This is a genomic window from Ruegeria sp. HKCCSA071 (assembly GCF_017872555.1).
In the GTDB taxonomy this organism is placed as follows: domain Bacteria; phylum Pseudomonadota; class Alphaproteobacteria; order Rhodobacterales; family Rhodobacteraceae; genus Ruegeria.
Genome location: NZ_JAEDOX010000001.1, coordinates 963509 through 1018708, shown reverse-complemented (window position 1 = coordinate 1018708; position 55200 = coordinate 963509). Strand labels below are relative to the sequence as shown.

Sequence of the window (55200 nt, the reverse complement as noted above, 5' to 3'; positions counted from 1 at the left end):
CACGATCCGAGGGGGTCGATTTCAGGAACGTCCAGGAACCCACGTCCTGATAGCCAACCTTCTGGCCTTCTTCCCAGTAGGGGCCGTGCGGGCTGGGCGCCATCCGCCACAGCGGCGTTCCTTCGTCATCCACGGTGTTGTTGCCTTCGGACTTCGGCTTCACCATGTCGGCGGTAAAGGCGGTGTACCAGAAAATCTGCTGGGCCACGTTGCCTTGGCTAAGTGCCGGCAGCGACTGGTAGAAGTCGTAAGACGCCGCACCCGGAGGCGCATAGGCCCGCAGCCATTCGTCCCATTTGCGGATCGCATAGACCGCAGCCGGACCATTTGCAGCACCGCCGCGCGACACTGAGGCGCCGACTGGGTTACAGGTGCCCGCTTCCATGCGGATGCCCCATTCGTCAACCGGAATACCGTTCGGCTCGCCCTTGTCACCGGCACCGGCCATCGAAAGCCAGGCGTCGGTCATGCGCCAACCAAGGTCGGGCGCGCGCTTGCCGTAATCCATGTGGCCGTAGATTGCCACGCCGTCGACTTCTTTCACGTCATTGGTGAAGAACTCGGCGATGTCTTCATAGGCCGACCAGTTTACCGGAACGCCCAGATCATAGCCGTATTTCTCTTTGAACGCGGCCTTGTTGGCTTCGTCATCGAACCAGTCCTTGCGGAACCAGTAGAGGTTCGCAAACTGCTGGTCGGGCAACTGATACAGCTTGCCGTCCGGCCCGGTGGTGAACTGAATGCCCATGAAGTCATCCAGATCGATTGTCGGCGAGGTTGTCGCCGCCCAGTCACCGCCCATCATGTCGGTCAGCGGATAGGCCAGTTGCAGACGCGAGTGGGTACCAATCAGGTCACTGTCGTTGACATAGCCGTCATACAGGTTCCGACCTGTCTGCATCTGGGTCTGAACAGCCTGGACCACTTCGCCTTCGCCAAGGATCTGGTGATTGACCTTGATGCCGGTGATTTCTTCAAACGCCTTTGTCAGAACCTCCGACTCGTAAGAATGCGTCGGAATGCCTTCGGACAGGACGTTGATTTCCATGCCAGCGTAGGGCTGTGCAGCTTGGATAAACCATTGCATCTCGGCCATTTGTTCGTCTTTCGACAAGGTCGACGGCTGGAATTCGTCGTCGATCCAACGTTGTGCTGCGGCTTCGTCGGCCCAAGCGGACCCGTGCCCCGCAATGACGGCAGCCGCCGCCACTGCGGAAAGTAGATGTCTCCGCATCTGTCTCCTCCCAAAATTATGGTTCTCCGGCGGGAACCGGATGCAGAACAGCATCAGCGATTTTTTGCGTACGTGTCAAACTAAATTTTTAGTAATTGACGTTCAGGCATTCTGGAGTCGCGTGAATTGAATTTGTTTTCAACGCTGGAGATTATTGTAAATATCTAATTTCGTTATCGAAATTTATAAATTTCCCCGCGTGGAAAATAGGGAAATCCACTGAGACCCATTGCGAGCGAGAGATGACACCAGGCACGTTGAATTGCACTCGCGTTGCGTGAGGCACAGGCACTGAGTGAGAACTTAGGCGAACCAGCATCCCAGATGATTGGTGTTGAAACTCAGTACTTACTTGCTACCAAACGGTTCCGTCAAAAATCCGGATGTGGCAATGCGGATGTAGCACGGCCTTGCCGTACACGGTAATCCGTGTCCATATATGGAAAATTTCCGGAGCCAGGTCGTGAAGAAGAATACCGTCAACACCCATCGCGAGCTGGAGTTGCTTGATGCCCTCAGACGTCTGGGAGGAACGGCTCGGAATTCGGATCTGGCAAATATGCTCGGCGTGTCCGAAGAGACGGTGCGGCGAACGATCAAAGCCTTGTCAAAGGCAGGCACAGTCGAGCGTGTTCATGGCGGTGCTTATCTTGCCGGAGCGCAGGGTGCCCCCAACTTCTTTCACAGGATCTCGCAGGACGCGGATGAAAAGCGATTAATCGCCGGGCATACTGCGAAACTGGTCCGGGATCAGATGACCGTTTTCCTAGATGTAGGATCGACGACCGCCTTCGTCGCCGAAGAGTTGCGCCAGGTCAGCAACCTCACGGTTGTCAGCAACTCCATCGGTGTCGTGCAGACATTGGCCGGGGTCAACGGAAACCGGGTGCACCTTTTGGGGGGCGAGTTGCAGATCGATGAAAGGGGGACGTTTGGTCATGTCACCCACAAGCAGCTGCAACGCTATGCCTTTGACATCGTGATCCTGAGCACGGACGCGATTTCAGACAGCAAAGGGTTTCTTTACCACAGCGCGGTCGAAGCGGATCTTGCATCGGTGGTGGTCAGGTGCGCGGACCAGGTTGTTATGGCCGCAGCGCATTCCAAGTTTGGTGAAAGGGCACCGTATGTGGGGCCGGATCCTCGGCTGGTGCATTCGCTGGTCACGGACGCTGTGCCAAAGGGTGGGGTGGCCAGATTCCTTGACCGTTGGGGCATCGAAATTCAGATCGCTGATGACAGCTAGGTAGCTGTTTTCAGGTGCAGCCCGGATGGTCGTACGGCTTTGGGATGGAAGAAGCTAAGGAAAAGTGGCAGCCCGTAGGGGAATCGAACCCCTCTTTCCAGGTTGAAAACCTGGCGTCCTAACCGATAGACGAACGGGCCACTTGGTATCAGGTCACAAGCGCAAATGGCAGCCCGTAGGGGAATCGAACCCCTCTTTCCAGGTTGAAAACCTGGCGTCCTAACCGATAGACGAACGGGCCACGCTGGCTTGTGGAGGGCCTTTTACGGTTTCACCGTGACCCCCGCAAGCGTAAAAACGCAGGGATGGGAAAGTTTTTTAGCGCACCAAAGCCGCGTGTTAACGGGCTTCTGCTGCGTCCTCCAGCCTGAGCTGCACAGATTGGCGCCCGCCCCAGGTGTTGACCTCTAACCGACCCGCAAAATGAAAGCGCGCACCGCCGTGGTTTGACAGTTTTTCGCCCATCGGCCCATCAAAAGCACCAAAGGCAATCGCATCCAGCGCGCCGCCCATTCCATCGGTCAGCGACAGTTTCAGATGCGATTCACCGACCCGTTTTGCAAAGCGAACCTGCAGGTCAGGCAACGCATAGCGCGGGGCAGGGGCTCCGGCACCAAACGGTCCGGCCTGTTCGATCAGCTCGATCAGATCCACGGTTGCTGCACCGGGCATCAATGCGCCATCCAGTTTCAAATCCGCAGGTCCACCCTGGTCCGCCCCTTGTCTGGCCAGCAGCTCGCTCAGGCGCTCCATTGCGGGTTCCAGCTGATCGCGCATGACGGTCAAACCCGCGGCCATCTTGTGGCCGCCTCCTTTGACCAGCAACCCTTCGGCCGCCAGACGCTGGATCGAAGCCCCAAGATCGACGCCGGAAACCGAGCGGCCCGAACCCTTGCCTTCATCCCCGTCAAAGCCGATCACAATTGCGGGTCGATTGGCCGTCTCCTTCAGCCGAGAGGCCACGATACCAACGACACCGGGGTGCCAGCCTTCGCCTGCCGCCCAGACCAAAGGGGCGTCCAAGCCACGCGCCTCGGCTTGCTTCAGCGCGGCGGCACGCACCGCGTTTTCAATGTCGCGGCGCTCAGTGTTCAAGGCATCCAGACGTTCGGACAACGCCTGCGCCTCTTGCTGGGAATCAGTGCTCAGCAGGCGTGCGCCCAAATCGGCCTGACCGATCCGCCCACCGGCATTCACGCGGGGCCCAAGCAGAAACCCCAGGTGATAACTGTTCGGCGCGGTATCCATGCGCGAGATATCAGAGAGCGCGACAAGGCCGGGGCGCTGCCGCTGTGCCATCACCTTCAACCCTTGCCGCACCAGCGCGCGGTTGGCTTCGATCAGCGGTGCCACATCGGCAACGGTCGCCAGGGCCACCAGATCCAGAAGGGCCATCAGGTCCGGCCCCCTTGCGCCTGCGTCGCGCAACTGACGACCGGCCTCGACCAGCATCAGAAACACCACGCCTGCCGCGCAAAGATAACCCAGATCGCCGCTTTCATCCTGTCGGTTTGGATTTACCACAGCGACGCAATCGGGCAGTGTCTCGCCCCCAAGATGGTGGTCCAGAACGATCACATCCGCACCCCTAGCCGCCGCAATCGGGTCATGGCTGAGCGTGCCGCAATCAACGCAGATGATCAGGTCATGCGTAGCCGCAAGCTCCTGCATCGCGGGAACGTTGGGGCCATACCCTTCGTCGATCCGGTCCGGTACATAAAGCGTCGCCTGCATGCCCATCTGCCGCAGCCAGACCAGAAGCAATGCGGCAGAACTGCCGCCGTCGACATCGTAATCCGCAAACACCGCAATTTTCTGATGATTGCGGACGGCATCTAGAAAGCGCGTGGCGGCAATTTCCATATCCTTGATGGCCCGCGGATCAGGCAGCAATTCCTTCAGTTTTGGGTCAAGAAAGCCGGGTGCCTCAGATACCGGCACGCCGCGCCGGGCCAGAACCTGGCAAACGGCACGGGGCAGGTCGGTTTGCTGCGCCATCATCTCGGCCGCCCGCTCAATCTCGGGGCTGGGTCCAACCCAAAGCCGTCCCGTCAGTGATTGCTCGACTCCAAGAAAACTCATTGCTCGCCTCTTATGCGCCAAGGCCGGACCCTTGCGGACCCGGCCTCTTCACCTTTTCAAAAATACTCTCGCCGAAGGCAACGGCGCAAGCCGTTATGTATTGTCATGCGGCCATGTCGGCGTGCGGTAGGACATGCGGCGCACCGACCCGGTCTTGGACCGCATCAGCAGCGTCGTGGTTTCCACCCAGCCGGGCTCGCGCTTGATCCGCGGCAACAACGAGCCACCGGTCACGCCGGTGGCGGCAAAGATCACATCTGCCGTCACCATCTCATCACGTGCATAAACTCGGTCCAGATCGGTGATGCCTGCCTTGGCGGCCCGGCCACGTTCGTCATCGTTACGGAACAACAGGCGGCCAAAGATCTGCCCGCCCATACATTTCAGCGCAGCGGCGGCCAGCACACCCTCGGGCGCGCCACCCTGGCCCATATACATGTCGATGCCGGTCACTTCGCTTTCAGCGCAATGCATGACACCCGCCACGTCACCATCAGTGATCAGACGGATCGCAGCACCGGTTTCGCGCACTTCGGCAATCATCGCTTCGTGGCGCGGACGTTCCAGAATGCAGACGGTGATGTCGGCGGCTTTACATCCCTTGGCCGTGGCCAGTGCTTCGACACGCTCGCGTGGCGACATGTCCAGATTGACGACACCTTCCGGCAGCCCCGGGCCAACCGCCAGTTTGTCCATATACACATCCGGCGCGTGCAGCATCGAGCCGCGCGGGCCCATGGCGATGACGGTCAGTGCGTTTGGCATGTCCTTGGCAGTTAGCGTGGTGCCTTCCAGCGGATCCAGAGCAATATCCACACCGGGGCCATTGCCGGTGCCAACCTCTTCGCCGATATACAGCATCGGCGCCTCGTCACGCTCGCCTTCACCGATGACAACGACACCTGCGATATCCAGCAGGTTCAGCTGTTCGCGCATCGCATTCACAGCGGCCTGATCCGCGGCTTTCTCATCGCCCCGACCCACCAGCGAAGCCGAGGCCAGCGCAGCCTGTTCCGCCACCCTGGCCAGCCCCAGAGACAGCAGGCGGTCATTGAAATCGGTCTTGGCAGCACTCATGTTTCTGTATCCTCTGGTCAGTATAGCCGTGTCTTCCGGCATAGCTTGCGTTTCATGCAGGCCGCAAGGTCAAACCGCTTCAATCCGCAATGCAACTGGGTCGCCTGCCACCACATCGGTTTCGCGGAAACCCTCCAACGCGACGTCCAGCGCCGTTCGGGTGGTTTTATGGGTGACGATCAGCACAGGGGCTGTGCTTTCGGCATGAGCGTATTGGCGCATCCGGTCGATTGACACCCCGGCATTGCCCAGAATGGCCGCAACCTTGGCCAATGCACCAGGTTTATCCAGCAGGCCCAGCCGCAGATAATACGGCGCAGGTCTGCCGGTGACGGCGGGAACTGCGGTTTCAAGCGTGGTGGCTGGGCGGCCAAAGGTCGGGATTTGCAATCCGCGCGCCAGATCGCAGACATCGCCCATCACAGCGCTGGCTGTCGGGCCTTCACCCGCGCCGGGGCCGCGCAGAACAACCTGCTCAACCGCGTCGCCTTCGATCACGACCATATTGGTGCCGCCTTCCAGCTGGCCCAGTGGCGAGTCGCTGGGTACCAGGCAAGGCTGCATGCGTTGCTCCAGCCCGCGCGCGGTGCGCTGCGCCACGCCCAGCAATTTGATGCGAAAGCCCATGTCTTCGGCCTGATCGATGTCGTCCAGGCTGATCTGCTGGATACCCTCAATCTCGATCCCGTCGAAATTTGGCTTGGTCCCAAACGCAATCGAGGATAGCAGAGCCAGCTTGTGCGCAGCGTCGATACCTCCGACATCCAGATTGGGGTCGGCCTCAAGGTATCCCAATTCGGCGCATTCATCGAAAAGCGCGTTGTAGCCCTGACGCTGCGACTGCATCCGGGTCAGGATGTAGTTGCACGTCCCGTTCATAACACCCATCACGCGGGTGATCTCGTTGCCCGCCAAACCTTCGGTCAGGGACTTGATCACAGGGATACCACCAGCGACAGCGGCCTCAAACCGGATCACTCGACCGGCGGCCTCGGCCTTTTCGGCCAGTTCCTGCCCGTGGATGGCCAGCAACGCCTTGTTGGCCGTGACCACATCCTTGCCGCTGGCCAATGCTGCTTCGACCGAGGCTTTGGCAGGGCCGTTCTCCCCACCCATCAATTCGACATAAACGTCTATGTCGTCGCGTTTTGCCAGTGCAACCGGATCAGTTTCCCAGGCATAATCCGACAGGTTCACGCCACGGTCTTTGTTCGGGTCGCGCGCGGATACTGCCACGATTTCAATCGAACGGCCTGTACGGGTCTGCAACAGCTCTGCATGGCGGCGGACGATCTTGACGACACCCACGCCGACCGTTCCCAAGCCCGCAATTCCCAGCCGCAGTGCCTGTGTCATGTCATGGGTCCTTTTCCGCTCGAATTTTTCTGGTATCGGATGCTTGTCCAATCAGCGCTGCCTTAGCGGGTTCAGGCCAAGGGTGCAATCCGTCACCGGGGATAGTGGAGTTGATTTATGACGCGTCAGTTGGTTTGCGCGTTTTGCAACGCCTGTGCCTTTTGGGCCAAGGTATTGCCGCGTTGTGTCAGTTCGTCTTCGACGGCTGCCGCCTGATGGATCGGATCCACCGGTGGCCCTAAGGATTCCTGCAACGGAACAAGGCGCGGGTAGGGGGCGGATCTGACTGCAGCCGGTTCGCTGCCTTCCAGCTCGGGAATGTCCGCACAGGCGGCGCAAAACAGAATAAGTGGCAAAACGGGCAGCAGTTTCATGTCGCAGGCTTTTCGGTCTTTGTTGCCTCACCGTGATGCACGTTTTGACGACATCGTTCAAGCGGGGTTCTATATGAACATCTGTTCATATACTGTGGATCCATGGCACGCACTCAAGGCTCACATTCCGATATAACCGGCCCGCGTATCCGCAAGGCCGCGCTGCACCTGTTTGCCCGTTACGGGTATGCCGCTGTCTCGATGCGGCAGATTGCAAAAGAAGTCGGCGTGCAGGCAGGCGCGCTTTATAATTACACGCCCGACAAACAGAGCCTTTTGCACCGGTTGATGCGCGAACACATGCAAGACTTGTTGGCGGCGCTTGATGCATTGGACAGTTGCGACGATGCCGAAGACGCTTTGCGCCAGTTCATCGGCTTTCACATCCGCTTCCATCTGCAACGACCGGACGAAGTTTTCATCGCCTATATGGAGTTGCGGAACCTTTCGCCCGAAAACTTTGCTGAAATTGAAGACTTGCGGCGCCAGTACGAAAACGTACTCGAAAGCATCCTTGATACAGGGCAGCAGGCCGGACATTTCGCAATTTCGGACACGAAGATTGCGACGCTTGCCGTGATTGCAATGCTGAACGGCGTGATGACCTGGTACCGTTCGGGTGGTCGCCTGTCACTGGACGAGGTCGAGGAGATCTATTGGAAGATGGTGCACAAGGCAGTGACGGTCTGACAAGGTCAAACCGTCACGCTGTTAGTGCGCGGGGCGAATGAACGTGCCATTGCGCAGCTCGCGAAATGCCTGTTCCAGTTCGGCCCGCGTGTTCATCACGATGGGGCCATGCCAAGCGACGGGTTCGTTGATCGGAGCCCCAGAGATCAGCAAGAACCGCACGCCTTGGGGGCCAGCCTGAACGGTGATTTCATCGCCCGTGCCAAAACGGACAAGCGTGCGATCCCCTGACATGTCGCGGATATTGACCTCTTGCCCGGCGATTTCCTTTTCCAGCAGCACACCTGTCGGCTGCGAGGCATCGGCAAAGGCGGCCTGACCCTGAAACACATAGGCGAAAGCACGGCGGTACGTATCGATCCGGAAAGTTTTCTTCACACCCGCCGGGACAGAGATATCCAGATATTGTGGGTCAGCAGCTATCCCGTCTACGGGACCGGTCTTACCCCAGAACTCACCCACGATCACCCGCACTGTCGTGCCATCGTCATCGGTGACTTCGGGGATGTCCTTGCTTTGGACGTCCTGATAGCGCGGGGCGGTCATCTTCTGGTCCGAGGGCAGGTTGCCCCACAACTGGAAGCCGTGCATCTGGCCCGAGATGTTGCCGCTTGGCATTTCCTGATGCAGGATACCGGATCCTGCGGTCATCCATTGCACATCACCGGCACCAAGCGTGCCGGTGTTGCCCAGCGAATCCGAATGCTCGACTGTGCCGGTCAGGACGTAAGTAATCGTTTCAATTCCCCGGTGCGGGTGCCAGGGAAAACCGGCCTGATAATCCTGCGGGCGTTCATTTCTGAAATCATCAAACAGCAGAAAGGGATCCAGTTCGGACGGGTCCTGAAACCCGAATGCGCGGTGAAGTTTCACACCAGCCCCTTCCATTGTGGGGATGGCTTTGCGTGTTTCCAACGTCGGTCTAAGGGACATGTTTGCCTCCGTGTCGTCTGGGCAGCATGTAATCTCTGCGCCACGGCAGTCAATTTGCATGAAATAACCGGACCTGTGCGAAATTGTTTGCAGCCAAACCCCTGTTGTTTCCGGCGCAAAATGGCTAGATCGAAGCGGATCAGACAGGAGACATCCATGCAGGACGAAGTGCTGGCAACAATTCAGGCCTCATCCCCAAGACGATGGACCGGGGTAGGGATGCTGACAACGGTTGGAATGCTGGTTACCTATGTCGCGCTGGCATCGCCACCCGAACCGGTTTGGCAGGTGTTTCTGTTTATCGTTGGCGGTGCATCACTTTGGTTGGCGCTTCGCGTCTGGCGCGCCACAGAAGATTGTATCGAACTGACGCGGACCGAGTTACGGACAGGATCGGGTCAGGTCATCGCGGACGTGGCCGATATTGAAACGGTGGATAGGGGTGTTTTCGCGTTCAAACCGTCAAACGGCTTTCTGATCCGTACGCGAAACAAAGCGGTGAACCGCTGGGCTCCGGGGTTGTGGTGGCGGGTTGGTCACCGGGTTGGCGTGGGCGGCATGACATCTGCCGCCGAGGCCAAGTTTATGTCCGAAATTCTATCCGCTATTTGTGCAGACGAACGGGGTCTGGGTTAAGTTACAAGCAACTTCGTTTGTAAAGCGGGGACGGGTAAAGATGAAGTTCTCAAAGGTGATACCTGTCGCAAAATCCCAGCCCGGTCTGAACGTGGGGATGTATTCATTGGACGTTTCAACCAGAATAACGGTGTCCTGATTGGGCATCGGTGGCAAGCGGTCTTCGATTTCTCCGATCTTGTCGTCGTCCCACTCATTGTCAAAGCCGCGTACAGTCGACCAGCGAACGTAGTGGCGATCATCGTCCTCATCGTAAACAATCAGTGAGACCCGCATTTTCACATCTGACCGGTTATTGACCATCTTCCCTGCCAAATCGTGCAGCGAGTCGATATACACATCGGTCACAGCCTGCGTTTCACGCGAAATCAGATCGCTGATCGTATAAGCTGCCTTCAGGTTGGACGCGCTTTGACGAAACCCCTCGAATGCAGTGAACGTGAACGTGATCGTCCATAGCATCAGTGGAAAAATCATGAGGGCTTCAACGGTCAGAATGCCGCTTTCGTCTTTTTTGAAGACTTTGACGCGATTTTTCAGGATTTGGAGTACAGACATGATCTTACAGTGGCTCCTGTACGAATGCTGTCGTCGCGGTCACCGCGTAGTGGCCGGTAGCGTCCGGGACAAGCTTGGCAATGGCTGATGTCTCAAGAACCGGATCTATGCGCAGGCAGGCCCGCAGGATCATCAACTCATTGGATTGGCCGCTTTTGAAATCCAGAACCGGTTTGGGATCTTCGGAACTGTCCGTGCAGGGGACGTTGTCCGAAAGCACGATCCCAGCGAACGCGTCCTGTTTAATCATTTGCAGCCGCAAGTTCCCCGTACAATCCTGGATGCCGGAAACATCGCAAATCCGATCTCTGATCACGTCGTGATCCCAGTTGGTACCGGTGCCCAGGCGAATATCTCTTACGATCAGATCAACCCCACGCTCCAAAGCAGCATGTCGCATTGTGATGATAGACAGCTCGGCTCCTGCCACGAGAAGCGCCAGGAAGAAGGGTACGAGCATGATGAACTCGATTGTCGCATTGCCTGCCTCAGATTGCCGAAACAGGCGGAGATGCGACAGCTTTCTGCTGATCATTGGGTTAGCCTCAGTTTGCGGATCGAAGATGCGATGGATTCAAAGGCTTTCTCAAGGTTCAGGCCACTTACGTCATAGACGTGGCTGTCAGAGCTGGCACAGTCTTTCAGGGTCCTGTACCCACTTCTGGGCGCCTCGAATGCAATGCCGTAAACGATGATACCCTGATCCTTGGCCGCGTCACAAACGTGCTTGGTGTGCTGGTTCTTGGCCGATGTTTCGACTTTCGCATAGGCCTTGGAATACCATTCCGCCCACCCGCTGGACTGCCAGTAATAGTTGTCGCGTGCATTCGAGGCCAAAGAAATTCGATTGAAGAGTTCAGGATATGTCAGCCGAACCGCTGTTCCGAGTTCTTCGTTCAGATGTGTCTCTGGTTCCGGATTTCCGTAGGGGTGATCTGCCCAAACGCCCTGCTGAGGCCAAAAGAAATTCGGACGACCCTGAGAATGATACACAGTGTATTCTCCGGCTTCCGAGTTGTACCAGACATCTGACATGCCTTCGCGCAGCGATGGGTTAAGCATGTATTGATCGGTGTTTTGACCATCGGTCATAACAATGGCGATCTTCAGAACGTCGGTACCATAGTCCGACGGACGGACCGAGAACTTTGATGGCACTATAGTTGTACCAGCATAGGCGGGGTCCTGCTCCAGCGACAGGTCCTGAACAATTCCTCGCATGCTTGGGTCCAGCAGCGCTGTTCCCCACTTCATCCCAATATCGATTGATGTGTTTCCACCGGGCGTGAGGGACGCAATCTGGGCAAGTAGCTTGTTCATATTGTCGGTGACAGGGGTGATCGCACTTCCGGCACGGACAGGACAAACAGGCAATCTGATTGATCCTTCAGAGTAGGTGAAAGGATCGAAATGTGCAGTGCGTTCGAGGGTGTCATCCCGTTCCAGATCAGAATCGCTGTACTGTTCCGGAATAAAGTTTACGCAGTGCGAATAGCTGTGTTCCTGTGTGACATTTGTGAACTTGTCTAGGATTGATGCCCCCGCGTTGACCTGCGTTGCGTATGGAACAATCGAGATTGAAATCTGCGTTTCGTCAGGTTTGTCCAGCATGAGCCTGACAAATTCCGACGCAGCTTCTCTCAACACTGCGATTTTTGTTTTCGATGGTGTGGCAGACGAGCGAGACATAGAGCCGGAGATGTCGAGAACCAACGAGATTTCAACAGCGCCAATGGATTCTTCAGCCGCGCTGGTCGCAACAAGACCCAGTTCGGTGACTTTACCGAACCTTAGATAGCGCGTCGGGACAACCGCTTCGGCGGTAGCGCTTACTTTCTTGGAACCGAACCCTTCGACAACCGTCGTAATGGCGTTCAGATTACCCAGCCCGGCCTTGTCCATGTAGGAATCGACAACGGCCTTTGCAGGAAGGTCCTGATCGAGGTCCGCGGCGGCAAGCACAGCGCGGTCCAGTGTGGATTGTAGGCTGGCGCGGTCGCGTTCATACTTCATGACATCCATGGCCATGCCGGTAATCGCCAGCATCAGGACCACCATGAACAGTACGAAAATAGTGAAGACACCATCTTCATTCCGAGCGAATTGCTCTAAATTGAACGTTTTGCGCTTCGGTTTCGAGCCGTCGTTACAAAGCAATGAATTTCGCATTCTGGTTACTCCGCTTCACACGTCGAATTCGTGCGTCAAAGAAAAAGAGATTTGGGACAAAGTTAATTTTCAAACGTGGCGTGAATTGGGCGAAAAAGGCTTGGTTTTGGCCTTTTTACGCGCCTAAGGGGTATAATTCCGACCGTTTCAGGTGATCTGTCGATGAAATGAAAACAATTCGTTAAGGAGTTGGCCGATCTGAGCGACTCACCCTAGGGCAACTGCGCCTGCGTTCGTAAATTGATTAAAAAAAGTGCATTGTTTGATTGCAGCAGGCCGCCAGTGGTGCGACAAAACGTCGTGACGTATCGTCATGTACCGCTACGGAGGATTTTATGACCGGCATCAAAGAACCCAGCTTTCGTCAAAGTGTTGACCTGATGTTCAACAGGGCCGCAGCCCTGATGGAACTGCCGCCGGGGTTGGAGCAAAAGATCCGTGTCTGCAACGCAACCTACACAGTTCGATTCGGTGTGCGGCTGCGTGGTGAAATCCATACCTTCACCGGTTACAGGTCTGTCCACTCGGAGCATATGGAGCCGGTCAAGGGCGGTATTCGATATGCCACTGCGGTTAACCAGGACGAAGTTGAAGCTTTGGCTGCGCTGATGACCTATAAGTGCGCTCTCGTTGAGACGCCGTTTGGTGGCTCCAAGGGTGGGCTTTGCATTGATCCACGAGAATACGAAGAACATGAACTGGAACAAATCACGCGGCGCTTTGCCTATGAGCTTGCAAAGCGAGACCTGATCAACCCATCGCAAAACGTGCCTGCGCCCGATATGGGCACTGGGGAGCGTGAAATGGCTTGGATGGCTGACCAATACGCACGGATGAACACAACGGACATCAATGCGCGCGCCTGTGTGACAGGAAAACCGCTGAATGCCGGTGGTATCGCGGGGCGGGTCGAGGCGACCGGGCGCGGCGTTCAATACGCGTTGCGCGAGTTCTTCCGCCACCCTGAGGACATCCAGAAAGCAGGCTTGTCAGGTAAACTGGATGGAAAGCGCATTATCGTGCAGGGGCTTGGTAATGTAGGTTATCACGCTGCAAAGTTCCTCAGCGAGGAAGATAGCGCGCGCATAACCGGAATCATCGAATGGGACGGCGCGCTATTTAATCCCGACGGCATTGACGTCGAAGCCGTGCGTCAGTGGATTGTCAAACATGGCGGCGTAAAAGACTATCCCGACGCGACCCATTCCGCTGAAGGTGCAGCAGTGCTGGAGGCCGATTGCGACATTCTGATCCCGGCGGCATTGGAAGGTGTCATCAACCTGTCGAACGCCGATCGGATCAAGGCGCCGCTGATTATCGAAGCTGCCAATGGTCCGGTTACCGCCGGCGCGGATGAAGTCCTGCGCAAGAAGGGCACAGTGATTATCCCCGACATGTATGCAAATGCGGGCGGTGTGACGGTTTCTTACTTCGAATGGGTCAAGAACCTTAGCCACATCCGCTTTGGCCGGATGCAGCGTCGTCAGGAAGAATCGCGCCACGAACTGATTGTCAGCGAGTTGGAACGGCTGGACCGGTACCTAGGCGATGCCTGGTCGATGTCGCCGGACTTCAAGGCCAAGTACCTCAAAGGCGCGGATGAGCTTGAGCTGGTGCGCTCGGGTCTCGACGACACGATGCGTATTGCCTACCAGTCGATGCGTGAAGTGTGGCACAGCCGCGACGATGTCGAAGACCTGCGTACCGCGGCCTATATCGTGGCGATTGATCGCGTTGCGAAAAGCTACCGCGCCAAGGGGCTCTGAAGCAGGCGGGCGGGGTGATCATTTCGCCCCGCCGGTACGCGCCGCGGCTTGAATGTCGATGGCGGCCCGATAGTTTGACGGATAATAGACACTCAGAGAAACGAATCCCGGAGACCTCCATGTTGCGTATAGCCATTGTCGCGGCTCTGCTGGCCACCCCTTTGGCCGCTCAGGAAACCAAGGAACAAAGCTGCAAATATCAGGCGGATGTGGTGGCAGCGATCCAAAAGGCGCGGCTGGACCGCGTAAAAGAACGCGATGTGGCGCAAGCCGTGGCGGATAGCGGCCCGACATGGCCCGAAAACTACAATGCTGCAATCCCGCTGATCACGCCTTGGGTTTATGAGCAAAAGATGCGGGACGTGCGCAAAAAGGATCTGGGCGCCGCTTGGCTTGAGCTGTGTTTGCAGCAATAATCCACAGCCCGGACATTTCCCTGTGGACAACCGCGCGCCATCCCCTTGGCGCGCGTTCCTGTTTCTGTCAGGTTTGACTCATGTCATTGCCCCCCGGATTTCTGGACGAATTGCGCACGCGGCTCAGCCTGTCTCAGGTTGTCGGGCGCAAGGTTATGTGGGATCAACGCAAGTCCAATCAGGGCAAAGGGGACATGTGGGCGCCTTGCCCGTTTCATCACGAAAAGACGGCCTCATTCCATGTCGATGATCAGAAGGGGTTTTATTACTGTTTTGGCTGTCATGCCAAAGGGGACGCGATCAGTTTTGTGAAAGAGACTGAGAATGTCTCGTTCATCGAAGCTGTCGAGATTCTGGCCCGCGAAGCCGGGATGCCGATGCCTGCGCGCGACCCGAAGGCGCAGGAAAAACAGGACCACCGCACACAGCTGGCTGATGTGATGGAACAGGCTGTGCAGTTCTTCCGCCTGCAACTCAAGACCGGGGCAGGAGCCGCCGCACGAGACTACCTCGCGCGCCGCGGGTTGAACGCGCAAGCGCTGGATCGGTGGGAGATTGGATTTGCTCCGGACGATTGGCAGGCGCTGTGGGACCATCTTCGCGGCAAGAACGTGGCCGAGGATCTGATCCTTGGGGCCGGGCTGGCCAAGCCTTCAAACAAAGGCAAAAAGCCCTACGACACCTTCCGCAACCGCATCATGTACCCGATCCGCGACCCGCGCGGACGTTGCATCGCGTTTGGCGGGCGGGCGATGGACCCCAATGACAACGCGAAATACCTGAACTCGCCCGAGACCGAGCTATTCGACAAAGGGCGCAGCCTTTACAATCAAGGCCCGGCACGACAGGCGGCAGGCAAGGGTCAGCCGCTGATCGTGGCCGAAGGCTATATGGACGTGATCGCGCTGGCCGAAGCAGGTTTTGGCGCGTCGGTTGCCCCTTTGGGAACGGCCATCACCGAACATCAATTGCAACTGCTGTGGCGAATATCGGACGAGCCGATCATTGCGCTGGACGGCGACACAGCAGGTCTGCGCGCTGCGATGCGGGCGGTTGATCTGGCTTTGCCGCTGCTCGAAGCTGGAAAGTCGTTGCGGTTTGCCCTGATGCCAGAAGGCAAAGACCCCGATGACCTGCTGCGCGCCGAAGGGGCAGGCGCTGTGAAGGCCGTGCTGGATGGTGCCATTCCGATGGTCAAGTTGCTTTGGCAGCGCGAGACCGACGGCAAGGTGTTCGACAGCCCCGAACGCAGATCTGCGTTGGACAAAGCACTTTGGGAAAAAATCAAGTTAATCCGGGATAAGTCGATACGAAATCACTATCGACAAGAAATTAGGGATCTACTTTTCCATTTCTATCGCTCTCAGAAACAAATCCCTGCGCGAATCTGGAAGTCCAAAAGGGAGCAGGACCTTAAGTCCGCTGGACCGACACAAGGCACTCTTACTTCCTTCTTAGTCACTCAGAAGAACAGCGCGGATATTCGTTGGAAGGAAAGTGTAATTCTCGCAATCGCAATATTGACACCCGCCTTGGTTGTCCAGTTCGAACATCAGATTGATGAAATGTCGTGCCTAGATCCCGAACTGAATGCGATGCGGGATGTTTTGCTCAGACACGCAATCGACGACCCGGAAAATATCAAAGACCATATTGTTGCAGCTTTAGGACCTGAACCCCTTGAAAACCTGCTGGCGCTTAGCCATGTCGCCATAATACCCTGTGTGCGAAACCCAGGCGACGTTGAGAAGGCCGAGATGACACTCGCCGAAGAACTCGCGAAAATCAAAGCGCTCCGGGGGCGTGAGGAAGAAGTAGTTGAGGGTCAAGAAGAGATCACAGCTACTCCGGATGAAACACTTACATACCGACTTGGTCAGGCGGCAGAAGAACTTAATCGCGCAACACGAAGTCAAAACGAAGACAAGGCTGTATACGATGTTGCACACAACGGTGCTCGCTTGAAGAAAGCTGAACGAGATGGCTTTGCTGATTCCCTTGCCAAGATCGATTTCACTCGGAAACGCCGGTAAAATGGTGTTTTCGTAAGGCACTGGAAAAGAAAAACGGGTAAACGGGTGGCCGAATCACTTCTACGCGCTAATGATTCGGATCAAACGAATCACCCATCCCTGCAGGAGCATTGAATGGCCGCCAAAGACACGACCGAAGATCGCAAATCCGACGAGCAGGACCAGGAAATCTCGCTGGACATGAGCCAGGCCAACGTCAAGAAGATGATCGCCGAGGCCCGCGAGAAAGGTTACATCACCTACGATCAGCTCAATCAGGTTTTGCCGCCCGATCAGGTCAGCTCGGAACAGATCGAAGACGTTATGTCTATGCTGTCCGAGATGGGCATCAACATCATCGAAGATGAAGAGGCTGAAGAAGAAGAGAACAAGGGCTCGACCGAACTGACGACCACCGAAAGCAACCGCGAGGTTGCGTTGGCCGGGGCTGCCACCGAAAAGCTGGACCGCACCGACGACCCCGTTCGCATGTATCTGCGCGAGATGGGTTCGGTTGAACTGCTGAGCCGTGAGGGCGAGATTGCCATCGCCAAGCGGATCGAAGCAGGGCGCAACACCATGATTGCTGGTCTGTGCGAAAGCCCGCTTACCTTTCAGGCGATCACAATCTGGCACGACGAATTGCTGTCCGAGGACATTCTGCTGAGGGATGTCATCGATCTGGAAACCACGTTCGGCAACCAGTTGGACGAAGACGGCGACGCGCCAGTTGTAGACGCGTCGGCGGTGCAGGCTGCGAAACCCGCGAAAGAGGCCGGGCCGGAACTGGATGCCGATGGCAACCCGATCACCAGCGACGACGACGATGACGAAGACGATCAGGCCAACATGTCGCTGGCCGCGATGGAAGCGGCATTGAAGGATCAGGTTCTGACCACGCTGGAGCGGATCTCAACCGATTTCGCGATGCTGTCCGAAATGCAGGACAGCCGCATTTCGGCCACCTTGAACGAGGATGGCACGTTCAGCGAAAAAGACGAAGAGACTTATCAGAAGTTGCGGGCCGAGATTGTGCAACTGGTGAATGGTCTTCACCTGCACAACAACCGGATCGAAGCGCTGATCGACCAACTTTACGGTATCAACCGTCGCGTCATGTCGCTGGACAGTTCGATGGTGAAGCTGGCCGATCAGGCACGGATCAACCGTCGCGAGTTCATTGACGAATACCGCGGGCGTGAACTGGACCCCAACTGGCTGGCCGAAATGGCGGAAAAGCCGGGCCGGGGCTGGCAGATGTTCATCGAACGCTCGACCGCGAAGGTCGAAGAACTGCGCAACGACATGGCTCAGGTCGGCCAATATGTGGGTCTGGACATCAGCGAATTCCGCCGCATCGTTCAGCAGGTCCAGAAGGGCGAAAAAGAGGCGCGGCAGGCCAAGAAAGAAATGGTCGAAGCCAACCTGCGTCTGGTGATTTCGATCGCCAAGAAGTACACGAACCGCGGCCTGCAATTCCTTGATCTTATTCAGGAAGGTAATATCGGCCTGATGAAGGCGGTAGACAAGTTCGAATACCGCCGCGGCTATAAGTTCTCGACCTATGCAACGTGGTGGATTCGTCAGGCTATCACGCGTTCAATCGCGGATCAGGCGCGCACGATCCGTATTCCGGTTCATATGATCGAAACGATCAACAAGCTGGTCCGGACCGGTCGCCAGATGCTGCACGAGATCGGCCGGGAGCCGACACCTGAGGAACTGGCCGAAAAGCTGCAAATGCCGCTTGAGAAGGTTCGCAAGGTGATGAAAATCGCCAAAGAGCCGATTTCGCTGGAAACTCCGATTGGTGACGAAGAAGACAGCCAGCTGGGTGATTTCATCGAGGATAAGAATGCCGTGCTGCCTCTGGACAGCGCCATTCAGGAGAACCTCAAGGAAACCACCACACGGGTCTTGGCCTCGCTCACCCCGCGTGAAGAACGTGTGCTGCGGATGCGTTTCGGCATCGGTATGAACACCGACCACACGCTGGAAGAGGTGGGTCAGCAGTTCAGCGTGACCCGCGAACGTATCCGCCAGATCGAAGCGAAGGCGCTGCGCAAGCTGAAGCATCCCAGCCGATCCCGAAAACTTCGGTCCTTCCTGGATCAATAAGTATCAAGGCGCCTCACCCGAGGCGCCTTTTTTCATTCCGGACACACTTCACGATGGCCTGTTCTCCCATCACATTGGCGGGAATGCACAAGGGCTGGACCTTCTGTCCTTCTATATCCGTTCTGTCCACTCATGGGACGGGCCGGGGCGAGGTTTTTCAAGCTGATGACCCCCGGTCTCACGTCCGTATCGGGTGTTCTGTTCGCGTCTTGAACGCGCTGGGCGGCTGGCCAGTCCAACGTTTGAAAGCGGTCGAAAATGCGGCCTGATCCGCATAGCCCAGCGAATAGGCGATTTCGGACAAGGGCATTTCATTCTTGATAAAGGTCTGCGCCAGGTCGCACCGCAGATCGTCGACAACATCGCGGTAGCTGGTGCCTTCGTCCCTGAGGCGCCTGCTGAAGGTTCTAAGGCTCATCCCCAGATCAGCCGCGAGGCTTTCGGCCTGCGGGATTGCGCCGGGCAGGGATCGGGTAACCAGCCCTTCGACCTTGGCACGGGTCAGATGTTTGGGCGCGCCTCTCTCAGAAAGCAGGCGATCTGCATATTCCAGCAAGTGCTCTCTGAGTTGGGGGTCATAAGTCGGTACAGGCAGGTCCAGCGCTGAAAGGGGCAGGATAATCTCGAGGTTCTCAGCCCCAAAGGTAACGGGAAAACCGGCAAGCTTTTCAAATCTTCGGGCGTGGTCACCGACCCTGTGCTGAAACCGAATTTCTATCGGATAGAGATTGACTTGCGTCAGGTTCCGCATTCTGGCCAGGGCAGCAAATATCAGGAATTCGGTGCGTCTGTGATACCGCGCAAATCCGGGGTCTTTCCACTCGGCTTCCAAGGTCGCAAAGTTACCCGCGACGCGCAGGTTAAGCGCGATGGCAGGGTCGATGATACCGTGAAAGCGCGAGAGGTTCTCCATCACCTGTTTCAGGTCGCGGGAATACTTGCTGATATAGGCGGTCACGGTCGAGGCTGATGTAACCTCAAGACCCGTGCGGGCCGCAAACGTTATGTCATGGGTGGCGTCACATGCATAACGGATAAACAAAGCCTCGCTTTGTACGCTGTAGGTGGTCACCGGCGGCGCGATATCCTGAGGGCGCAGCCCTGCCATTTTCAGGACATCGCAGGACATGTCGCCATTTCCGGAATAGCGGTCCAGCGCCTGAACAAACAGATGAAGTCGGCCGATATCGACATCCATCGCGAAACAGTACCTCAAATTTTCAATTACATACACAAACTATTGCGGAATTGTCTTTCAGGATCGACGGTGCTGACAAGTGGATTTCACACAGAAACAAGCCGTCGGTGGCAGTTTCTCGAAATTTTTTGACCGGTATGGACAAGCATCGCCATGTGCAACGAACCAATTCAGTGGTGTTGCCGGGTCCAGACCTTTATGGGGATGAGGTCAGAGCCTCGGGGAAATCACCAGCCTCTGGTTAAGGCTCCCCGGCACGCCCCCACACCTTTCATACATGTCGCATTGCTTCGCTCAGGTGGTTTTGTCAGGCTGGCTTTAAGTCAATAGTTCCGGTGTAAAACCTTGCAGGATATTTTTGAGAATACAGCGGTTTATGACAAAAACCTAATTGTGTTTGACGGCGAATGCGTGCTGTGTTCGGGGTTTTTCCAGTTTATGCTGAAACGTGACCAGCGCCATGTTTTTCAATTTGCAACGGCGCAGTCCCCGCTTGGGCAAAAGCTATATCGTGATCTCGGCCTTCCCACACAGGATTTTCCAACAAATCTGGTGGTCGTGAATGGCGCTGTTTTTCAGCATCTGGATGCATTTGCAGCGGCGATGCGACAGTTGCGCGGCCCATGGTCGCTGTTATCAATGTGTCGGTTTCTGCCTTGGCTCATCAAGGATCCGACCTATCGCCTGATCGCACGAAACAGATATGCATTCTTTGGGCGTTCCGAAACATGTCTGGTTCCCAGTCCCGATATCAGGGCTCGTTTTGCCGAAAACGGGTACTAGCGATGGGCGATCCCTTTCTTAAGGCGGTAGGATCGACCGAAAAGTTGCCAGAGGCGGTTCGAGTTTTGCACATGAGCGAGGGCTGCTTTGCAGGACGTTGCGACATCGAACGTGGCAAAGGGATATGGGTTGCCCTTGCAACACGTCTGGCCGGGTTTCCGCAAAGCGGCAAAGACGTCCCCGTCTCCCTGCACATTGATATTAATGGCGAATTCTGGTCATGGAATCGGAATTTTGCGGGCCACAAAACCCGATCAACTCTGAAATATGATACAAAAAGAGAGTGTGTCCGTGAATCTTTTGGCGCGATCTCGATCTGGTTGCAGCCCGTTTGGCGGGAAAATGGGATGCATATCAAAATCCTCCGCCTGACCGTGTTTGGCATCCCGATGCCATCTTTTACCTTGCCGCGATCAAGAACGCGCGAATGGCAGGACAAAGCGGGGCGCTTTCGGTTTGATGTGTCTGCAGACGCGCCGGGACTGGGAATGTTGATCAGATACCAGGGCTGGCTCACGCCGGTTCACGCATCGCACGAGACGGACTAAACAGAACGTGAGCGACCCTGTGCCGACGAAGCTTATGGCCTAACCTTTTTGAGACACACAATCAGGGAATTATGACAATGAAACATACACGGACATTTGCCGCGCTTGCCGCCCTGGCGTTCAGCATTCCAATGACGGCTGACGCGGCGCCGCACGGTTACCGGACCGAGCCGATAAACGCCACTGACTTCGAGGTTATTCCGCGAGGCGACCGGCGCACCGAAGGATACTGGTGCGCCGCAGCGGATTATGCTCGGCGTACATTGGGCGCGGGCTGGCGCGATCCAATCTATGTGTTGCGTGGGTATGGGCCAAGCGTCACCACCGGGCGTAAGACGGCGGTTCAGTTTTCGATCAAGCCGCCCCAGAATGTCGATGTACAGCCAAGCAGTTTTGTTACAATCGGTTTTCAACCTAGCGACAGCATGTCTGTACAAGGCGCGAATGCCAGGTGTAACTATCGACCGTTCTATAACGACTGACAGAACGGCGAGACACCGCGAATGCAGACTGAATTTGCAATCCGTACAAAAGGATCAGGGTTATACGAATTCACGTCTGAAGTGACGCGGTGGCTGGGGCAGGTGGCGACGGATGGATTGCTGACGCTTTTCGTTCGCCACACTTCCTGTTCATTGCTTATTCAGGAAAACGCGGACCCCGAAGTTCAAACTGATCTTCGGGCGTTCTTCGAAAGGCTGGTGCCGCCATCCGATCACCCGTCAATGTCGTATCTAAGGCATACCTACGAAGGCCCCGATGACATGCCAGCGCATATAAAGGCTGCGCTGTTGCCGGTATCCTTGTCGATACCTGTGGTGCAGGGTCGCCCATGCCTTGGAACATGGCAGGGGATCTATCTGTTTGAACACCGCACGGTACCACACCAGAGACGGATTGCAGCACACCTGACCTGACCCTTTATCTAGCGGTTGAAATTTCCGACTACCCAAACCCTAGTTGCTGCCCTATAGTTGTGGATAAGTAAGTCGCAGCACTTACAAAAAGAGGCGGAACAAGGGACGAGGAGACGGCGGATGCGCTGCCCGTTTTGCGGAAATATCGATACTCAGGTAAAAGATTCACGCCCGGCAGAGGATCACGTGGCAATCCGCCGACGTCGGTTCTGCCCAGCATGTGGCGGGCGGTTCACGACCTATGAGCGTGTGCAGCTGCGTGATCTGGTTGTCATAAAGACCAATGGTAAACGCGAAGATTTCGACCGCGATAAACTGGAACGTTCGATCCGCATATCGATGCAGAAACGGCCGGTTGATCCCGAGCGGATCGATCAGATGATTTCGGGTATTGTGCGCCGGCTGGAAAGCATGGGCGACACGGATATCCCGTCCCACAAGATCGGTGAGATCGTTATGGAAGCTCTGGCGCGGATCGATACCGTCGCTTATGTTCGCTTTGCGAGTGTGTACAAGAATTTCCAGGCGGCCGATGATTTCGAGGAGTTTGTCCACGAACTGCGACCGCCGCAGCCTTCGACGGACGAGTGAGCGAAACAGATAAGCGGTTTATGGCGCTGGCTCTGTCATTGGGGCGGCGCGGCCAGGGGACGTGCTGGCCAAACCCTGCCGTGGGTTGCGTTATCGTGCGCAAAGGCCGGATTGTCGGGCGCGGTTGGACCCAGCCGGGCGGCCGTCCCCATGCCGAGACTGAGGCTTTGGCGCAGGCCGGGCAGGCCGCGCGTGGCGCGACCGCCTATGTGACTTTGGAGCCCTGCGCCCATCACGGAAAGACACCGCCCTGTGCCGAGGCATTGATTGCTGCGGGTGTCACCCGTGTCGTGGCAGCCGTGGAAGACAGCGATCCGCGTGTCGCAGGGCAGGGCTTTGCCAAGCTGCACGAGGCCGGGATTAAGGTCGTAACCGGTGTCCTCGCAGAGCAGGCGGAACGTGATCTGGAAGGCTTCTTCCTGAAAACCGAGCAGGGCCGACCTTTTGTAACCCTCAAGCTGGCCAGCAGTTTTGACGGGCGGATCGCAACCTCGACCGGGCACAGCCAATGGATTACCGGGCCACAGGCGCGCCGCGTCGTCCATGCCATGCGCGCGCGACACGATGCGGTGATGGTCGGTGCCGGTACGGCGCGGGCCGACGACCCGTCACTGACGGTTCGGGACCTTGGCATTGATCATCAGCCCGTGCGCGTTGTGGTTTCGCGCCATATGGACATATCCCTGATGGGGCATTTGGCTCGCACGGCATCAAAGACACCTGTCTGGCTCTGCCATGCGCATCACCCGGATGCAGAGCGCGCGAAAGCCTGGGAAAGACTAGGTGCAAAGCTGATCCCCTGCGCGTTGAGGGATCATCAAATTGACGCGGTCGATCTTCTCCAACAGTTGGGACAAGCCGGTCTGACCAGCGTCTTCTGCGAAGGTGGGGCGGCGCTGGCAGCGTCGCTACTGGCCGAGGATCTGGTGGATGAACTGGTCGGATTTACTGCCGGATTGACCATCGGTGCCGAAGGTCTGGCTGCTGTGGGAACATTGGCTTTAACGACACTGGACGCCGCGCCACGGTTCGAACTGATCGAAGCGAAAGTGGTGGGTGGTGATATCCTGCACCGTTGGCGCAGGGCGTCGGACTAGCGTTAGCGCCACAAGTGCGCATGTGTCGCAAACACACCCTGAAGTTTTGACAGAACACGATTGAACGGACCGGTCGGAGCACAAGTGCCCTGCGCCAGACGTTCAACGGCAACCTCGACGGGGCAGGGTTGCCCTGTGACAGGGTCGAAATAACGTGGGTAATCAATCAGGGTGGCATGGACGAGGCCCATCAACGTCGGTCTTGCGCCACGCCGGGCGGGAACAGCCCCCAGATCCGTTGTCAGCCCCCAACCCGCATAAAAGGGCGCGCCCAGAGTTGTAACCTTCACGCCGCGCAGCAAAGCTTCGAACCCCAGAAGCGATGTCATGGTCCATACTTCCTGCACGTGCGGCAACAATGATGCGGGGTCTGTTTGGGTTACGACAATGTCTGCAATCGCCTCGGCATCGATCCTGCCTTCGCGCAGACCCGCTTCGACATCGGGGTGAGGTTTGTAAATCAGGATCGCATCGGGATTGGCGTCGCGCACAGTTTTCAGCAGGTCCAGATTGTTGCGAACCGCGCTGGTTCCCAACAGGATCGAGGCATCGTCCTCGACCTGTCCGGGCACAAGAATACGATGGCCTTCGGGCAGGCGGCTGGTCGGATTGCCGGTATTGTATTTGCTCAGGCCTGCGGCCAAAAGGTTTTCGACAAGACGTTCCGCGCGCAGGTCCTGATCCGGCCTCAACGTTTCACGCAAAGTGATCAGCTCTTCCAACTGGCTGGGTTTTGTCGGGTCGTAATAGATACCGATCTCGTCCGTCACTAGCGACAATGGCGGGACTAGTTCCGCCCCAAGCCCGCGTGAACGCAGGAACCCGTCTTCGACCCGAACCGCCCCTTCGGTGTTCCTTGCCTGGCTGGCCCAGACCATGTGGGGGCGGTCCGGTGTGCTGGCTTGAGATGCCGTGAAACGCAGCGTTCCATGTTGCCCGAAAAACTGTTGCAAATGCCTGCGTTTCCACAAGCGCATCCCGGATGCCGTCCAGCCGTTCTTGTCCTGTCGCCAGGCGCGGGTCTGTGCCTCTAACGTGTTCAGCACCGTTTCCAGCTCGCACAGTTGATCGCGATAGGGATCGTACCAAGTCGGGTACAGCAGCATGGCGGCCGCGAACAATTGCGCCCGTGTCAGGCTGCGCTGGCGGCGCGGAACGGGTCTGTCATCCTGCGTCAGGCCCCATCCGGCATAGAAAGGTTGGCCGAACACACGCGGTTTGTGGCCCGCCAGAATTGCCTCGAACCCCAGTTGCGAGGACACGGTGTAAACAGCAACGGCCCCTTCAAGCAACGGCCATGGGCTGATCGGGTCGTTGAACCGTGATATCCGGTCTGACAAGTCCTGATCGGTGAAATGCCCCTGACGGTGACCCGCCAGTGTTTCAGGATGTGTCTTGATCAGGATACGCGCGCCGGGGTTTTCCTCCTGCGCCAAGACAAGCATTTCAAGAAACCGGGCGCGGTCCGCTCCGCTTGCAGTTACTGAAGCATCGCCGACCGTCTGATCGATCACCAGAACATAACCCGGATCGGGTGGATCAAGATCGAGATCGAAGGCGGAATATTTGCTGAGGTTAAGCTCTCTGATCCGCGTGATCGCGGCGCGGGCACGGTCCAGCAGGGCCGTGTCATCCAGAGGGTGCGTGGTCAGCACTGTCTCAAGTTCAGACGGCGTGGCGGCATCGAAATGCAGGCCGGAACGATCCAGCAACAGCCCCAAGGGGGGCTCGCCATTCCGGCCCGGGTGCCGAGATCTGAGAAAGGCGTCCTCGACCCGCAGAACCGGGGCAGCGTGTTTTTCGGCGATCTTAAGGCCGCGATGTGCTGTCGGGCTGTTGCCCCAGACGCCTACGCAATCGCCTTCTTTCGGAAGTCCCAGACAAATGTCGTAACCCGAAAGCGTCAGAATTCGTCTCAGACGTTTCTGGGTCAGAAAGCCGCCGTTATAGACAAACAGCCGATTTAGCCCGCTCCCGGCTGACGTGTCGGGATCGGGACGCATGCATCAATTGCCAGTTAGCGTGGCAACGTTTGCAACGGGCGTCAGACCGCCTGCGATAAGTGAGATCGACTTGCTCCACTGCGCATAGGGCGCTTCGGTCACGTAGATTGTATCATCATCCCGGATCACGAAATCGCGTGCAATGAACAGGCCGTTGGGGGCTGTCAGGTTCAGCAGGTAGATCATGCGCTGATCCCCTTTGAGGTCGGCGCGTCCGGTGATACTGCGGGCGACATCCTGACGTTCCTTGCGCAGAATGAATATTCCCGTTGGATCCGAGGAAAGCGTCAGCAGACCACCGACCTGCGCCAAGGCTTCCAGAGCCGACAGGTCCTGACTTTCAAATGCCACGCGCGACTGGCCCCCGGTTGCGCCAAGGGCGATATACGATCTGCTGTCCTCTTCCACCAGAATGCGGTCGCCACCGCGCAGGGCGACGTCCAGCTTGGGGTTGCGGAACAGGTCCTCGTACCAAACGGTACCCTTCTGATCGCCCCGGATCAGGGTCACCAGCGCGATGTCCGACGCGACCGAGACCCCGCCCGCCTGGGACAACATACCAAGCAGCGATCGGGTTGGCCGTTCAATCGGATAAATGCCCGGTGCGGCGACCGTGCCCGTCAGCGAGACGGTGGACCCGTCACCCGCGACGCGCCGTACTTCGACCTGCGGGTCCGGCGTTTGTTCCTGAAGCTTGTCTGTGATCAGAACGCGCAGCTGTTCCGGCGTGTTTCCCGCGGCCCGAATCCGGCCTGCATAGGGGACAAAGATAAATCCGTCACTATCGACCTGAACCTCGTTCAACGCGGTCGCAAGACCGGTTTCGCCTGACAGCAAGCCATCGTCGACGTTTTCCCAGATGGTCAGCCCCAGCACGTCACCAGGGCGGACGGTATCTGCGGTCAATGTCTGGGCACTGCTGAAGGAGGACGAAAAGCCATACTGAGGAATGGCGGACGTCGCGCGTGTGACATTGTCGTCAACTTCAACGACATATGCGTTGCCCCCGTTTTGAACTGAACCGGCCAGAATTTCGGATTTGTTCGGTCCGGATTTTGGCAACTGGCACGCAGCCAGCAGACCAATTGCAGCCACAAGGGACACACCCCGCATCCATCGCCTAGGAGAGACTTTCACCGCCCGATACCCTCAGTCTTTTGTAGTTGCGTGAAGACTAGCTGGTAAGTTGCTTAACTTCCAGTCACACACCACCCGTTTCATTCGACGACTTTCAACTGTGTCGTTCGCGCCTCGTTCGTATTCAGGACCGATTGGTAAGGATCGTTGGTGTCCAAAAGCATATCCACGGCGCGGCGCAGCAGCTGACGGCGGCCTTGTCTTGAATAGAACCCGCCGGGTACCTGACTGGTTTCCAGAAGAAATTGCCGATAACAGCGATAGGCCTCGGTATCCGGGTGGCGGGGATCGGCGAAAAACGCTGCGATCGGCTGCTGTGAGACGAAATCGGGCTTGTCGTAAACCGAACGCCCGAAAATGCGCAATGGAATACCCCGCCACAGGACCTGCTGTCCAGCGGTGGAATTCACGGTGACGGCCGAACTCGCCTCATCCAGCAATCTGGCCAGCTTGCCGCCCGGCACATAATGAACACGGTCGCCGATGCCGTGTTTTCTGGCAATTTCACGGGCCCGGCGTCGCAACGGTTCGCGATGGTTTTCCAAGGGGTGTTCCTTTACCACCAGCCTGTGATGGGCGGGCGCGCCTTGTGCAAATCCTTCGATTACCAGCTCAAGAAATTCACACATACCCGAAAAGCTGGAATGAGCCTGCACCGAACTGTCATGCCCAAGCTGCAACAGTACCAGATGATAGGGGTATCCGCCCCATCTGACCCGCGCCGTCGCCAAACTTCGCTGAAGACGGTGAAAAGGCATCAAAAACAGTCGCTTGAGGTACAATCTGAATTCCTGCGAGACAGGCAATTCCCTGTGCGGTTGAAAGTTGCGGTAGCGACAGTTCAGGGCCATCACGAACCAATGATAAAGGGCGCCATAGAAGATATGGTGCCGCATGTCTCCCCAATGCGACGGGGGCGGCGGTGCCTTTCGGTCGGACAGGGCCATGGCCTGACGCATCTGCTGAATATCCAGCGACATCAGCATTGAGTTTCCATTTGACCCGTCCCGCTCATAAGTCACCCACCAGGGGCGCAGATACCCTTCCTCGAATACATGTACGGTAACTCCGCACGACCGCGCGATTTCGACCGCACGCGCATGGATGGGTCTGGTGTCGCCATAAAGAACAATATCCGTAACAGCTTTTTCAGCGATCAAAGAGGACAGTGTTGCGGGCCAGTTTTCCGGTTTGTCCTGAAACGGGATGTAACTTGCCTTGTCGAACCAGAACGCCTGATCACCTGCATTGAACCCAACCCGCCAGACCCGGGCCCCCGTGGCGCGTAACATACGCCCCAAGGCCGGGAAAAAAGGTCCGTGCGGGCCCTGAAGGAACAGGAAGACCCGATCATGAGACCTTGAAGGCGGGTGCGGCATCCGAACTGCTCGTATTGTTGTTGTTGCCAAAACTATGCCCGTTTGGTGGGTGTACGGCAAGGCAGGGCTTGCCCGCGCGGCCCGTTGGCCTTACCTCGACGGTGAAAGTCAGGCACAGGTTAGGAACTGAGGGTTAACGGAATGTTTACAGGGATCGTCACCGACATGGGCACCGTCGCCGAGCTGGAGCAGCAGGGAGACCTGCGTGCGCGGATCAGGACCACCTATGACACTGCGGGCATCGATATCGGGGCCTCGATTGCCAGTGACGGTGTGTGCCTGACCGTGATCGCGTTGGGCGACGATTGGTATGACGTCCAGATCAGCGCGGAAACCGTTTCGAAAACCAATCTCGACACCTGGGCTGTCGGCAAGCGTGTCAATCTGGAACGCGCCCTGAAGGTTGGTGACGAACTGGGCGGTCACATCGTTTCGGGCCATGTGGATGGCGTAGCCGAGGTGATCGCGATCAAGGAAGACGGCGACAGCACCCGCGTCACCCTACGCGCGCCAAAAGATCTTGCACGGTTTATCGCGCCCAAAGGGTCGGTGGCACTGAACGGCACATCCCTGACGGTCAATGACGTGACAGATTGCGATTTTGGCATCAACTTCATTCCACACACCAAAGAGGTCACCACTTGGGGTGACGTGCAGGTCGGTGACAGGGTCAATCTTGAGATCGATACGCTGGCCCGTTATGTGGCGCGTCTGGCCGAAATGCCCTGATACGATACGTCGCGTCGGAACAGACCTGCGCCGTTTGTGGACTGGTCTTTGTGCCCTCAGTGGTCTATTCCGCCGTTCAAACATGCCATGCGAAAGGCTGCCCAATGAGCTTTGAGACACCCGGCCCGGTCGAGGCCCGGCTGCGCGACGCGATCAGCCCGATCGAAGACATTATTGAAGAGGCGCGTGCGGGCCGGATGTATATCCTGGTCGACCACGAGGATCGCGAAAACGAGGGCGATCTGGTGATTGCTGCCGAGTTCGCCGATGCCGAGGCCATTAACTTTATGGCCACCCATGGCCGTGGCCTGATCTGTCTGCCGATGACAGCAGAACGGGTCGAAGCACTTGGGCTGCCGATGATGGCGGTGAACAACTCGTCCCGGCACGAAACCGCATTCACCGTGTCAATCGAGGCGCGCGAAGGGGTCAGTACCGGGATTTCTGCCGCCGACCGTGCGCTGACCGTGGCGACTGCGATCAACGAGCAGAACACGATGGCTCATATCGCAACGCCCGGCCACGTCTTCCCCTTGCGCGCCAAGCGGGGCGGGGTGCTAGTGCGTGCCGGTCATACCGAGGCTGCCGTTGATATCTCACGTCTGGCCGGTCTGAATCCCTCGGGCGTGATCTGCGAGATCATGAAACCCGACGGCACCATGGCGCGTCTGCCTGATCTGGTTGAGTTTGCGCAAGAGCACAACATGAAGATCGGCACGATCAGTGACCTGATCGCGTACCGGTCGCGCAACGACAATCTGGTGGTTGAAACCTCGCGTCAGATGGTGACGTCAGAATATGGCGGCGAGTGGGAGATGCGGCTGTTCACCGATCAGACCCATGGCATCGAACATGTGGTCATGATCAAGGGCGATATCACCACACCCGAACCGGTGTTGACCCGCACCCATGCTCTGCACGAGGCCCCCGATATTCTGGGTCTTGGTCCGAAATCCTCGCGCGAACTGCCGCGCGCCATGGAAAAGATTGCTGAAGAAGGACGGGGCGTGGTCTGCCTGTTCCGTCAACCGCGCAACTCGCTATATGCCACGGGCGACGAGGGGCCGCGCACAATCAAACAAACCGGTCTGGGGGCGCAGATCCTGTCCAAGATGGGAATTCAGGAACTGGTTCTGCTGACCGACTCGCCGCAAACCGTATATCTGGGGCTTGACGCGTTTGGCCTGTCCATCGTCGGCACCCGTTCGATCCTGAAGGAAGACTGATCATGGCTGCTCAAGACGAACATGGCGTTCTGCCGACACCGACATTTGACAAGCCGGTCAAGCTGCTGATCGTGGCGGCGCCGTTTTACCGTGCGATTGCAGATAACCTGATCACGGGCGCGAAGGCCGAAATCGAAGCCGCGGGTGGAACCTGCGAAGTAGTCGAGGTGCCCGGCGCGCTGGAAATCCCGACCGCTATCGCAATGGCCGATCGTCAGTGCAACTTTGACGGCTACGTCGCGCTGGGCTGCGTCATTCGTGGCGAGACAACGCATTACGAAACCGTTTGCAACGACTCTAGCCGGGCCATCCAGTTGATGGGCCTGCAGGGCCTGTGCATCGGTAACGGTATTCTGACCGTAGAAAATGATGCGCAGGCCGAAGTCCGCGCGAACCCCAAAAAGATGAATAAAGGGGGTGGGGCTGCTGCTGCGGCCTTGCATCTGATCGCGCTCAGCCGTAAGTGGGGCTCTTCCAAAAAGGGCGTCGGTTTCAAACCGCCGTCCGAGTCCATCCTCGTGGCGGGCGACAGCAACGGACCCTCGACAGCATGACCAAGACAGACGCGCCGAAACCGGCCAACCAGAAACGCCTGATGAAATCCGCCGCCCGGCTTTATGCCGTGCAGGCGCTGTTCCAGATGGAACAGTCCGGGCAAACGACCGAAGCTGTCGTGAATGAGTTTCTGGATCACCGTTTTGGCGCTGTCTATGAGGGTGAGGAGATGTTGGATGGCGACATCTCGGTTTTCCGGTCCCTGGTTGACAATGCGGTGAACTATCAGGCGGCCATCGACCAGATGACCGACCGTGCACTGGTGGCCAAATGGCCGATTGCGCGCATCGATCCAACCCTTCGTGCGGTGTTCCGTGCCGCAGGTGCCGAGCTGACCCAAAGCGACACGCCGCCAAAGGTTGTCATTACCGAATTCGTCGATGTGGCGCGTGCGTTTTTCCCGGAAGGCAAAGAGCCGAAATTCGTCAACGCAGTGCTGGATCACATGGCGCGTGAGGCACAGCCCGAGGCATTCTGACGCCTTTACGAGAACCAAATATGCGCTAACTTGAATGTCATCGCGCAAAGAGGTTCGCCATGCCCAAACTGATCCGCCTTTATATCACGCAAGTTGCCTGGGGCTTTGTCATTTCGGCTGTGTTTGTCGGCGTCCTGTTGGCGCTGAATGTTGCAAACCTGCGCCATCTGATAACCAGTTCGGAAATCGGCCTTATCGCTTTGGTGATGATCTGGTTCATGAACGGCATTGTCTTTGCGGGTGTCCAGTTCGCCTACAAGATCATGAGCATGGCAGAAAAGCCGCAAGGCCCGCGCCGGGGCACCCCTGTTGTACACAGCTTTAAACCGGCGGTCGCAAAGCAGGAAGCCCCAGCAGGGCGCTGAATTTCAGGGGAAAATGTGGCGGGACCACCAAACAACCGTGTGGTTTGATTCCCGAGGACCTGTATATACAGGTGGGCGCCAGGTAATCAGGCCAGGACCTGAACAGAGCCAGCCCCCTCGGAATTGCTTAAGGCCACCAGAATGCTACCTGTCACAAGAAGGGCAGAACCCGCCACGCGCTTAAGTAGGGCGTCTGACGGGTTCGCACAAGAGGTCAGGCATCAACAGTTTCGTGCAATGCCGTGCGCATCTTGCCAAAGTGTTCGTCCCATCCCTTGTCTAGCGCCAGGATCAGGCCAAAGGCATCGGCCCCCTGCGGCAGGCCTTCATGCCGCAGGTCAAGGCGCGTCCCTCCTGCGACGGGTTCCAGGGTCCACTTGACCACGCTCACCGCGTCGCCCATCGGTTTTACGGTGAACGTGTATTCCAGATATTTGGGAGGGTTGGCAACGCGAACCTCACCCCAAATCAACAGGTCGCCGCTTGTCGTGCCAAACATCTCCAACTTTTGACCCGCGGACAGAGGGTGTTGAGGTTTGTGGAACCATTCCGCCAGACGATCCGGGTCTGTAAGATAAGCCCATACCGTTTCCGGTTCGGCCCTCAGAAAGATCGATTTCTTCAGAACTGCATCGGTCATTTCGATTTCCTTTCAACAGCTTCCTTGAGAGAGTTGAGGCGATCGTCCCAGAACTGGTCAAAATACCTGAGCCAGTCCAGAACGGGGGCCATCCCCTGTGGTTCAAGACGGTTAATGCGTTCGCGGCCACGGGTTTCGACGGTGATCAAGCCGCCGTCGGATAGCACGGTCAGATGCTTTTTGACCGCGGCCCGGGTCATGTCGAACTGGTCTGTCAACTGCCCGATGGTCATGTCCTGAGACGAGAGCAATTGTACAATGTCCCTACGTGTGGGATCGGCCAGCGCACGGAACGCGTTTTGAGTTCGGTTATCCATAAGCAACTCCAGAAGAGATACCATTTGGTATCGTATTAATATGATACCAAATGGTATTATGTCAAGCGCGATGGAGCGCTTTACTTTTGTTCACCAATTGTTCACATTTGAGGTATGTTGTTAGATTTGCAGCCCGGACAGAAACTGGCGCGTGGCGTCGCACGCCACCTTGCCGCGCATGGTTTTGTTTCTGTTGAAGAATTCGTTCCGGCACGTGGTTTGCGTGTCGATGTGATGGGGCTGGGTCCCAAAGGTGAGATTTGGGTGATCGAATGCAAATCCAGCCGTGCCGATTATCAATCGGATGCCAAATGGCAGGGCTATCTGGAATGGTGTGACCGATTCTTCTGGGCCGTGGATACCGAGTTTCCGACCGATCTGTTGCCTGACGAAACGGGCTTGATCATTGCTGACGCCTATGATGCCGAGATCGTGCGCATGGCGCCTGAGGACAAGCTTGCCCCGGCGCGGCGCAAGAAGATGATCCAGAAATTTGCGACAGATGCGGCACGCCGACTGCATGCGCTGCGCGATCCGCGCTTATAAAAGCTCAGCCTTTGACGGCGAGGGCGGCCTGTATCGCAGCGCGGATCTCATCGGCGATTTCTTCAGCTTCTTCCGGGTCGAAATCCATCGGAATCTCGATGCCGTCGGCTTCGATGAACAAGCGTACCATCCCTTGATCGGTCGGACCGATTTGCAGGTTGGCCTGAATATCGCGTTCGGTATTGATGCCCATCTATGCCTCCGAGACTGAGCATTCGTGCTAGCGCGCACGGGGTTGAGAATCAAGTCACCTTTGCGGTCAGATAAAACATGGAAAATGTGGTTCTCAGAACGTTTCGCCCCGATGATGCCGCGTGGCTGGTCGAACAGCACGGGTTGCTCTATGCGCGCGACGAAGGATTTGATGACAGCTTTGCCCCATTGGTTGCGCGCATCCTTGAGGAGTTCATTGCCAACAATGACCCGTCCTTTGAAAAAGGCTGGATTGCTGAACGGGCTGGGCAAAGATTGGGTAGTATTTTCAGCGTGCGTGTTGACCAGACAACCGCCAAACTGCGCCTCTTCCTGCTAGTCCCCGAGGCGCGGGGACTTGGGTTGGGGAAACAGCTGTTGCAGACCTGTACAGACTTCGCACGCGAGGCCGGATTTCGGGAAATGGTTCTGTGGACCCATGAAAGCCATACGGCTGCCTGCGCGCTTTACAGGGCGTTTGGCTGGGAACTGATCGACAGCAAACCGGTGCATTCCTTTGGGGTCGACCTTGTCGAACAAAGCTGGAGAATTCGGCTTTAATCCTCTTGCATTCCCCGGGCGCGTTCGGTACATCGCCCCTCACAAAGTGCCGCCTTAGCTCAGTTGGTTAGAGCGCTGGATTGTGGATCCAGAGGTCCCCTGTTCAAGCCAGGGAGGCGGTACCATTCCCCCAAAATCGACTGTCCGTGTTCGCACCGCCAAGCGTATTACAAGTGTAGTGTAGGCTTGAACGCCGGTATGTCCGGGGCGATGACCTTTAGCGCGCCAGGTTCAGTTTGAACCGCATTTTTGCCCGTTTGGCGGTGGGCAGGTGGCGGTTCAGGCGTTTGTTGATCAGGCCAAATCCCCCGACAATCACCAATGTCAGCAAGATGAAATAGAAGGCCAGAATTGGATAGGGGATGAAGGGGTTGAACGTTTTGTCCGCGAAATAGCTGGCGTAATAGAGCGCGTCGCCACGTTGCTGCCAGGCCGGAAAGGCCGAGAAGAAGACCAGCGTGGTGGCATGGAACAGAAAGATCGCCTCGTTTGTGTAGGCCGGCCAGGCCAGACGCAGCATGGTGGGCCAGACGATCCGCCGAAACCGCGACCAGCCGGACATGCCATAGGCATCTGCCGCTTCGATATCTCCCTTGGGGATCGAGCGCAGGGCACCGTAAAAAATCTCACCCGAATAAGCGGCAGTGTTCAGGAACAGCACGATCAGCGCCCCCAGCCAGGCAGAGGTAAAGGCGTCGAACATCGGATATGTTTTCTTCAGCGACAGGAAGAAGAAATAAGCAAAGAAGAACTGGATAAAGAGAGGCGAGCCCCGGAACAGAAAGATGAACCATTCGGCAGGTTTGCGCAGCCATTTGTTGGTCGAGGCTTTGCCGACGGCCAGTGCAGTGGCCAGAAAGAACCCGGTCGCCAGCGCCATGACGCCGAAATAGATGTTCCAGATCATGCCCGAGCCGATCAGGGTGAATTGTTCGCACAGGGTGAAATCGGTTTTAGGCAGCAGGCGCTCGCCAAAGCCAAACGACCGCAGGCCGTAATCCTGAATGGTCTGGATGCAGCTCATGATCGGGCTCCTTGGAAAGGAGATTGCGGGCGCGAAAGAGATTGCTGTGCAATCGCGTGCGGCACCCGGTTGCTGTCGTGAACGCGGATCATCATGCCGTGGTCTCCTTGCGCAGAAGCTCTCCGCCGGAAGTGGCCTGTCCGTGGGACAATCGCCGCATCAGTTTTTCCAGCCCAATCTCCGAGAAACGGGTCATGCCAAGGTAGAAGATCAGCAGGAACAGGAAATACCACATGCGCCAATCGCCATGTGGATATTGCGTGAATTTCGAGGTTTTGGTGCCGCCAAGTTCGCGCGCCCAATACACGATATCTTCGACGCCCAGCAGGAAGAGCAGGGGTGTCGCCTTGATCAGCACCATCCATAGATTGGACAGGCCGGGCAGCGCGTAGACCCACATCTGAGGTACGAGGATTTTCCAGAACGTCTGGCGGCGATTCATACCATAGGCTTCGGCCGTTTCCAGTTGCGCATGTGGTACGGCGCGCATTCCGCCGAACAGGACATTGGCCGCAAAGGCGCCAAAAACGATAGAGAAGGTGATGACCGCAAGGAAAAACCCATAGGTTTCATGCACCCATTCAGGCGCGGTTCCAAGTGGCAGCTTGGCGGCCTGACAAACGATGAAATCATTGCCCTGGCGGATTGGGTCGGTCCAGTCCGGGCACAAGATCTTATGCCGCGTCCACTCGAACGCCTGATCCAGCGCGATGACGAAAAACAGGAAAAACGCAATGTCGGGCACGCCGCGCACAATCGCAATATACCCTTTGCCCAACCAGCTGAGCGGGGGGAAATGCGAGCGCGCTGCCATGGCACCGGCAAACCCGAAGCCAAGAGCGACAGGGGCGGTCACAGCCAGCAAGGCCAAAACCTTGATGAAAGACAGGTAGAATGACCAGTGGACGCCATTGGTCAGGTAGCATGAAAACCAGCGGAACGTGCCCAGCGTGTCAGGATCAGCGCAGTACGAGAACATATGGCGTCTTTCCAACGTCTGTTCCGGCCAAGCCGGAAGCGGCCCGGCACAGAAGCGCCGGACCGGGATTGGTCAGGTCTTAGTTGGTGACGACCGAACCGTCAGTACCGTATGTGGCGGTGCCTTCACCGAACCACTTGATCAGCATCTCGTTCAGCGTGCCATCCGCTTTCATCGACGTGATGGCTTCGTCGAACTTGCCGCGCAGTTCACCGTCGCTTTCACGCAGCCCCATGCCGACGCCGCCGCCCAGCGGAACCGGATCGCCGACAAAGACCAGCTCACCGCCCGATTCCTCGACCAGCGGCACCAGATAGTCGCGGTCGGCCAGAACGGCATCGGCTTCGCCGTTACGGACGGCTGCAATGGTTTCTTCCGGGGTCGCGAATTCGACCAGGGTTGCACCGGATTCGGCAACGTGGCCTGCCTGGATCGTGGAGGTTTGCGCCGCAACGACACCACCAGTTACGTCTGCCGAGTCAGAGGTCGCAACATAGGCCGACGCGGTCGGTGGGTAATAGTCTTGGGTAAAGTCGATGACCTCATCACGTTCGGCAGTGATCGACATACCGGCGATGATGGTGTCGTAGTTGCCCGAGACCAGGTTCGGAATGATCGAATCCCAGTCGTTCTTGACCCATTCACACTCCAGGTTGGCGCGTTTGCACAGCTCGTCGCCGACCTCACGCTCGAACCCGTCGATTTCACCTGCATCGTTGATGAAGTTGTAAGGAGGGTAGGCGCCCTCGGTGCCCATGCGGACTGTGTCGGCCATCGCGATACCAGCAGTCAGCGCCAGGGCTGCAGTGGACAGAATCAGGTTTTTCATTGGTTACTCCCCAGTTTGGTTCTGTTCTTGAAGTTAAGCCGCCTGAGTGGCGGAGAGAAAGCCCCGAAGCCGCTCGGATTCGGGTGACGTAAAGATATCTTCGGGCAAACCTTCTTCCTCGATCAGGCCCTGATGAAGAAATACCACGTGGCTCGAGATATCTGCTGCCATTTTCATGTCATGAGTCACGATAATCATGGTGCGCCCTTCGGCTGCGAGATCCTTGATCACCTTGATCACTTCCTGTTCCAGTTCGGGATCCAGCGCTGAGGTCGGTTCGTCGAACAACAACGCCTGCGGTTCCATGCACAGCCCCCGTGCGATCGCGGCGCGCTGTTGCTGACCGCCGGACAATTGTGCCGGATAGGCGTCGCATTTGTCACCAATACCAACTTTCTCAAGGTATTTGCGCGCGCTGTCTTCCACTTCGGCCTTGTCGCGGCCCAGAACGGTCACAGGGGCTTCCATCACATTTTGTAGTATGGTCATATGCGCCCACAGATTGAACTGTTGAAACACCATCGACAGGTTGGTGCGGATGCGCAGAACCTGCTTGGGGTCCGCGGGGCGACGCCCATGGCTATCGCCCGACCATTTGACAGGCTCGCCTTTGAACAGGATTTCACCCTGCTGGCTGTCTTCCAGCAGATTGCAGCAGCGCAGCAAAGTTGATTTTCCTGACCCCGATGACCCGATCAGCGAGACCACGTCGCCGCCATGTGCTGTGATATCCACCCCCTTCAACACTTCCAGATTGCCGAAGCTTTTGTGAAGGTTTTTGATTTCGATGACGGGAGCGGTTTCTGTCACGGGCAGTCCAGTAGTTTGTGGTGTTGGTGCGGTACTAGGGCCGAAAAATTTGCTCAATGCAATGCGCAATTCGCAAATTCAGGGTCGGAAACAGCCAAATTGACCAAATGCACCCGACAATTTGGTCATCAGATTATTCGCTGTGCGTATGGCGGTGGCGGGGTCGGTACGGACAGGTACCCCTCCGCCGGGATGTCGACCAGCCCCTGAATGTGCAGCGTTTTGCGGTCGTGTTCGGTAAGGCTGTTTATCGCAACTCGAACTGCGTCTGCGACCTGATCAACGTTTTGGTCGGGTCCGGTAATATAGGGCAGGGTCGGTGTCGGAGAGGTTTTTGCCAGTTCGCGCAGGCTTTCGCCCAGATCGGTATGTTCCTGCAACATCATCCAGGTCAACGCATCCAGTGCGGCGAAATCTGCCTTCCCGTCCGAGACCGCCTGCGCCGACAGCGCGTGACCGCCTGTCTCCAACAGCGACGCAGGATGCAGGTTCTCCCGGGACAGATGTGTGATCGGTGCTGCCCAGCCGGATTGGGACAGCGCTTCGTTATACGCGAAGATACCGTCAGTCATGCCCGCCAGCGTGCGGTTGTCGTCGCGCCGCGCCACAAAGACCGAGCAATAATGCCCGGCAGGACAACCGGGAAGGCCGTAATCCGGGGTGCCCACCAGTTGAACCCGATCATGCAAGCGTGTGCGATAGGGCATTCCACAGGTCTGTGCCAGCACCAGATCGGGATCAAGCCAGACCTGCCAAACATCGGCGCCTCGGGTCAGCTGTTCCGGACCATGTCCCAGATGCGTGCGAATCAACCCCCAGAACCGGTCATTGGCGGCCTGAACCTCGGGCATGTCGTACATGCCAAGCATGGCTATCAAGATTTGGCGGCCTTTTGCCGGGCCAAAGCCGAATCTACGTCGCTGACCCCCAGCAGGCTGACAACCAGACGCAGAAGCGAATCCTCCTCACCCGTACGGTGGCCATCAGCCAGGGCCACTGACCACAGCGCCTGAACCACCGCCAGCCGGTTTTCATAAGCGACTGCTTCCTTGATGGCACGGGTAAAACGGACCGTGTCGGGGGCTTCAGCCTCCAGATCTTCGGCACGGGCGCGCAAAGCCGCGCTTTCGAATGGGGACAAACCGTATCGTTCAGCCGAGATGCGGTCGATGCGCGCCATCTCGGAATCAGAATAATCGTTGTCAGATCGTGCCAGTCGCACCAGCAGGGCCGTCAGGGCCAGGCGGGCATCATCTTCGACAAGCGGGTCGGGCTTGGGCTGTGTGAGCCTGGAAAGAAAGTCACTGAACATGGGTTAGATATAGCGGGCGCTTAACTCACATCCAAGCGGCTTTGGACGCGCTCGCGCGCTGCCTGACTGTCATTATAGCTCAAGCCCATGGCAATGCGGGCTTCTTCGACGATCTTTATCTCGCCCTCGTCCGAACTGCCATCCGCCAGAACGATTTCCCACAACGCGTCAAGGGCTGCCAGCCGCTCTTTCAGGTCCGTGGTTTCCCGGATCAGTTTGCCGAACGTATCAGTTTCCGGTGCCGCAGCATGTAGCTTTTCGCAGGTGGCCCGAACCTTGGCCGCCTCAATCGCGTTATGCTGGTAAAGACGGGCCAGTATCTTGTCGATCAGACTGATCTCTTCCAGCTTGTAATCGCGATCTGCCTGCGCGACACGCACCATCAGAGCACCCAGAGCAAGTTCTGCATCCGGGTCCGGCAATTGTTCATGATGAGGCGGTCTGAGCGCCTTAAAGAACCTTTTCAACATAACAAACACCTAGACGACAGGTCGTGATCGGCCAAGCACGAAATGTCGGTCTTGCTATAGTATGGCGTATGTCCCACGCTGAATCAGAACTGCGCGGCACCGGGTACGCACAGGCCGACAATCAATCGTTGACCAATATCGATGGGTTGCAATTTGTCCTGAGGAAACAGAAACCTGTATTTACCCGGCCATGGCCTCTTTGGCCGTGTTCTGCAACCAGGCCAGCATTTGGCGATAGGGAACCGGGCCGTAGCTGATCCGCGCGACCCCGAGCTTTGCCAGAGTGGGCGTATCCGGCGTGCCGGGCAGGGCGATGATATTGACCGGTAAGGCCGTGGACTCGCAAAGCCGGGCGATCAGGGCTTCGCTCTTTAGCCCGGGTGCAAAGAATCCGCTGGCGCCTGCATCAGCATAGGCATTGGCACGGGCAATGGCCTCATCCAGCATCGTGTCGTCATGGGTGTCCGCTTCGGCCTTCAGGAAGATATCTGTGCGCGCATTGACATAGGCGGGAATAGTCGCGCGCGCGCAAGCGTCGCTTACCGCTTCAACACGTTTGGCCTGAGTGGCGATGTCATAGAGACCGTCGCCACCTATGATCTGGTCTTCAAAGTTGAACCCGACAACACCGCAGTCCAGCGCGCGCCGAACGTTTTGCGCGATCCCTTGCGGGTCTTCGGCATAAGCCCCCTCGAAATCCAGTGTTACCGGCAGATCAACAGCCGCAACGATACGGCGTGCATTGTCCAACGCGGCCTCAAGTGGAATGTTCTGCCCGTCGCCATAACCATGCGCCATGGCAACAGGGGCACTGCCGGTCGCGATGGCCTGGGCACCAGCGTCCCGAACAGCCCCAGCGCTGCCAGCGTCCCAGATATTAAACAGGATGACAGGATCGCCCTTCTTGTGAAGGCTGGTAAAGGTCACGGCTTTCTGGGATTGGCTGGTCATCGGAACTCTCCTGTTGTCGCGAATCCTACAGCTAACGCTGCGACAATGACCCGGCCAGAGTTTTTGCGACCAGCCAGGTCATTTTGAGGTGACGGCACAGGCACAGATTGCGTCAGCTTCGCACAGCACCTGTGACTTGCATCGGTTTGAAACCAAGGTCTCAGGCTTCGCCCACGGCGCCAGAGACGAATTTCGCGCTAAACGCAGATTCGCCCAGACGTTGCAGAAGACTCAGCTGTGTCTCCAGCCAGGCTTTGTGACCTTCTTCTTCCATCAGGATGCGTTCAAACAGTGTACGCGAACCAACATCACCGGCCTCAGCCGCCTGTTGCGCTGCATTGGTGTAGAAGTCGACGGCCTCACTCTCGTCTTTGAGATCAGAGGCGAACATCTCTTCCAGCGTGCCTGCTGCGGCCGGGCTTTTCTGAAACGCAAGCTCGGGGGTTCCACCCAGAAACAGGATACGTTCGATAAAGGCGTCAGAATGCACCAACTCTTCCTGCATCTCGCCCCGCATTTTCTCAGCCAGAATGTCAAGGCCCCAGTCGTCCAGAACGTGCGCGTGCAACTGGTATTGGTGCGCGGCAGTAAGCTCCATATGAAGCGCTTGCTGAAGGTTTGTGATCGTTGTCGCGTTGCTCATCGGAAATCTCCTGAAACCGTGAAATGCAAAAGCAGAAAACCTGCCTCTCCACACAGTTAAGAGGTCAGCCCCCACGAAACAACGTGGGGTGACAGTCCGACACAGTCAGGGATCAAACCAGGCGCGAGGTGTCTTTCGCGGCCCGCACAAATTCGCGAAACAGCGGATGCGGGTCAAACGGCTTGGACTTCAGTTCCGGATGGTACTGAACGCCGATGAACCACGGGTGATCCGCCCATTCCACGATTTCGGGCAGACGTCCGTCCGGCGACATGCCCGAAAACTTCAGGCCCGCTTTTTCAAGTTTGTCGCGATACTTGATGTCCACCTCATAGCGGTGGCGGTGACGTTCCTCGATCTGCGTGCCGCCATAGACCTCGGCCACTTTGGATCCGTCCGCCAATACTGCGTTGTAAGCGCCAAGGCGCATTGTGCCGCCCTTGTCATCGCCGACCTTGCGCTCGACCTTGTGGTTGCCCTGTACCCACTCCTTGAGGTGATAGACCACCGGTTCAAACCGTTTCTTCCCGGCCTCATGGTCGAATTCCTCGGACCCGGCTTCGGTGATACCCGCAGCGTTTCGTGCGGCCTCGATCACCGCCATCTGCATGCCAAGACAAATGCCCAGATAGGGAACCTTGTGCTCGCGCGCGTATTGCGCCGCCTTGATCTTGCCTTCGGTGCCACGCTCGCCAAAACCACCGGGGACAAGGATGGCGTGGAAGCCTTCCAGATGCGGGGCTGCGTCTTCGGTATCGAAAACCTCGGCATCCACCCACTCGATCTTGACCTTCACGCGGTTGGCCATACCGCCATGGGTCAGCGCCTCGGCAATCGACTTATAGGCGTCTTCAAGTTGCGTGTATTTGCCGACAATTGCCACTTTCACTTCGCCTTCGGCGTTGTGGATGCGGTCGCTGACATCTTCCCATTTGGCCAGATCGGGCTTGGGGGCGGGGCTGATCTGGAAGGCATCCAGAACGGCCTGATCCAGCCCCTCGCGGTGATAGGCCAGCGGCGCGTCGTAAATGGTGGACAGGTCCTGCGCTGCGATCACGCTGTCTGGACGCACGTTGCAGAACAGGGCCAGCTTTTCCCGTTCCTTGGTCGGGATCGGCCCTTCGGACCGGCAGACCAGAATATCGGGGGCCAGACCGATTGAGCGCAGTTCTTTCACCGAGTGTTGGGTCGGTTTGGTTTTCAACTCACCGGACGCCTTGATATAGGGCAGCAGCGTCAGGTGCATAAAGATGCACTGACCGCGCGGCTTGTCCTGACTGAACTGTCGGATGGCTTCAAAGAAGGGCAGGCCTTCGATGTCACCCACGGTACCGCCAATCTCACACAGCATGAAATCAACCTCATCCTCGCCGATGGCGATGAAATCCTTGATCTCGTTGGTGACGTGCGGGATCACCTGAATGGTCTTGCCGAGGTAATCGCCGCGGCGTTCCTTTTCCAGCACGTTTGAATAAATCCGCCCGGAACTGACCGAGTCGGTCTTGCGTGCCGCGACACCGGTGAAGCGTTCGTAATGGCCAAGGTCCAGATCGGTCTCGGCGCCATCATCAGTGACAAATACTTCGCCATGCTCAAAGGGCGACATCGTGCCGGGATCGACGTTCAGATAGGGGTCCAGCTTGCGTAGACGCACCGAATAACCGCGGGCCTGCAACAAAGCGCCCAAAGCTGCCGAAGCCAGCCCTTTGCCCAAGGACGAAACCACACCACCGGTGATGAAAATAAAACGTGCCATAGTTTTTCGGCTGCTCCCGTGAGACGTCAAAATCAGCTGCCCGGCGGTTCCGAAAAACCGCTGCATCACGGGACTTCACGTATAAAGGATTCGCGCCAAAAGCGCAAGAGAACCGCAAGATGCTGTTGCAGTCCTCTTTCAGGTTTCTAGGTTTTGTGGATCAATCCGCCTGCGGGATCAGCGGCGCGTTGTCGTCCTGTGCCGGCGGCAGAAGATCATCAACCGACGGAATAGCCGGTGCGCTTTCCTCGGTCGAAGCCGGTGCCGGAACGCCCAGACGGTCGATTACCGAGCTGCCCGAAGATTTCTGAGCCGCAAGAATGGTCAGCGTGATCGAGGTGACGATGAAACACGCTGCAAGTATCCAGGTCAGCTTGCCCAAAGCCGTCGCTGCCGCGCGACCGGTCATCGCACCACCGCCACCGCCCATGCCAAGGCCACCGCCTTCAGACCGCTGCATCAGGACAACGGCGATCAGGCCCAGAGCCAGAAGAAGATGGATGATGAGAACGACGTTTTCCATGGTGGTCCTGTACAGCGTGGCGTGTATCGCGTGGTACTTATGCAAGTTTGCCAGCGGGGGCAAGTCAGGAGTTGGCATCAACTTCCTTGATGTATCCCATCACGTCAAAGGGACTGGACAGTGCGTTGAGTTGTGACGCAGGCTGCGGCCATGCCACATGACGATCACGACCACCCGCATGCCCTGTTGCCACCCGAACCCGCATTGCGCGTCAAAGCGCTTGAGACGATTCTGACTCGCAAAGGGCTGATCGATCCGGCGGCTCTGGATGAGATCATCGACACCTATCAGAACAGGATCGGGCCGCAAAACGGTGCGCGCGTCGTTGCCAAAGCCTGGAGCGACCCTGCCTTCAAAGCCGCCCTGCTTGAAGACGCCACTCCGGTCGTAGCCGACCTTGGCTATTATGGCCGCCAAGGCGAACATATGGTGGTTGTCGAGAACACACCGGATCGGCACAACATGGTCGTCTGCACCCTGTGCAGCTGTTACCCTTGGCCACTGCTGGGTATCCCGCCCGGATGGTACAAGTCCGACGCCTACCGAGCCCGCGCGGTGCGAGAACCGCGCAAGGTGCTGGCCGAGTTCGGCGTCACCTTGCCCCAAGACACCTCTGTACGGGTTTGGGATTCGACGGCCGAAATTCGCTACCTTGTCTTGCCCATGCGCCCTGAAGGCACAGACGGGATGAACGAAGATGAACTAACCGCGCTTGTGACGCGCGACAGCATGATCGGCACTGGCCTTCCCAGGGTGCCCGCATGACCCGCGTTCACGATATGGGAGGCCGTTTCGGTGATGGTCCGATACGTCCAGAGGCAGAGAATGCGCCGGTCTTTGCTGAAGACTGGCACGCCCGCGCTCTTGCGGTCACACTTGCATCTGGTTTTCTGGGGCAGTGGAACATCGACGTTTCACGCCACGCGCGCGAACGCCTGTCCCCGAAGGACTACACCCGGTTTTCGTATTATGAGAAATGGATATCCGGTCTGGCCGATCTGCTTGTCGAAAAGGGTGTTCTGACATTGGAAGATCTGCGTGGCGTGCGTGGCGACAAACCGCACCCCTTGGCAGACAGAGCGCTCAAGGCGGAAGCGGTGTCCGCAGCGCTGGCCAAAGGCGGGCCTGCGGACAGGCCTTCCAATGTTGCGGCGCTGTTTTCTGTGGGGCAAGAGGTTGTCACGGTCCGACCGGCAGCAAATCGTCTCGTGGATGGGGGTCACACGCGCCTGCCTGTTTATGCATCCGGTGCCAGGGGGCGAATCCTGCGCCTGCACGGAACCCATGTTCTGCCCGATTCCAATGCGCATGGGTTGGGTGAGGCGCCAGAGCCGATTTATGCAGTGGCCTTTGCGACATCTGAGCTCTGGGCCGCCCCCGAACATCCCGCCGACCAGGTGGTTCTGGACCTCTGGCAAAGCTACCTGCAACCGGCATGAACGACTGTATCTCATACGGAGCCCCCGAGCCGGTTTTTGCTCAGCCCTGGCACGCTCAGGTCTTTGCCGTCACCGTCGCGCTGAACGAGGCTGGGCGGTTCGAATGGGCGGATTGGGCGGCGCGCTTTTCAGCGATACTGAAACGCAATGGACTTGCCCGGGAACTGGATGGCGGTGACGATTACTTCCACGCATGGCTGGAAACGCTTGAGACATTGCTGGCCGAACAGGGCGCTGCCATGCCGAAAGATGTGCAGGATGTGCATCAGGCCTGGGAAGAGGCTTACCTGACCACTCCGCACGGGCAACCTGTCCACTTAGGATGACAGTGTTAGGGGGCTCTGCCCCCGCCGCCCGTTCCGGGCGCCTCCCCCGGGATATTTACAGCCAGATGAAGCAAGGGATCCGCTCTTCATCTGGCTGCAAATATCCCCGCCGGAGGCATCGCGCGCTTGCGCGATTTTCCTCTGCGGCGAAATATCGGTTTCCCTGCGGTTTTTGGCCCGCTATATGAGCCGGGTTTGATCACTCAGCACGAAAAGGACCGGATATGGCCAACGTGGTTGTTGTCGGCGCCCAATGGGGCGACGAAGGAAAAGGCAAGATTGTCGACTGGCTCAGCGAAAGGGCGGACGTAATCGCGCGTTTTCAGGGCGGTCACAATGCCGGTCATACGCTGGTGATCGACGGTGAGGTCTATAAGCTGCACGCGCTTCCTTCGGGTGTAGTACGCGGCGGCAAGCTGAGCGTTATCGGCAATGGTGTGGTTCTGGACCCCTGGCATCTGGTCAATGAGATCGCAACCATCCGCGCGCAGGGTGTTGAAATCACTCCCGACACGCTGATGATTGCCGAAAACACGCCGTTGATTCTGCCGATTCACGGCGAGTTGGACCGTGCGCGCGAAGAAGCTGCGAGCAAAGGCACCAAGATCGGAACAACCGGTCGTGGAATCGGCCCGGCCTATGAAGACAAGGTTGGGCGGCGTTCCGTTCGCGTTGCCGATCTGGCGGATGAAGCCACGCTGGAGGCCCGCGTGGACCGCGCATTGCAACACCACGATCCGTTGCGCAAGGGTCTGGGTATCGAGCCGGTTGACCGCGACGCGCTGATTGCTCAACTCAAAGAGATCGCGCAACAAATTCTGCCGTTTGCGGCGCCTGTCTGGAAAGTGCTGAACGAAAAGCGCAAAGCCGGGAAACGCATCCTGTTTGAAGGGGCGCAGGGTGCGCTGCTGGATATCGATTTTGGCACCTATCCCTTCGTGACCTCGTCAAACGTGATTGCGGGGCAGGCGGCAACCGGTGTTGGAATCGGTCCGGGCTCGATCAATTTCGTGCTTGGCATTGTTAAGGCCTATACCACCCGCGTTGGAGAAGGGCCGTTCCCGACCGAGTTGGAGGACGCGGACGGTCAGCGGCTGGGTGAACGCGGGCACGAATTCGGGACGACAACAGGCCGCAAGCGCCGCTGCGGCTGGTTCGACGCCTGCCTGGTGCGCCAGACCTGCGCAACCAGCGGCGTGAACGGCATATCGCTGACCAAGCTGGATGTTCTGGACGGGTTTGAGACCCTTAAGATCTGCACGGGGTATGAGCTGGATGGCGAGCGTTTGGATTACCTTCCGACCGCTGCTGATCAGCAAGCCCGCTGTACCCCGATTTACGAAGAAATGCCGGGGTGGAGCGAATCGACCGAAGGCGCGCGCAGCTGGGCGGATTTACCTGCAAATGCGATCAAATATGTGCGTCGGGTCGAAGAATTGATCGAATGCCCGGTGGCGCTTTTGTCCACCAGTCCGGAGCGGGACGACACCATTCTGGTGACAGACCCCTTTGCAGACTGATGCGCGAGAAACAGAAGACAGGGCTGAGTTATAAGGCACGCCGGCGCTGGTCGCTGGTGATCCTTGTGCTTGGTCTTCCGCTGTACATCATCGCCGTGGTGACGATCGTGAACTTGCTGGGGCGTCCTCCGATCTGGATTGAGTTACTGGTTTATGTCGTGCTGGGCATCCTTTGGGCCCTGCCGTTCAAGTTCGTGTTTCGCGGCGTCGGCAAAGAAGACCCCGATCAGTCCTAGCGCTCGTCAGGTATGTCTGAATGACCGGGCCTGCTGAGCACTGCGCAGGAAAACGCGCGGTCCTCGGCGGTATAGTGTCGGCTGTCTGGTATCAGTCGAAACGTTCGGGCTTTGTCATTCAGGACGGGCGTTTGGTCCAAGGGCCAAAAGCAAAAAGGCCGGGGGTTAACCCGGCCTTGCTTGAAAACTTCCAGCGTGATCAGCCTACGGCACGCTCGTCATCGGGGCGAAAACCGATCAGGTTGGACGCCGCAAAACGCCCGCCCCCGGCCTTCTCAATCTTACCATCGCGCAGCAACTGCCCAAAAGAACGCAGGCTTTCTTCGCGATTGAACTCATCCTGTTTCAGTGAACGCACTTTGTTCATCAGCTGCGGGCGCGAAAACTGCTCCTGACCTTCGATGAAGGACAGATAGGCGGCAGCCGCTTCCAGAAGATCAGGCAGAGATTGCGCACCCTGTTCCTGTGCAAACTGTGCGAAACCGCCTTCCTCGGACCCGGATGTTTCCTGGTCTGTAGTGACACGACGTGGCGAGACCGGGTTTGCGGATGTTCCGTGCTCATCCACCCGTTGCTCGGCCACCAGCTTGAGCGGTGCCGGAGCTTCCGGTGCCGGACGCATGCTGGTCACCTTGATTTCGGGTCGCCGTGGGCTGACCACGGATGCCAGATCACCGCGGTATTCTTTGTCGGCCGCCTCTTCCGAGCGTGCCTGACCGTCGCGGTCGGCTTCGGTTGCAGCGACAGCGGTGCGCAGGTGCGAATAGGTTTCGCGCGCATCGCTGCTGCTGGGATCATCCATATGCTCGCCGGTCTTTGCCATAAGGCGCGACATATCCTGATCGGGATCCGCATCGTCCGCCAGTTTTTGGCTCGAACGACCGGACAGGTGCTGTTCGATCTCGGATATTTCGGTCAGCAGGTGCATTTCGTCGTCTGCGGTCAAAACACCCTGCGCCAGATCGTCCTCGACCGGTTCATCGTCGGATTCAATTGCTACGTCTTCTACGTTGAGGATGTTGGGGGCATCCTCTTCGTCGAAATCGTCTTCGGCAACGTCTTCGAGATCAGCCAACAGAGGCTCGGCGGCGGACTGATCCGCCACCGGCGCGTCTTCGATCTCGTCGATTTGCAGGGGCTGGGGGGTCAGGGGCACCTGCAAGTCAACGGTTTCTTCGATCTGAGTTTCAGCAACTTCGGGGATCAGCGCATCAACTGTCTCAGCCGCTTGTGGTTCCGCGGCCTCCTCGTCAAGCGCCTTGTCAACCGCAGGTGCCGCCAGTTCTTCGGTTTCCTGGGTTTCAGGCTCTTTGGGTTCGGCAAAGTCATCCGCGCTGAGAGCACCAGCCTCAAACGCGGCGGCCACAGCATCTACCGGAGGAGCGGATTTGGCCAGCAGAGACGAGTCTTCGTCTTCGGAATACTCGGCAGCGGGCACATCGGAATGAGAGACGACCGCGCGAATACGCTGCAGTTTCGCCGCGATGCTGTCAGCAGCCGGGGGCGGGGTGTCTGCGACAGGTTCTGCCTCGGCGAACCCGGTCTGCGCAGGGGTCGGTTGTGGCTGAACATGAGCGGGAGTTTCGGCTACATTGACTGCGGCCGTGTGCGGGGCCGGTTCTTCAGCAGCAACTGGCGCTTCGGTTGTCTGAGTGGCACGCAGCAACAGGCCGGATTCGTTCTGACGGGCTTCGACGCGCTGTGATGCATCACGCCGGGCGATGCGGGTCAGCATTTCGGCATCAGGTTGCGGGGGTTCCGAACCGAAGTAACGGTCATCCGCTGCGAGATCGCGGAAATACTCGGCGATGGCTTTCATCGTTTCAAAGGAATCATCAAATCCTTCCAAAGTGCAGGAGAAGGTTCCATATGAAACGGTTAATACCTTGTTATTCTGTACCATCAGACGCACGTCCTTTACAAACTACGAGAGCCCACTTACCCGGAATCGGGAGCACACGAAGGCTCTGAACTTTATGCATGAACCTATCATTTTGTGGTCTTAATGTGTCCAAATCCGGGAAAAATGGCCAATCTTAGGAAAATCGAGCCAATTGTACGCTCTATCGATCCAATCGGGCTGTTCGGAGGGGGATTTATCGGATCTGGAGACCTGAATCTGGTGCTGAATCGCGTCAATTCGGTCGTTGCCGCCGATGGCGGAGCGGACATTTTGACAGAATCAGGCCGGATTCCCGATGCGGTGATTGGTGACTTCGATTCGCTGAGCAAAGCGACGCAAGCTAAAATTCCCACGGATCGCCTGTTTGCCATCCGCGAACAGGACAGCACCGATTTCGACAAGGCCCTGCGCAATCTGCACGCTCCTCTGGTTCTGGGGGCTGGGTTTCTTGGCGGGCGACTTGATCATCAACTGGCCGTTCTGAACGTTCTGGTCCGGCGGCAGGATCAGGCCTGCATATTGCTGGGCGAACGTGAACTGGTTTTTCATGCGCCGCCAGAGATCAAGCTGCCGGTTGCGCCCGGCGATGTGGTCTCGCTGTTTCCGATGCAGCCGGTGACGGGGCGCAGTACCGGGCTGGAATGGCCGATTGATAATCTGGCCTTTCAGCCGGACGGGCAGGTGGGAACATCCAACCGTGCACTGGCGCCTGTCGAGCTGAAGATGGATGGGCCGGGCCTGCTGGTGATGATCCCGCGCACAGCACTTGATCCGCTTATGCAGGTGTTTCTGTCGGGGCAGACCGGGCGCTGGCCCGCTCGCGCAGAATGACGTACAGGCCTGCGGCAATGGTGATGACGATGCCAGCCGCAGCCAATCCATCGGGCAGGTCGTTGAAAATCACCCATCCGATCAGGGTTGCAACCGGGATTTCCAGATATTGCATCGGGGCCAGTGTGGCAGAGGGCGCATAGCGCAGCGACCACGTCATCAGCAGATGCGCGACCGTACCCAACACCCCGATCGCAATCAGCAGCCAGTTCAGATCGCTGGATGGCAGGGTCATCGAGAGCTCCTGAATGTTCATTTGCGTGCCAATCAGAAGGAGCGGTGCCAGAAGGATCGTCGCAAATACGCCGGACACGGCTTGCAACGACACCGGATCGGACTCTTTCGCGACTTGCCGGGTGACCAGCATGAACATGGCAAAAACCACGGCAACGATCAGTGGCAGCAACGCAGGTGCACCCACCTCGGCAAAGCTGGGTTGAATGACCAGCAATGTGCCGATGAACCCAACGACGCAGGCGGCAAGACGGCGGGAACCGACCTCTTCCTCCAGAACATATTTGCCCAGCAGCAGCATGATGAATGGCATGACAAAGGCAATTGCAACGGCATCCGCCAAGGGCAGGAATTGCAGCGCGCTGAACATGGCCGAAATGCCGATGATATGCAGCAGCGTCCGTAGCAGGGTCAGCCGCAGGATGCGGCCGCGCATCCGCCAGGGTCGCCCCGTCACCGCAACCAGGGGGATCAGGATCACCGCTTGCACCGCGAAACGCACCATGACCAGCAGACCCAGCGGTGTGGTTTCACCCAACAGCTTCGCCATCGCATCCCCCAAGGGTGCGAGCACGCAAAAACCAAGCATCAAAAAGATGCCAAAGACGGGTCTGTCCTGGGTCATGAGCGCGACGCTATCTGTTTCGCGACGCAGAGGGAAGCGCTGTTGTCAGCGGTCGGGCAGGGGATGAACCTTGGTGTAATCCGGCCCGATGCAGGTGGGCAAACCATCCTCCAATTTCAGCCATTTCAGCTTTTCTTCATGCGCGACATGCAACGTAGGTTCCAGTGTGTCAGGAGAGTCCAGTGTCGCGACATAAAGGTGCATCACATCCGACATGGCGGTTGAACGGAAGGACATTGGCGTGCCGCAGTGCGCGCAGAAGCTGCGCTCGACACCGGGAGAGGAGTTGAAATGCTTGGGCTCTTCACCGGTCCACCGCCAATGGCCATCCCGAACTCCGAAATACGTTGTCATCGGCGCTGCGCATTGGCGACGGCAACTGTCGCAATGGCAGGTGACGCATGACAGTACCGGAGGGTCGACCTCGAACCGGATCTTGCCGCACAGACAATGTCCACGCATGTCGCCCCTCGCTTTCTGTTTCAGCAGTTCGGTACGTTCACAGCCAGACCGCCCAGCGAGGTTTCCTTGTATTTCTCATGCATGTCATGGCCGGTTTGGCGCATCGTCTCGATCACCGCGTCCAGCGGCACGAAATGCTGACCGTCCCCGCGCAAGGCCAGTGAGGCGGCTGAAACTGCTTTGATAGCGCCTAACCCGTTTCGTTCGATACAAGGAACCTGAACCAGCCCGGCAACGGGGTCGCAGGTCATGCCCAGATGATGCTCCAGCGCAATCTCGGCGGCATTTTCCACCTGTTCGGGGGTTCCGCCCATCACGGCGCAAAGCCCGGCTGCCGCCATGGCAGCGGCGCTGCCAACTTCAGCCTGACATCCCGCTTCGGCACCCGAGATCGAGGCGTTGTACTTCACCAACCCGCCAATGGCCGCTGCGGTCAGCAGGAAATCCTCGATATGGCTTTCGGACGCGCCCGGTACGTGATCCAGGTAATAGCGCAGAACAGCGGGCAGAACACCTGCGGCCCCGTTGGTGGGCGCAGTGACAACTTGCCCGCCCGCCGCGTTTTCCTCGTTGACCGCCATGGCATAGACGCTCATCCAGTCGTTGATCGTGTGCGGCGCGGTCAGGTTCATGCCGCGCTCGGCCATCAGCGCATCATAGATGCCTTTCGCGCGGCGGCGCACTTTCAGGCCGCCCGGAAGGATGCCGTCAGTGGTCAAGCCACGCTCGATACAGGCATTCATGACGTCCCACAAACGGGCCGATCCTTTCGCGAAACTGTCGGCGCAGCCCCGCGCGATCTCGTTCGCGCGCTTCATCCCGGCTATGGTCTTGCCACTGGATTTGGCCATCTCAAGCATTTCTGCGGCGGATTTGAACGGGAACGGGACCGGGTCGCCTTCATCGGTGTCTTTCCCTTCGGCCAGTTCTTCCTCGGTCAGGACAAAGCCGCCGCCGATCGAATAAAACACCTGCCGCAGGATCACATCGCCCTGTGCGTCGGTGGCCATCAGGATCATCCCGTTGGCGTGCCCGGGCAAATTGTTGTCGTAGTCAAAGATCAGATCCGCCTTGGGATCGAACTGAAGCGTCGGCAGGCCTTCGGGCGTTACGGTGTGCGTGCGGGCGATATCGGCCAGCGCGGCCTCGGCCTTTTCGTTGTCATAGGTGTCGGGAACAAAGCCCGCCAGACCCAGAATGGTCGCCCGATCGGTCGCGTGGCCGACGCCGGTGAAGGCAAGCGAGCCGTGCAGCGATCCTTTCAGACCGGTAAATTCAAAGGGGGACGCGCGCATCATGTCCAGAAAGCGCGCCGCGGCCACCATCGGGCCCATTGTGTGCGATGAAGACGGGCCAATGCCCACTTTGAACATATCGAAGACAGATAGGAACATATCAGATAGCCGAGCCTTCCGGGGGATTAGCGTAAGTAGGGGATGTGAAGGGTGTAACGCCCAAACCTTCCGCAGCGATTGCCGAACGGGTGGCAGGGCGTGTCTCAAGGTGCAGAAGCATTTTCAGCAGATGCGGCGTGTCGGCCTGTTGATACCAGCTGCGGTCAGCACTTACTGGGTACAGGGCCATCCAGCGCATCATGCAGGCGACATAATAGGTCAGAACCGATGGGACACCTGCGCGAAACCACTCAGGTCCGCGTTGCGCCAGCGCATCCAGCAGCCGCAGGTGCTGCTGCAACCGGGGTCGGATGCCCGCGCGCAGCGTGTCGGCCTGTGAGGCGTCTATGTATTTTTCAGCGTAGAACAGGATGCGCAGATCCGCATGCAACGTGTTGGACGCGAAGAACAGCCATTTCAGAAATCCGGCGCGTTCAGGATCATCCGCCGCCGGGGCCAGTTGACCATGGCGCTCTGTCAGCCAAAGCAGGATCGCCGCGGTTTCAAAGATCGGGCCCTGCGGCGTTTCCAGTACCGGGATCAGCCCGTTGGGATTAAGCGACCGGTACGCGTCGCTGTCCTGCTCGTTCTGGCGGCGGTCCACCAGCACGGTTTCATAAGCCACGCCTATCTCGTCCAGCGCCAGCCGGATCACCAGCGAGGCGTTGTCAGGGGCATAGTGCAGGCGGTACGGGGTCAACATGCGCGCAACTTACAGCGCAAAGATGTGGGTGTAAGACATGATTGCGACTTTTCCGACAGGAAACGCGTAGTCCTGAGACATCTTAACACCTGTCGGATCGCAAAATGGGGTCGCAGTCGTCTGACGCATTCCCTATAACTCCGTCAGAATAAACTGGGAAAGCTGCCATGACCAGAGATCTGTCGCCAATCGACACCGCGAAATATGTTGCCGCGTACCGTGCCGCCGACATGGTCGAAGACGGGATGCGCGTGGGCCTTGGCACAGGATCGACAGCCGCCTGGCTGGTGCGCCGTCTGGGTGAACGGGTGCGCGAAGACGGACTGCGGATCAAGGGTGTTCCAACCTCGACCCGCACGGCGCAGCTTGCCCGCGAGGTTGGTATTGACGTCATTTCACTGGATCAGGCCGGTTGGCTGGACATGACCATCGACGGCGCGGATGAGTTCGATCAGGACCTGAACCTGATCAAGGGCGGTGGCGGTGCGCATCTGCAGGAAAAGATTGTGGCCACGGCCAGCGACCAGATGATCGTCATCGCCGATGCAGGTAAAGAAGTTGAAACTCTGGGGGCCTTTCCGCTGCCTGTCGAGGTCATTCCCTTTGGCTGGCAGACAACGCGCACATTGATCGAGGAAGCCCTGGATACGATGGATGTGCTTGGGACATCCTCGGCGCTGCGCATGAATGGCGAGGCGCCGTTTGTGACGGATGAGGGCAACCACATCCTTGACCTGCACCTCAAGCGCATCGGCAACCCGCGCCAGATGGCGCTGATCCTGAACCAGGTGCCCGGTGTTGTGGAAAATGGCCTGTTCATCGACATCTGCGACAAGGTCGTGATCGGCCATGGCGATGGCCGGGTCGAGCTGCGTGATATCAACGCGGGCACGGTCGAACTGGATCAGCTGCTCAGCGGGTCGCGCGATAACCTGTTTTCCGATTTTTCGGACTGAGTATCGTGCAGGTCCCTTCGGCAAGTGGCTATGAAAGTTCGAATTTTCCGCGCCGGGGGTTGGCACAGGGTTTTTTACGCCCAGATATTCAGAGAATTTTGAAAGTTGAATGAAGGAACCCGGCATGAGCTTTGACTATGATCTTTTTGTCATCGGCGGAGGTTCGGGCGGGGTCCGCGCGGCGCGTGTTGCGGCGGGTGAAACCGGTGCCAAGGTCGCGCTGGCCGAAGAAGACCGGTATGGCGGCACCTGTGTGATCCGGGGCTGCGTGCCAAAGAAGCTGATGGTCTTTGCCAGCGAATACTCGGGCATGGTCGGGGATGCGCAGGCCTATGGCTGGGACATTCAGCCCGGCGCGTTCAACTGGAACACTTTCCACGGCAAGCTGGTGGCCGAGCTTGATCGGTTGGAAGGGATATATCGCAATATCCTGAAGAACAACGGCGTCGAAAGCTTTGACCATCGTGCGCGCCTTGTGGATGCCCACACGGTCGAGCTGGCCGACGGAACCCGCAAAACGGCCAAACACATTCTGATCGCCACCGGCGGTCGCCCGGTTGTTCCGGATTTTCCGGGCTCGGAACTGGCGATTACCTCGAACGAGATATTCCATTTGGACAAGCTGCCTGAAAGCATCCTGATCGTAGGTGGCGGTTATATCGCCTGTGAATTTGCCGGGATTATGAACGGGCTAGGGGTTAGGACGACTCAGTTCTATCGCGGTGCACAGATTCTTCGGGGTTTTGATGACGAGGCGCGTGGACTGATCAGCGAAGAAATGTGCCAGAACGGCATCGACCTGCATCTGGGCACCAATGTGCTCGAGATGAAAAAGCAGGGCGACAAGATCTGGGTCAAGGCCACCAACGGCTCCGAGCAGAGTTTTGATGTGGTGATGTATGCCACGGGCCGTGCGCCGAATGCCGATAACCTTGGGCTGGAGGCTTTGGGCGTTGAACGCGGCCGTAAGGGCGAGATCATCGTGGATGAGTACAGCCAGACCGCTGTGCCCTCGATCTTTGCCATTGGCGATGTGACCGACCGGGTGAACCTGACCCCGGTGGCGATCCGCGAGGGGATGGCCTTTGTGGAAACCGTGTTCAAGGGCAATCCGACACCGGTGGATCACGACTTGATTCCGACCGCGATCTTTACTCAGCCTGAGATGGGAACTGTCGGCCTCAGCGAAGAAGAGGCAGCGGAACAGGAACCGATTGAGGTTTATGCCACGTCTTTCAAGCCGATGCAGAAATCCTTTGCTGGCGGCACGCAGCGGGTACTGATGAAACTCATCGTCTCTCAGGCCACGCGCAAGGTGCTGGGTTGCCATATTGTCGCCCCCGGT

Annotated in this window: 60 protein-coding genes and 3 tRNA genes (2 of these 63 only partly in view); 29 read left to right on the top strand and 34 right to left on the bottom strand. The window is 57.7% G+C overall.

Annotation, left to right across the window (positions count from 1 at the left end; translation table 11 throughout):
- On the bottom strand, window positions 1-1234 hold the 5' portion of the coding sequence (locus I9188_RS05085) for an ABC transporter substrate-binding protein (protein WP_209504332.1). It extends 506 nt beyond the left edge of the window; the window shows 1234 of its 1740 coding nt (coding positions 1-1234); it begins with the start codon at window positions 1232-1234; its stop codon lies beyond the left edge, outside the window.
- A gap of 463 nt (window positions 1235-1697) precedes the next feature.
- On the opposite strand from I9188_RS05085, the gene I9188_RS05080 reads away from it, so the two are divergent.
- Window positions 1698-2480 (top strand): DeoR/GlpR family DNA-binding transcription regulator, encoded by a 783-nt coding sequence (locus I9188_RS05080; RefSeq protein ID WP_348540321.1) that lies wholly within the window; start codon window positions 1698-1700, stop codon window positions 2478-2480.
- A gap of 65 nt (window positions 2481-2545) precedes the next feature.
- Here the strand turns inward: I9188_RS05080 and I9188_RS05075 are convergent.
- The 6 genes from I9188_RS05075 to I9188_RS05050 form a co-directional block, all read right to left on the bottom strand.
- Window positions 2546-2620 (bottom strand) — tRNA-Glu (locus tag I9188_RS05075).
- A 26-nt stretch (window positions 2621-2646) separates the two neighbouring features.
- Window positions 2647-2721 (bottom strand) — tRNA-Glu (locus I9188_RS05070).
- 98 nt (window positions 2722-2819) lie between these two features.
- Window positions 2820-4562: a single-stranded-DNA-specific exonuclease RecJ gene (gene recJ / locus I9188_RS05065; protein ID WP_209504330.1), complete on the bottom strand. Its 1743-nt coding sequence runs from the start codon at window positions 4560-4562 to the stop codon at window positions 2820-2822.
- Between the two features lie 93 nt (window positions 4563-4655).
- Complete coding sequence (glpX, locus tag I9188_RS05060; RefSeq protein WP_209504329.1) at window positions 4656-5639, bottom strand: class II fructose-bisphosphatase; 984 nt, start codon at window positions 5637-5639, stop codon at window positions 4656-4658.
- Between the two features lie 69 nt (window positions 5640-5708).
- Window positions 5709-6995, bottom strand: coding sequence for a homoserine dehydrogenase (locus I9188_RS05055; protein WP_209504328.1), 1287 nt, complete (start codon window positions 6993-6995; stop codon window positions 5709-5711).
- 125 nt (window positions 6996-7120) lie between these two features.
- Window positions 7121-7369 carry a hypothetical protein gene (locus I9188_RS05050; RefSeq protein ID WP_209504327.1) on the bottom strand — a complete coding sequence of 83 codons (249 nt, stop codon included), beginning with the start codon at window positions 7367-7369 and terminating at the stop codon, window positions 7121-7123.
- Between the two features lie 102 nt (window positions 7370-7471).
- On the opposite strand from I9188_RS05050, the gene I9188_RS05045 reads away from it, so the two are divergent.
- Window positions 7472-8059: a TetR/AcrR family transcriptional regulator gene (locus I9188_RS05045; protein ID WP_209504326.1), complete on the top strand. Its 588-nt coding sequence runs from the start codon at window positions 7472-7474 to the stop codon at window positions 8057-8059.
- Window positions 8060-8080: 21 nt separating this feature from the next.
- Here I9188_RS05045 and I9188_RS05040 read toward each other — a convergent pair whose 3' ends face one another.
- Window positions 8081-8992, bottom strand: coding sequence for a pirin family protein (locus tag I9188_RS05040; RefSeq protein ID WP_209504325.1), 912 nt, complete (start codon window positions 8990-8992; stop codon window positions 8081-8083).
- 156 nt (window positions 8993-9148) lie between these two features.
- Here I9188_RS05040 and I9188_RS05035 point away from each other — a divergent pair, with 156 nt between their 5' ends.
- Window positions 9149-9628 carry a hypothetical protein gene (locus tag I9188_RS05035; protein WP_209504324.1) on the top strand — a complete coding sequence of 160 codons (480 nt, stop codon included), beginning with the start codon at window positions 9149-9151 and terminating at the stop codon, window positions 9626-9628.
- Here the strand turns inward: I9188_RS05035 and I9188_RS05030 are convergent.
- The 3 genes from I9188_RS05030 to I9188_RS05020 are packed head-to-tail and all read right to left on the bottom strand — an operon-like array spanning window position 9590 to window position 12355.
- Entirely contained in the window at window positions 9590-10186 is a 597-nt protein-coding gene (locus I9188_RS05030) for a pilus assembly protein (protein ID WP_209504323.1), read from the bottom strand. The genes I9188_RS05035 and I9188_RS05030 overlap by 39 nt on opposite strands.
- Before the next feature lie 4 nt (window positions 10187-10190).
- Complete coding sequence (locus I9188_RS05025) at window positions 10191-10721, bottom strand: TadE/TadG family type IV pilus assembly protein (RefSeq protein WP_209504322.1); 531 nt, start codon at window positions 10719-10721, stop codon at window positions 10191-10193.
- A complete protein-coding gene (locus tag I9188_RS05020; RefSeq protein WP_209504321.1) occupies window positions 10718-12355 on the bottom strand; it encodes a TadE/TadG family type IV pilus assembly protein in 1638 nt (545 codons plus the stop codon). The genes I9188_RS05025 and I9188_RS05020 overlap by 4 nt, the downstream gene beginning before the upstream one ends.
- Window positions 12356-12690: 335 nt before the next feature.
- Here I9188_RS05020 and I9188_RS05015 point away from each other — a divergent pair, with 335 nt between their 5' ends.
- From I9188_RS05015 to rpoD, 4 genes are all read left to right on the top strand, one after another.
- Window positions 12691-14121, top strand: coding sequence for a Glu/Leu/Phe/Val dehydrogenase (locus tag I9188_RS05015; RefSeq protein ID WP_209504320.1), 1431 nt, complete (start codon window positions 12691-12693; stop codon window positions 14119-14121).
- A 119-nt stretch (window positions 14122-14240) separates the two neighbouring features.
- The gene (locus tag I9188_RS05010) at window positions 14241-14537 is read left to right on the top strand and encodes a hypothetical protein (RefSeq protein WP_152457544.1); all 297 of its coding nucleotides are present in this window, start codon (window positions 14241-14243) and stop codon (window positions 14535-14537) included.
- Between the two features lie 80 nt (window positions 14538-14617).
- Complete coding sequence (gene dnaG / locus I9188_RS05005) at window positions 14618-16570, top strand: DNA primase (protein WP_209504319.1); 1953 nt, start codon at window positions 14618-14620, stop codon at window positions 16568-16570.
- Between the two features lie 114 nt (window positions 16571-16684).
- Window positions 16685-18667 (top strand): RNA polymerase sigma factor RpoD, encoded by a 1983-nt coding sequence (gene rpoD, locus I9188_RS05000; RefSeq protein ID WP_209504318.1) that lies wholly within the window; start codon window positions 16685-16687, stop codon window positions 18665-18667.
- Window positions 18668-18845: 178 nt separating this feature from the next.
- Here the strand turns inward: rpoD and I9188_RS04995 are convergent, their stop codons facing one another.
- Window positions 18846-19865, bottom strand: coding sequence for an AraC family transcriptional regulator (locus I9188_RS04995; RefSeq protein ID WP_209504317.1), 1020 nt, complete (start codon window positions 19863-19865; stop codon window positions 18846-18848).
- 438 nt (window positions 19866-20303) lie between these two features.
- On the opposite strand from I9188_RS04995, the gene I9188_RS04990 reads away from it, so the two are divergent.
- From I9188_RS04990 to ribD, 6 genes are all read left to right on the top strand, one after another.
- Window positions 20304-20648, top strand: coding sequence for a DCC1-like thiol-disulfide oxidoreductase family protein (locus I9188_RS04990; RefSeq protein ID WP_348540327.1), 345 nt, complete (start codon window positions 20304-20306; stop codon window positions 20646-20648).
- Window positions 20594-21196, top strand: a complete 603-nt coding sequence (locus I9188_RS04985) for a DUF4166 domain-containing protein (protein WP_348540320.1) — start codon at window positions 20594-20596, stop codon at window positions 21194-21196. Before I9188_RS04990 ends, I9188_RS04985 begins: the two co-directional genes overlap by 55 nt.
- Window positions 21197-21273: 77 nt before the next feature.
- Window positions 21274-21678, top strand: a complete 405-nt coding sequence (locus I9188_RS04980) for a hypothetical protein (RefSeq protein WP_245220417.1) — start codon at window positions 21274-21276, stop codon at window positions 21676-21678.
- Window positions 21679-21699: 21 nt separating this feature from the next.
- Window positions 21700-22113: a secondary thiamine-phosphate synthase enzyme YjbQ gene (locus I9188_RS04975; RefSeq protein ID WP_209504314.1), complete on the top strand. Its 414-nt coding sequence runs from the start codon at window positions 21700-21702 to the stop codon at window positions 22111-22113.
- A gap of 120 nt (window positions 22114-22233) precedes the next feature.
- A complete protein-coding gene (gene nrdR, locus I9188_RS04970) occupies window positions 22234-22704 on the top strand; it encodes a transcriptional regulator NrdR (RefSeq protein WP_209504313.1) in 471 nt (156 codons plus the stop codon).
- Window positions 22701-23801 (top strand): bifunctional diaminohydroxyphosphoribosylaminopyrimidine deaminase/5-amino-6-(5-phosphoribosylamino)uracil reductase RibD, encoded by a 1101-nt coding sequence (ribD, locus tag I9188_RS04965; RefSeq protein WP_209504312.1) that lies wholly within the window; start codon window positions 22701-22703, stop codon window positions 23799-23801. The genes nrdR and ribD overlap by 4 nt, the downstream gene beginning before the upstream one ends.
- A gap of 2 nt (window positions 23802-23803) precedes the next feature.
- On the opposite strand, the gene I9188_RS04960 is transcribed toward ribD, so the two are convergent.
- The 3 genes from I9188_RS04960 to I9188_RS04950 all read right to left on the bottom strand — a co-directional run bounded on the left by I9188_RS04960 (window position 23804) and on the right by I9188_RS04950 (window position 28320).
- Window positions 23804-25804, bottom strand: a complete 2001-nt coding sequence (locus I9188_RS04960; protein WP_209504311.1) for a capsular polysaccharide biosynthesis protein — start codon at window positions 25802-25804, stop codon at window positions 23804-23806.
- 3 nt (window positions 25805-25807) lie between these two features.
- Complete coding sequence (locus tag I9188_RS04955) at window positions 25808-26941, bottom strand: polysaccharide biosynthesis/export family protein (protein WP_348540319.1); 1134 nt, start codon at window positions 26939-26941, stop codon at window positions 25808-25810.
- Between the two features lie 80 nt (window positions 26942-27021).
- Window positions 27022-28320 carry a capsular biosynthesis protein gene (locus I9188_RS04950; RefSeq protein ID WP_209504310.1) on the bottom strand — a complete coding sequence of 433 codons (1299 nt, stop codon included), beginning with the start codon at window positions 28318-28320 and terminating at the stop codon, window positions 27022-27024.
- Between the two features lie 141 nt (window positions 28321-28461).
- Between I9188_RS04950 and I9188_RS04945 the strand changes: the two genes are divergently transcribed.
- The 5 genes from I9188_RS04945 to I9188_RS04925 all read left to right on the top strand — a co-directional run bounded on the left by I9188_RS04945 (window position 28462) and on the right by I9188_RS04925 (window position 31673).
- Complete coding sequence (locus I9188_RS04945; protein WP_209504309.1) at window positions 28462-29049, top strand: riboflavin synthase; 588 nt, start codon at window positions 28462-28464, stop codon at window positions 29047-29049.
- Between the two features lie 104 nt (window positions 29050-29153).
- Window positions 29154-30275, top strand: coding sequence for a 3,4-dihydroxy-2-butanone-4-phosphate synthase (gene ribB, locus I9188_RS04940; RefSeq protein ID WP_209504308.1), 1122 nt, complete (start codon window positions 29154-29156; stop codon window positions 30273-30275).
- Between the two features lie 2 nt (window positions 30276-30277).
- Window positions 30278-30829, top strand: a complete 552-nt coding sequence (locus tag I9188_RS04935; protein WP_209504307.1) for a 6,7-dimethyl-8-ribityllumazine synthase — start codon at window positions 30278-30280, stop codon at window positions 30827-30829.
- Window positions 30826-31308 carry a transcription antitermination factor NusB gene (nusB, locus tag I9188_RS04930; protein ID WP_209504306.1) on the top strand — a complete coding sequence of 161 codons (483 nt, stop codon included), beginning with the start codon at window positions 30826-30828 and terminating at the stop codon, window positions 31306-31308. The genes I9188_RS04935 and nusB overlap by 4 nt, the downstream gene beginning before the upstream one ends.
- A gap of 59 nt (window positions 31309-31367) precedes the next feature.
- A complete protein-coding gene (locus tag I9188_RS04925; RefSeq protein ID WP_209504305.1) occupies window positions 31368-31673 on the top strand; it encodes a hypothetical protein in 306 nt (101 codons plus the stop codon).
- A 214-nt stretch (window positions 31674-31887) separates the two neighbouring features.
- Here I9188_RS04925 and I9188_RS04920 read toward each other — a convergent pair whose 3' ends face one another.
- Both I9188_RS04920 and I9188_RS04915 read right to left on the bottom strand, forming a co-directional pair.
- Window positions 31888-32313 (bottom strand): SRPBCC domain-containing protein, encoded by a 426-nt coding sequence (locus I9188_RS04920; RefSeq protein WP_209504304.1) that lies wholly within the window; start codon window positions 32311-32313, stop codon window positions 31888-31890.
- Window positions 32310-32630 (bottom strand): metalloregulator ArsR/SmtB family transcription factor, encoded by a 321-nt coding sequence (locus I9188_RS04915; protein WP_209504303.1) that lies wholly within the window; start codon window positions 32628-32630, stop codon window positions 32310-32312. Before I9188_RS04915 ends, I9188_RS04920 begins: the two co-directional genes overlap by 4 nt.
- Window positions 32631-32744: 114 nt before the next feature.
- Between I9188_RS04915 and I9188_RS04910 the strand changes: the two genes are divergently transcribed.
- Complete coding sequence (locus I9188_RS04910; RefSeq protein WP_209504302.1) at window positions 32745-33176, top strand: MmcB family DNA repair protein; 432 nt, start codon at window positions 32745-32747, stop codon at window positions 33174-33176.
- Between the two features lie 4 nt (window positions 33177-33180).
- On the opposite strand, the gene I9188_RS04905 is transcribed toward I9188_RS04910, so the two are convergent.
- Window positions 33181-33369, bottom strand: a complete 189-nt coding sequence (locus I9188_RS04905) for a DUF6324 family protein (protein ID WP_117869403.1) — start codon at window positions 33367-33369, stop codon at window positions 33181-33183.
- 77 nt (window positions 33370-33446) lie between these two features.
- On the opposite strand from I9188_RS04905, the gene I9188_RS04900 reads away from it, so the two are divergent.
- Complete coding sequence (locus I9188_RS04900; RefSeq protein ID WP_209504301.1) at window positions 33447-33929, top strand: GNAT family N-acetyltransferase; 483 nt, start codon at window positions 33447-33449, stop codon at window positions 33927-33929.
- Window positions 33930-33977: 48 nt separating this feature from the next.
- Window positions 33978-34054 (top strand) — tRNA-His (locus I9188_RS04895).
- 92 nt (window positions 34055-34146) lie between these two features.
- Here I9188_RS04895 and I9188_RS04890 read toward each other — a convergent pair.
- The 11 genes from I9188_RS04890 to secG form a co-directional block, all read right to left on the bottom strand.
- Complete coding sequence (locus I9188_RS04890) at window positions 34147-34953, bottom strand: ABC transporter permease subunit (RefSeq protein WP_209504300.1); 807 nt, start codon at window positions 34951-34953, stop codon at window positions 34147-34149.
- Between the two features lie 91 nt (window positions 34954-35044).
- Complete coding sequence (locus I9188_RS04885; RefSeq protein WP_209504907.1) at window positions 35045-35932, bottom strand: ABC transporter permease subunit; 888 nt, start codon at window positions 35930-35932, stop codon at window positions 35045-35047.
- A gap of 79 nt (window positions 35933-36011) precedes the next feature.
- Window positions 36012-36761 (bottom strand): transporter substrate-binding domain-containing protein, encoded by a 750-nt coding sequence (locus tag I9188_RS04880; RefSeq protein ID WP_209504299.1) that lies wholly within the window; start codon window positions 36759-36761, stop codon window positions 36012-36014.
- A gap of 33 nt (window positions 36762-36794) precedes the next feature.
- Window positions 36795-37571, bottom strand: a complete 777-nt coding sequence (locus I9188_RS04875) for an ATP-binding cassette domain-containing protein (protein ID WP_209504298.1) — start codon at window positions 37569-37571, stop codon at window positions 36795-36797.
- Window positions 37572-37699: 128 nt separating this feature from the next.
- Window positions 37700-38440 (bottom strand): PhnD/SsuA/transferrin family substrate-binding protein, encoded by a 741-nt coding sequence (locus I9188_RS04870; RefSeq protein ID WP_348540318.1) that lies wholly within the window; start codon window positions 38438-38440, stop codon window positions 37700-37702.
- 5 nt (window positions 38441-38445) lie between these two features.
- Complete coding sequence (locus I9188_RS04865; RefSeq protein WP_209504296.1) at window positions 38446-38883, bottom strand: TerB family tellurite resistance protein; 438 nt, start codon at window positions 38881-38883, stop codon at window positions 38446-38448.
- 20 nt (window positions 38884-38903) lie between these two features.
- Window positions 38904-39353 carry a TerB family tellurite resistance protein gene (locus I9188_RS04860; protein ID WP_209504295.1) on the bottom strand — a complete coding sequence of 150 codons (450 nt, stop codon included), beginning with the start codon at window positions 39351-39353 and terminating at the stop codon, window positions 38904-38906.
- A gap of 180 nt (window positions 39354-39533) precedes the next feature.
- A complete protein-coding gene (locus tag I9188_RS04855; RefSeq protein WP_209504294.1) occupies window positions 39534-40304 on the bottom strand; it encodes an isocitrate lyase/phosphoenolpyruvate mutase family protein in 771 nt (256 codons plus the stop codon).
- Window positions 40305-40464: 160 nt separating this feature from the next.
- Window positions 40465-40947 (bottom strand): bacterioferritin, encoded by a 483-nt coding sequence (locus I9188_RS04850; RefSeq protein WP_209504293.1) that lies wholly within the window; start codon window positions 40945-40947, stop codon window positions 40465-40467.
- Window positions 40948-41059: 112 nt separating this feature from the next.
- Window positions 41060-42703: a CTP synthase gene (locus I9188_RS04845; protein WP_209504292.1), complete on the bottom strand. Its 1644-nt coding sequence runs from the start codon at window positions 42701-42703 to the stop codon at window positions 41060-41062.
- A 160-nt stretch (window positions 42704-42863) separates the two neighbouring features.
- Window positions 42864-43226: a preprotein translocase subunit SecG gene (gene secG, locus I9188_RS04840; RefSeq protein ID WP_209504291.1), complete on the bottom strand. Its 363-nt coding sequence runs from the start codon at window positions 43224-43226 to the stop codon at window positions 42864-42866.
- 150 nt (window positions 43227-43376) lie between these two features.
- Here secG and nthA point away from each other — a divergent pair, with 150 nt between their 5' ends.
- The 5 genes from nthA (at window position 43377) to I9188_RS04815 (ending at window position 46747) form a co-directional block, all read left to right on the top strand.
- Window positions 43377-43991, top strand: a complete 615-nt coding sequence (gene nthA, locus I9188_RS04835) for a nitrile hydratase subunit alpha (RefSeq protein WP_209504290.1) — start codon at window positions 43377-43379, stop codon at window positions 43989-43991.
- Window positions 43988-44665, top strand: a complete 678-nt coding sequence (gene nthB / locus I9188_RS04830) for a nitrile hydratase subunit beta (protein WP_209504289.1) — start codon at window positions 43988-43990, stop codon at window positions 44663-44665. Before nthA ends, nthB begins: the two co-directional genes overlap by 4 nt.
- On the top strand, window positions 44662-44991 hold the full coding sequence (locus I9188_RS04825) for a nitrile hydratase accessory protein (protein ID WP_209504288.1): 330 nt from the start codon (window positions 44662-44664) through the stop codon (window positions 44989-44991). Before nthB ends, I9188_RS04825 begins: the two co-directional genes overlap by 4 nt.
- Before the next feature lie 224 nt (window positions 44992-45215).
- Window positions 45216-46511: an adenylosuccinate synthase gene (locus I9188_RS04820; RefSeq protein WP_209504287.1), complete on the top strand. Its 1296-nt coding sequence runs from the start codon at window positions 45216-45218 to the stop codon at window positions 46509-46511.
- Window positions 46511-46747, top strand: coding sequence for a DUF2842 domain-containing protein (locus tag I9188_RS04815; RefSeq protein ID WP_209504286.1), 237 nt, complete (start codon window positions 46511-46513; stop codon window positions 46745-46747). The genes I9188_RS04820 and I9188_RS04815 overlap by 1 nt, the downstream gene beginning before the upstream one ends.
- Before the next feature lie 199 nt (window positions 46748-46946).
- Here I9188_RS04815 and I9188_RS04810 read toward each other — a convergent pair whose 3' ends face one another.
- Window positions 46947-48566 (bottom strand): hypothetical protein, encoded by a 1620-nt coding sequence (locus I9188_RS04810; protein WP_348540317.1) that lies wholly within the window; start codon window positions 48564-48566, stop codon window positions 46947-46949.
- A 207-nt stretch (window positions 48567-48773) separates the two neighbouring features.
- On the opposite strand from I9188_RS04810, the gene I9188_RS04805 reads away from it, so the two are divergent.
- Complete coding sequence (locus I9188_RS04805; RefSeq protein ID WP_209504284.1) at window positions 48774-49481, top strand: thiamine diphosphokinase; 708 nt, start codon at window positions 48774-48776, stop codon at window positions 49479-49481.
- Here the strand turns inward: I9188_RS04805 and I9188_RS04800 are convergent.
- The 4 genes from I9188_RS04800 to I9188_RS04785 are packed head-to-tail and all read right to left on the bottom strand — an operon-like array spanning window position 49426 to window position 52899.
- Window positions 49426-50340 (bottom strand): DMT family transporter, encoded by a 915-nt coding sequence (locus I9188_RS04800; RefSeq protein ID WP_209599570.1) that lies wholly within the window; start codon window positions 50338-50340, stop codon window positions 49426-49428. The two genes, I9188_RS04805 and I9188_RS04800, sit on opposite strands and share 56 nt — an antisense overlap.
- Window positions 50341-50385: 45 nt before the next feature.
- A complete protein-coding gene (locus tag I9188_RS04795; RefSeq protein WP_209504282.1) occupies window positions 50386-50802 on the bottom strand; it encodes a GFA family protein in 417 nt (138 codons plus the stop codon).
- A gap of 20 nt (window positions 50803-50822) precedes the next feature.
- Window positions 50823-52196, bottom strand: a complete 1374-nt coding sequence (locus I9188_RS04790; RefSeq protein WP_209504281.1) for an L-serine ammonia-lyase — start codon at window positions 52194-52196, stop codon at window positions 50823-50825.
- A 1-nt stretch (window position 52197) separates the two neighbouring features.
- Entirely contained in the window at window positions 52198-52899 is a 702-nt protein-coding gene (locus tag I9188_RS04785; protein ID WP_209504280.1) for a glutathione S-transferase family protein, read from the bottom strand.
- Window positions 52900-53066: 167 nt separating this feature from the next.
- Here I9188_RS04785 and rpiA point away from each other — a divergent pair, with 167 nt between their 5' ends.
- Window positions 53067-53855 carry a ribose-5-phosphate isomerase RpiA gene (gene rpiA, locus I9188_RS04780; RefSeq protein WP_209504279.1) on the top strand — a complete coding sequence of 263 codons (789 nt, stop codon included), beginning with the start codon at window positions 53067-53069 and terminating at the stop codon, window positions 53853-53855.
- Window positions 53856-53979: 124 nt separating this feature from the next.
- Window positions 53980-55200 carry the 5' portion of a glutathione-disulfide reductase gene (gene gor, locus I9188_RS04775; protein ID WP_209504278.1) on the top strand. It continues 138 nt past the right edge of the window, so only the first 1221 of its 1359 coding nucleotides appear in the window; the start codon lies at window positions 53980-53982; the stop codon falls past the right edge of the window.

What these genes read in the sequence shown, in the direction of transcription:
- recJ (WP_209504330.1), bottom strand. Translation starts at nt 4,562, where the DNA reads ATGAGTTTTCTTGGAGTCGAGCAATCACTGACGGGACGGCTTTGGGTT.
- glpX (WP_209504329.1), bottom strand. Translation starts at nt 5,639, where the DNA reads ATGAGTGCTGCCAAGACCGATTTCAATGACCGCCTGCTGTCTCTGGGG.
- I9188_RS05055 (WP_209504328.1), bottom strand. Translation starts at nt 6,995, where the DNA reads ATGACACAGGCACTGCGGCTGGGAATTGCGGGCTTGGGAACGGTCGGC.
- I9188_RS05050 (WP_209504327.1), bottom strand. Translation starts at nt 7,369, where the DNA reads ATGAAACTGCTGCCCGTTTTGCCACTTATTCTGTTTTGCGCCGCCTGT.
- I9188_RS05045 (WP_209504326.1), top strand. Translation starts at nt 7,472, where the DNA reads ATGGCACGCACTCAAGGCTCACATTCCGATATAACCGGCCCGCGTATC.
- I9188_RS05040 (WP_209504325.1), bottom strand. Translation starts at nt 8,992, where the DNA reads ATGTCCCTTAGACCGACGTTGGAAACACGCAAAGCCATCCCCACAATG.
- I9188_RS05035 (WP_209504324.1), top strand. Translation starts at nt 9,149, where the DNA reads ATGCAGGACGAAGTGCTGGCAACAATTCAGGCCTCATCCCCAAGACGA.
- I9188_RS05030 (WP_209504323.1), bottom strand. Translation starts at nt 10,186, where the DNA reads ATGTCTGTACTCCAAATCCTGAAAAATCGCGTCAAAGTCTTCAAAAAA.
- I9188_RS05025 (WP_209504322.1), bottom strand. Translation starts at nt 10,721, where the DNA reads ATGATCAGCAGAAAGCTGTCGCATCTCCGCCTGTTTCGGCAATCTGAG.
- I9188_RS05020 (WP_209504321.1), bottom strand. Translation starts at nt 12,355, where the DNA reads ATGCGAAATTCATTGCTTTGTAACGACGGCTCGAAACCGAAGCGCAAA.
- I9188_RS05015 (WP_209504320.1), top strand. Translation starts at nt 12,691, where the DNA reads ATGACCGGCATCAAAGAACCCAGCTTTCGTCAAAGTGTTGACCTGATG.
- I9188_RS05010 (WP_152457544.1), top strand. Translation starts at nt 14,241, where the DNA reads ATGTTGCGTATAGCCATTGTCGCGGCTCTGCTGGCCACCCCTTTGGCC.
- dnaG (WP_209504319.1), top strand. Translation starts at nt 14,618, where the DNA reads ATGTCATTGCCCCCCGGATTTCTGGACGAATTGCGCACGCGGCTCAGC.
- rpoD (WP_209504318.1), top strand. Translation starts at nt 16,685, where the DNA reads ATGGCCGCCAAAGACACGACCGAAGATCGCAAATCCGACGAGCAGGAC.
- I9188_RS04995 (WP_209504317.1), bottom strand. Translation starts at nt 19,865, where the DNA reads ATGGATGTCGATATCGGCCGACTTCATCTGTTTGTTCAGGCGCTGGAC.
- I9188_RS04990 (WP_348540327.1), top strand. Translation starts at nt 20,304, where the DNA reads ATGCTGAAACGTGACCAGCGCCATGTTTTTCAATTTGCAACGGCGCAG.
- I9188_RS04985 (WP_348540320.1), top strand. Translation starts at nt 20,594, where the DNA reads ATGTCTGGTTCCCAGTCCCGATATCAGGGCTCGTTTTGCCGAAAACGG.
- I9188_RS04980 (WP_245220417.1), top strand. Translation starts at nt 21,274, where the DNA reads ATGAAACATACACGGACATTTGCCGCGCTTGCCGCCCTGGCGTTCAGC.
- I9188_RS04975 (WP_209504314.1), top strand. Translation starts at nt 21,700, where the DNA reads ATGCAGACTGAATTTGCAATCCGTACAAAAGGATCAGGGTTATACGAA.
- nrdR (WP_209504313.1), top strand. Translation starts at nt 22,234, where the DNA reads ATGCGCTGCCCGTTTTGCGGAAATATCGATACTCAGGTAAAAGATTCA.
- I9188_RS04960 (WP_209504311.1), bottom strand. Translation starts at nt 25,804, where the DNA reads ATGCGTCCCGATCCCGACACGTCAGCCGGGAGCGGGCTAAATCGGCTG.
- I9188_RS04950 (WP_209504310.1), bottom strand. Translation starts at nt 28,320, where the DNA reads ATGCCGCACCCGCCTTCAAGGTCTCATGATCGGGTCTTCCTGTTCCTT.
- I9188_RS04945 (WP_209504309.1), top strand. Translation starts at nt 28,462, where the DNA reads ATGTTTACAGGGATCGTCACCGACATGGGCACCGTCGCCGAGCTGGAG.
- ribB (WP_209504308.1), top strand. Translation starts at nt 29,154, where the DNA reads ATGAGCTTTGAGACACCCGGCCCGGTCGAGGCCCGGCTGCGCGACGCG.
- I9188_RS04935 (WP_209504307.1), top strand. Translation starts at nt 30,278, where the DNA reads ATGGCTGCTCAAGACGAACATGGCGTTCTGCCGACACCGACATTTGAC.
- nusB (WP_209504306.1), top strand. Translation starts at nt 30,826, where the DNA reads ATGACCAAGACAGACGCGCCGAAACCGGCCAACCAGAAACGCCTGATG.
- I9188_RS04925 (WP_209504305.1), top strand. Translation starts at nt 31,368, where the DNA reads ATGCCCAAACTGATCCGCCTTTATATCACGCAAGTTGCCTGGGGCTTT.
- I9188_RS04920 (WP_209504304.1), bottom strand. Translation starts at nt 32,313, where the DNA reads ATGACCGATGCAGTTCTGAAGAAATCGATCTTTCTGAGGGCCGAACCG.
- I9188_RS04915 (WP_209504303.1), bottom strand. Translation starts at nt 32,630, where the DNA reads ATGGATAACCGAACTCAAAACGCGTTCCGTGCGCTGGCCGATCCCACA.
- I9188_RS04910 (WP_209504302.1), top strand. Translation starts at nt 32,745, where the DNA reads ATGTTGTTAGATTTGCAGCCCGGACAGAAACTGGCGCGTGGCGTCGCA.
- I9188_RS04905 (WP_117869403.1), bottom strand. Translation starts at nt 33,369, where the DNA reads ATGGGCATCAATACCGAACGCGATATTCAGGCCAACCTGCAAATCGGT.
- I9188_RS04900 (WP_209504301.1), top strand. Translation starts at nt 33,447, where the DNA reads ATGGAAAATGTGGTTCTCAGAACGTTTCGCCCCGATGATGCCGCGTGG.
- I9188_RS04890 (WP_209504300.1), bottom strand. Translation starts at nt 34,953, where the DNA reads ATGAGCTGCATCCAGACCATTCAGGATTACGGCCTGCGGTCGTTTGGC.
- I9188_RS04885 (WP_209504907.1), bottom strand. Translation starts at nt 35,932, where the DNA reads ATGTTCTCGTACTGCGCTGATCCTGACACGCTGGGCACGTTCCGCTGG.
- I9188_RS04880 (WP_209504299.1), bottom strand. Translation starts at nt 36,761, where the DNA reads ATGAAAAACCTGATTCTGTCCACTGCAGCCCTGGCGCTGACTGCTGGT.
- I9188_RS04870 (WP_348540318.1), bottom strand. Translation starts at nt 38,440, where the DNA reads ATGCTTGGCATGTACGACATGCCCGAGGTTCAGGCCGCCAATGACCGG.
- I9188_RS04865 (WP_209504296.1), bottom strand. Translation starts at nt 38,883, where the DNA reads ATGTTCAGTGACTTTCTTTCCAGGCTCACACAGCCCAAGCCCGACCCG.
- I9188_RS04860 (WP_209504295.1), bottom strand. Translation starts at nt 39,353, where the DNA reads ATGTTGAAAAGGTTCTTTAAGGCGCTCAGACCGCCTCATCATGAACAA.
- I9188_RS04855 (WP_209504294.1), bottom strand. Translation starts at nt 40,304, where the DNA reads ATGACCAGCCAATCCCAGAAAGCCGTGACCTTTACCAGCCTTCACAAG.
- I9188_RS04850 (WP_209504293.1), bottom strand. Translation starts at nt 40,947, where the DNA reads ATGAGCAACGCGACAACGATCACAAACCTTCAGCAAGCGCTTCATATG.
- I9188_RS04845 (WP_209504292.1), bottom strand. Translation starts at nt 42,703, where the DNA reads ATGGCACGTTTTATTTTCATCACCGGTGGTGTGGTTTCGTCCTTGGGC.
- secG (WP_209504291.1), bottom strand. Translation starts at nt 43,226, where the DNA reads ATGGAAAACGTCGTTCTCATCATCCATCTTCTTCTGGCTCTGGGCCTG.
- nthA (WP_209504290.1), top strand. Translation starts at nt 43,377, where the DNA reads ATGCCACATGACGATCACGACCACCCGCATGCCCTGTTGCCACCCGAA.
- nthB (WP_209504289.1), top strand. Translation starts at nt 43,988, where the DNA reads ATGACCCGCGTTCACGATATGGGAGGCCGTTTCGGTGATGGTCCGATA.
- I9188_RS04825 (WP_209504288.1), top strand. Translation starts at nt 44,662, where the DNA reads ATGAACGACTGTATCTCATACGGAGCCCCCGAGCCGGTTTTTGCTCAG.
- I9188_RS04820 (WP_209504287.1), top strand. Translation starts at nt 45,216, where the DNA reads ATGGCCAACGTGGTTGTTGTCGGCGCCCAATGGGGCGACGAAGGAAAA.
- I9188_RS04815 (WP_209504286.1), top strand. Translation starts at nt 46,511, where the DNA reads ATGCGCGAGAAACAGAAGACAGGGCTGAGTTATAAGGCACGCCGGCGC.
- I9188_RS04810 (WP_348540317.1), bottom strand. Translation starts at nt 48,566, where the DNA reads ATGAAAGCCATCGCCGAGTATTTCCGCGATCTCGCAGCGGATGACCGT.
- I9188_RS04805 (WP_209504284.1), top strand. Translation starts at nt 48,774, where the DNA reads ATGGCCAATCTTAGGAAAATCGAGCCAATTGTACGCTCTATCGATCCA.
- I9188_RS04800 (WP_209599570.1), bottom strand. Translation starts at nt 50,340, where the DNA reads ATGACCCAGGACAGACCCGTCTTTGGCATCTTTTTGATGCTTGGTTTT.
- I9188_RS04795 (WP_209504282.1), bottom strand. Translation starts at nt 50,802, where the DNA reads ATGCGTGGACATTGTCTGTGCGGCAAGATCCGGTTCGAGGTCGACCCT.
- I9188_RS04790 (WP_209504281.1), bottom strand. Translation starts at nt 52,196, where the DNA reads ATGTTCCTATCTGTCTTCGATATGTTCAAAGTGGGCATTGGCCCGTCT.
- I9188_RS04785 (WP_209504280.1), bottom strand. Translation starts at nt 52,899, where the DNA reads ATGTTGACCCCGTACCGCCTGCACTATGCCCCTGACAACGCCTCGCTG.
- rpiA (WP_209504279.1), top strand. Translation starts at nt 53,067, where the DNA reads ATGACCAGAGATCTGTCGCCAATCGACACCGCGAAATATGTTGCCGCG.